This window comes from Fictibacillus sp. 26RED30 (genome assembly GCF_015903845.1).
Classification (GTDB): domain Bacteria; phylum Bacillota; class Bacilli; order Bacillales; family Fictibacillaceae; genus Fictibacillus; species Fictibacillus phosphorivorans.
Map to the genome: position 1 here is coordinate 458,112 of NZ_JACZDV010000002.1, position 57,671 is coordinate 515,782.

Annotated in this window: 58 protein-coding genes (2 of these 58 cut by a window edge); 28 read left to right on the forward strand and 30 right to left on the reverse strand. The window is 40.6% G+C overall.

Annotation, left to right across the window (positions count from 1 at the left end):
• Positions 1-865 carry the end of a transglycosylase domain-containing protein gene (locus IHV11_RS14960; RefSeq protein ID WP_197195338.1) on the forward strand. 1,199 nt of this gene lie to the left of the window's left edge, so the window shows 865 of its 2,064 coding nt (coding positions 1,200-2,064); its start codon lies beyond the left edge, outside the window; its stop codon occupies positions 863-865.
• A 345-nt stretch (positions 866-1,210) separates the two neighbouring features.
• Here the strand turns inward: IHV11_RS14960 and IHV11_RS14965 are convergent, their stop codons facing one another.
• The gene (locus tag IHV11_RS14965; protein WP_197195339.1) at positions 1,211-1,741 is read right to left on the reverse strand and encodes a YwhD family protein; all 531 of its coding nucleotides are present in this window, start codon (positions 1,739-1,741) and stop codon (positions 1,211-1,213) included.
• A 162-nt stretch (positions 1,742-1,903) separates the two neighbouring features.
• Here IHV11_RS14965 and IHV11_RS14970 point away from each other — a divergent pair, with 162 nt between their 5' ends.
• Positions 1,904-3,220: an NCS2 family permease gene (locus tag IHV11_RS14970; protein WP_197195340.1), complete on the forward strand. Its 1,317-nt coding sequence runs from the start codon at positions 1,904-1,906 to the stop codon at positions 3,218-3,220.
• A 237-nt stretch (positions 3,221-3,457) separates the two neighbouring features.
• On the opposite strand, the gene IHV11_RS14975 is transcribed toward IHV11_RS14970, so the two are convergent.
• Positions 3,458-3,898, reverse strand: coding sequence for an immunoglobulin-like domain-containing protein (locus IHV11_RS14975; protein ID WP_197195341.1), 441 nt, complete (start codon positions 3,896-3,898; stop codon positions 3,458-3,460).
• A 113-nt stretch (positions 3,899-4,011) separates the two neighbouring features.
• On the opposite strand from IHV11_RS14975, the gene IHV11_RS14980 reads away from it, so the two are divergent.
• A complete protein-coding gene (locus tag IHV11_RS14980) occupies positions 4,012-4,221 on the forward strand; it encodes a hypothetical protein (RefSeq protein WP_197195342.1) in 210 nt (69 codons plus the stop codon).
• A gap of 54 nt (positions 4,222-4,275) precedes the next feature.
• On the opposite strand, the gene IHV11_RS14985 is transcribed toward IHV11_RS14980, so the two are convergent.
• Both IHV11_RS14985 and IHV11_RS14990 read right to left on the reverse strand, forming a co-directional pair.
• Entirely contained in the window at positions 4,276-4,779 is a 504-nt protein-coding gene (locus IHV11_RS14985) for a YwgA family protein (RefSeq protein ID WP_197195343.1), read from the reverse strand.
• A 291-nt stretch (positions 4,780-5,070) separates the two neighbouring features.
• Positions 5,071-6,354 carry an HD domain-containing protein gene (locus tag IHV11_RS14990; protein WP_197195344.1) on the reverse strand — a complete coding sequence of 428 codons (1,284 nt, stop codon included), beginning with the start codon at positions 6,352-6,354 and terminating at the stop codon, positions 5,071-5,073.
• 301 nt (positions 6,355-6,655) lie between these two features.
• Between IHV11_RS14990 and IHV11_RS14995 the strand changes: the two genes are divergently transcribed.
• Together IHV11_RS14995 and IHV11_RS15000 are read left to right on the forward strand one after the other, a co-directional pair.
• Positions 6,656-7,456 carry a class I SAM-dependent methyltransferase gene (locus IHV11_RS14995; RefSeq protein ID WP_197195345.1) on the forward strand — a complete coding sequence of 267 codons (801 nt, stop codon included), beginning with the start codon at positions 6,656-6,658 and terminating at the stop codon, positions 7,454-7,456.
• Positions 7,456-8,289: a lipoate--protein ligase family protein gene (locus tag IHV11_RS15000; RefSeq protein ID WP_197195346.1), complete on the forward strand. Its 834-nt coding sequence runs from the start codon at positions 7,456-7,458 to the stop codon at positions 8,287-8,289. The genes IHV11_RS14995 and IHV11_RS15000 overlap by 1 nt, the downstream gene beginning before the upstream one ends.
• A gap of 233 nt (positions 8,290-8,522) precedes the next feature.
• Here IHV11_RS15000 and pta read toward each other — a convergent pair whose 3' ends face one another.
• Positions 8,523-9,494 (reverse strand): phosphate acetyltransferase, encoded by a 972-nt coding sequence (pta, locus tag IHV11_RS15005; RefSeq protein WP_066399140.1) that lies wholly within the window; start codon positions 9,492-9,494, stop codon positions 8,523-8,525.
• Between the two features lie 228 nt (positions 9,495-9,722).
• Here pta and IHV11_RS15010 point away from each other — a divergent pair, with 228 nt between their 5' ends.
• The 4 genes from IHV11_RS15010 to gerQ all read left to right on the forward strand — a co-directional run bounded on the left by IHV11_RS15010 (position 9,723) and on the right by gerQ (position 12,605).
• Positions 9,723-10,499 (forward strand): sporulation protein, encoded by a 777-nt coding sequence (locus IHV11_RS15010; RefSeq protein WP_197195347.1) that lies wholly within the window; start codon positions 9,723-9,725, stop codon positions 10,497-10,499.
• A gap of 78 nt (positions 10,500-10,577) precedes the next feature.
• A complete protein-coding gene (gene hemQ / locus IHV11_RS15015) occupies positions 10,578-11,321 on the forward strand; it encodes a hydrogen peroxide-dependent heme synthase (protein ID WP_197133111.1) in 744 nt (247 codons plus the stop codon).
• Positions 11,322-11,681: 360 nt separating this feature from the next.
• Positions 11,682-12,113 (forward strand): cell wall hydrolase, encoded by a 432-nt coding sequence (locus tag IHV11_RS15020; protein WP_197195348.1) that lies wholly within the window; start codon positions 11,682-11,684, stop codon positions 12,111-12,113.
• A 12-nt stretch (positions 12,114-12,125) separates the two neighbouring features.
• A complete protein-coding gene (gene gerQ, locus IHV11_RS15025) occupies positions 12,126-12,605 on the forward strand; it encodes a spore coat protein GerQ (RefSeq protein WP_231618382.1) in 480 nt (159 codons plus the stop codon).
• 72 nt (positions 12,606-12,677) lie between these two features.
• On the opposite strand, the gene IHV11_RS15030 is transcribed toward gerQ, so the two are convergent.
• Positions 12,678-13,049, reverse strand: a complete 372-nt coding sequence (locus IHV11_RS15030) for a DUF423 domain-containing protein (protein WP_197133047.1) — start codon at positions 13,047-13,049, stop codon at positions 12,678-12,680.
• A gap of 115 nt (positions 13,050-13,164) precedes the next feature.
• Positions 13,165-13,398 (reverse strand): YvrJ family protein, encoded by a 234-nt coding sequence (locus IHV11_RS21525; protein ID WP_082861534.1) that lies wholly within the window; start codon positions 13,396-13,398, stop codon positions 13,165-13,167.
• Positions 13,399-13,763: 365 nt separating this feature from the next.
• On the opposite strand from IHV11_RS21525, the gene IHV11_RS15040 reads away from it, so the two are divergent.
• Positions 13,764-13,934 carry a hypothetical protein gene (locus IHV11_RS15040; protein WP_197133045.1) on the forward strand — a complete coding sequence of 57 codons (171 nt, stop codon included), beginning with the start codon at positions 13,764-13,766 and terminating at the stop codon, positions 13,932-13,934.
• Positions 13,935-14,360: 426 nt separating this feature from the next.
• Here the strand turns inward: IHV11_RS15040 and IHV11_RS15045 are convergent, their stop codons facing one another.
• Positions 14,361-14,690: a YwdI family protein gene (locus IHV11_RS15045; protein WP_197195349.1), complete on the reverse strand. Its 330-nt coding sequence runs from the start codon at positions 14,688-14,690 to the stop codon at positions 14,361-14,363.
• Positions 14,691-14,965: 275 nt separating this feature from the next.
• On the reverse strand, positions 14,966-15,196 hold the full coding sequence (locus tag IHV11_RS15050; RefSeq protein ID WP_137791186.1) for a hypothetical protein: 231 nt from the start codon (positions 15,194-15,196) through the stop codon (positions 14,966-14,968).
• A gap of 360 nt (positions 15,197-15,556) precedes the next feature.
• On the opposite strand from IHV11_RS15050, the gene IHV11_RS15055 reads away from it, so the two are divergent.
• Positions 15,557-16,114 (forward strand): beta-class carbonic anhydrase, encoded by a 558-nt coding sequence (locus tag IHV11_RS15055; protein WP_066399162.1) that lies wholly within the window; start codon positions 15,557-15,559, stop codon positions 16,112-16,114.
• Between the two features lie 44 nt (positions 16,115-16,158).
• On the opposite strand, the gene IHV11_RS15060 is transcribed toward IHV11_RS15055, so the two are convergent.
• Positions 16,159-17,748: a bifunctional metallophosphatase/5'-nucleotidase gene (locus IHV11_RS15060; RefSeq protein ID WP_197195350.1), complete on the reverse strand. Its 1,590-nt coding sequence runs from the start codon at positions 17,746-17,748 to the stop codon at positions 16,159-16,161.
• Positions 17,749-18,009: 261 nt separating this feature from the next.
• Here IHV11_RS15060 and IHV11_RS15065 point away from each other — a divergent pair, with 261 nt between their 5' ends.
• From IHV11_RS15065 to IHV11_RS15080, 4 genes are all read left to right on the forward strand, one after another.
• Positions 18,010-18,360 carry a general stress protein gene (locus IHV11_RS15065; RefSeq protein WP_197195351.1) on the forward strand — a complete coding sequence of 117 codons (351 nt, stop codon included), beginning with the start codon at positions 18,010-18,012 and terminating at the stop codon, positions 18,358-18,360.
• A gap of 214 nt (positions 18,361-18,574) precedes the next feature.
• Positions 18,575-19,789, forward strand: a complete 1,215-nt coding sequence (locus tag IHV11_RS15070; protein ID WP_197195352.1) for an NAD(P)/FAD-dependent oxidoreductase — start codon at positions 18,575-18,577, stop codon at positions 19,787-19,789.
• Positions 19,790-20,050: 261 nt separating this feature from the next.
• Positions 20,051-20,839: a helix-turn-helix domain-containing protein gene (locus tag IHV11_RS15075; protein ID WP_197195353.1), complete on the forward strand. Its 789-nt coding sequence runs from the start codon at positions 20,051-20,053 to the stop codon at positions 20,837-20,839.
• A 266-nt stretch (positions 20,840-21,105) separates the two neighbouring features.
• A complete protein-coding gene (locus IHV11_RS15080) occupies positions 21,106-23,235 on the forward strand; it encodes an alpha-amylase family glycosyl hydrolase (protein WP_197195354.1) in 2,130 nt (709 codons plus the stop codon).
• A 388-nt stretch (positions 23,236-23,623) separates the two neighbouring features.
• Here the strand turns inward: IHV11_RS15080 and IHV11_RS15085 are convergent, their stop codons facing one another.
• Entirely contained in the window at positions 23,624-24,421 is a 798-nt protein-coding gene (locus IHV11_RS15085) for an alpha/beta fold hydrolase (protein WP_197195355.1), read from the reverse strand.
• 178 nt (positions 24,422-24,599) lie between these two features.
• On the opposite strand from IHV11_RS15085, the gene IHV11_RS15090 reads away from it, so the two are divergent.
• Positions 24,600-25,097 carry a YajQ family cyclic di-GMP-binding protein gene (locus IHV11_RS15090; RefSeq protein ID WP_066399173.1) on the forward strand — a complete coding sequence of 166 codons (498 nt, stop codon included), beginning with the start codon at positions 24,600-24,602 and terminating at the stop codon, positions 25,095-25,097.
• Between the two features lie 59 nt (positions 25,098-25,156).
• Here IHV11_RS15090 and IHV11_RS15095 read toward each other — a convergent pair whose 3' ends face one another.
• The 5 genes from IHV11_RS15095 to IHV11_RS15115 form a co-directional block, all read right to left on the reverse strand.
• Positions 25,157-25,381 (reverse strand): hypothetical protein, encoded by a 225-nt coding sequence (locus tag IHV11_RS15095; protein ID WP_197195356.1) that lies wholly within the window; start codon positions 25,379-25,381, stop codon positions 25,157-25,159.
• Between the two features lie 120 nt (positions 25,382-25,501).
• Positions 25,502-26,221: a lysophospholipid acyltransferase family protein gene (locus tag IHV11_RS15100; protein WP_197195357.1), complete on the reverse strand. Its 720-nt coding sequence runs from the start codon at positions 26,219-26,221 to the stop codon at positions 25,502-25,504.
• 14 nt (positions 26,222-26,235) lie between these two features.
• A complete protein-coding gene (locus tag IHV11_RS15105; protein WP_197195358.1) occupies positions 26,236-26,610 on the reverse strand; it encodes an SLAP domain-containing protein in 375 nt (124 codons plus the stop codon).
• 107 nt (positions 26,611-26,717) lie between these two features.
• On the reverse strand, positions 26,718-27,263 hold the full coding sequence (locus IHV11_RS15110; RefSeq protein WP_197133021.1) for a hypothetical protein: 546 nt from the start codon (positions 27,261-27,263) through the stop codon (positions 26,718-26,720).
• A 5-nt stretch (positions 27,264-27,268) separates the two neighbouring features.
• On the reverse strand, positions 27,269-28,861 hold the full coding sequence (locus tag IHV11_RS15115) for a bifunctional metallophosphatase/5'-nucleotidase (protein ID WP_197195359.1): 1,593 nt from the start codon (positions 28,859-28,861) through the stop codon (positions 27,269-27,271).
• A gap of 269 nt (positions 28,862-29,130) precedes the next feature.
• Between IHV11_RS15115 and IHV11_RS15120 the strand changes: the two genes are divergently transcribed.
• Positions 29,131-30,714 (forward strand): hypothetical protein, encoded by a 1,584-nt coding sequence (locus IHV11_RS15120; RefSeq protein WP_197195360.1) that lies wholly within the window; start codon positions 29,131-29,133, stop codon positions 30,712-30,714.
• Positions 30,715-30,788: 74 nt separating this feature from the next.
• On the opposite strand, the gene IHV11_RS15125 is transcribed toward IHV11_RS15120, so the two are convergent.
• The 5 genes from IHV11_RS15125 to IHV11_RS15145 all read right to left on the reverse strand — a co-directional run bounded on the left by IHV11_RS15125 (position 30,789) and on the right by IHV11_RS15145 (position 34,934).
• Positions 30,789-31,358, reverse strand: coding sequence for a hypothetical protein (locus IHV11_RS15125; protein ID WP_197195361.1), 570 nt, complete (start codon positions 31,356-31,358; stop codon positions 30,789-30,791).
• A 193-nt stretch (positions 31,359-31,551) separates the two neighbouring features.
• Positions 31,552-32,499, reverse strand: a complete 948-nt coding sequence (locus IHV11_RS15130; protein ID WP_197195362.1) for a TIGR03943 family putative permease subunit — start codon at positions 32,497-32,499, stop codon at positions 31,552-31,554.
• 18 nt (positions 32,500-32,517) lie between these two features.
• Complete coding sequence (locus IHV11_RS15135; protein WP_197195363.1) at positions 32,518-33,528, reverse strand: permease; 1,011 nt, start codon at positions 33,526-33,528, stop codon at positions 32,518-32,520.
• A gap of 159 nt (positions 33,529-33,687) precedes the next feature.
• Positions 33,688-34,557 carry an NAD(P)-dependent oxidoreductase gene (locus IHV11_RS15140; RefSeq protein WP_255547462.1) on the reverse strand — a complete coding sequence of 290 codons (870 nt, stop codon included), beginning with the start codon at positions 34,555-34,557 and terminating at the stop codon, positions 33,688-33,690.
• Between the two features lie 62 nt (positions 34,558-34,619).
• On the reverse strand, positions 34,620-34,934 hold the full coding sequence (locus IHV11_RS15145; RefSeq protein ID WP_197195364.1) for a hypothetical protein: 315 nt from the start codon (positions 34,932-34,934) through the stop codon (positions 34,620-34,622).
• A 435-nt stretch (positions 34,935-35,369) separates the two neighbouring features.
• On the opposite strand from IHV11_RS15145, the gene IHV11_RS15150 reads away from it, so the two are divergent.
• Together IHV11_RS15150 and IHV11_RS15155 are read left to right on the forward strand one after the other, a co-directional pair.
• Entirely contained in the window at positions 35,370-36,104 is a 735-nt protein-coding gene (locus IHV11_RS15150) for a hypothetical protein (protein ID WP_197195365.1), read from the forward strand.
• A 69-nt stretch (positions 36,105-36,173) separates the two neighbouring features.
• Entirely contained in the window at positions 36,174-37,376 is a 1,203-nt protein-coding gene (locus tag IHV11_RS15155; RefSeq protein WP_197195366.1) for a hypothetical protein, read from the forward strand.
• Between the two features lie 19 nt (positions 37,377-37,395).
• Here IHV11_RS15155 and IHV11_RS15160 read toward each other — a convergent pair whose 3' ends face one another.
• Positions 37,396-38,745 (reverse strand): MFS transporter, encoded by a 1,350-nt coding sequence (locus IHV11_RS15160; RefSeq protein ID WP_197195367.1) that lies wholly within the window; start codon positions 38,743-38,745, stop codon positions 37,396-37,398.
• A 573-nt stretch (positions 38,746-39,318) separates the two neighbouring features.
• On the opposite strand from IHV11_RS15160, the gene IHV11_RS15165 reads away from it, so the two are divergent.
• Together IHV11_RS15165 and IHV11_RS15170 are read left to right on the forward strand one after the other, a co-directional pair.
• A complete protein-coding gene (locus tag IHV11_RS15165) occupies positions 39,319-41,721 on the forward strand; it encodes a S8 family serine peptidase (protein ID WP_197195368.1) in 2,403 nt (800 codons plus the stop codon).
• A gap of 90 nt (positions 41,722-41,811) precedes the next feature.
• A complete protein-coding gene (locus IHV11_RS15170; RefSeq protein ID WP_197195369.1) occupies positions 41,812-42,435 on the forward strand; it encodes an NAD(P)-dependent oxidoreductase in 624 nt (207 codons plus the stop codon).
• On the opposite strand, the gene IHV11_RS15175 is transcribed toward IHV11_RS15170, so the two are convergent.
• The 3 genes from IHV11_RS15175 to IHV11_RS15185 all read right to left on the reverse strand — a co-directional run bounded on the left by IHV11_RS15175 (position 42,432) and on the right by IHV11_RS15185 (position 45,447).
• Entirely contained in the window at positions 42,432-42,734 is a 303-nt protein-coding gene (locus tag IHV11_RS15175) for a hypothetical protein (protein WP_197195370.1), read from the reverse strand. The two genes, IHV11_RS15170 and IHV11_RS15175, sit on opposite strands and share 4 nt — an antisense overlap.
• 70 nt (positions 42,735-42,804) lie before the next feature.
• On the reverse strand, positions 42,805-43,338 hold the full coding sequence (locus tag IHV11_RS15180; RefSeq protein WP_066399222.1) for a DUF420 domain-containing protein: 534 nt from the start codon (positions 43,336-43,338) through the stop codon (positions 42,805-42,807).
• Positions 43,339-43,743: 405 nt separating this feature from the next.
• Positions 43,744-45,447, reverse strand: coding sequence for a M3 family oligoendopeptidase (locus IHV11_RS15185; protein WP_197195371.1), 1,704 nt, complete (start codon positions 45,445-45,447; stop codon positions 43,744-43,746).
• Between the two features lie 135 nt (positions 45,448-45,582).
• Here IHV11_RS15185 and IHV11_RS15190 point away from each other — a divergent pair, with 135 nt between their 5' ends.
• The 4 genes from IHV11_RS15190 (at position 45,583) to IHV11_RS15205 (ending at position 50,577) form a co-directional block, all read left to right on the forward strand.
• Positions 45,583-46,830, forward strand: coding sequence for a PucR family transcriptional regulator (locus IHV11_RS15190; RefSeq protein ID WP_197195372.1), 1,248 nt, complete (start codon positions 45,583-45,585; stop codon positions 46,828-46,830).
• A gap of 125 nt (positions 46,831-46,955) precedes the next feature.
• Positions 46,956-48,086, forward strand: coding sequence for an alanine dehydrogenase (ald, locus tag IHV11_RS15195; protein WP_197195373.1), 1,131 nt, complete (start codon positions 46,956-46,958; stop codon positions 48,084-48,086).
• A gap of 372 nt (positions 48,087-48,458) precedes the next feature.
• Positions 48,459-49,823 (forward strand): alkaline phosphatase, encoded by a 1,365-nt coding sequence (locus IHV11_RS15200; protein ID WP_197195374.1) that lies wholly within the window; start codon positions 48,459-48,461, stop codon positions 49,821-49,823.
• 79 nt (positions 49,824-49,902) lie between these two features.
• Positions 49,903-50,577: a DUF4352 domain-containing protein gene (locus IHV11_RS15205; protein WP_197195375.1), complete on the forward strand. Its 675-nt coding sequence runs from the start codon at positions 49,903-49,905 to the stop codon at positions 50,575-50,577.
• Between the two features lie 89 nt (positions 50,578-50,666).
• On the opposite strand, the gene opuFB is transcribed toward IHV11_RS15205, so the two are convergent.
• Together opuFB and IHV11_RS15215 are read right to left on the reverse strand one after the other, a co-directional pair.
• On the reverse strand, positions 50,667-52,181 hold the full coding sequence (opuFB, locus tag IHV11_RS15210) for an osmoprotectant update ABC transporter permease/substrate-binding subunit OpuFB (RefSeq protein ID WP_197195376.1): 1,515 nt from the start codon (positions 52,179-52,181) through the stop codon (positions 50,667-50,669).
• Positions 52,174-53,145, reverse strand: coding sequence for an ABC transporter ATP-binding protein (locus IHV11_RS15215; RefSeq protein ID WP_197195377.1), 972 nt, complete (start codon positions 53,143-53,145; stop codon positions 52,174-52,176). Before IHV11_RS15215 ends, opuFB begins: the two co-directional genes overlap by 8 nt.
• 237 nt (positions 53,146-53,382) lie before the next feature.
• On the opposite strand from IHV11_RS15215, the gene IHV11_RS15220 reads away from it, so the two are divergent.
• Both IHV11_RS15220 and IHV11_RS15225 read left to right on the forward strand, forming a co-directional pair.
• Positions 53,383-54,081 carry a queuosine precursor transporter gene (locus tag IHV11_RS15220; protein ID WP_197195378.1) on the forward strand — a complete coding sequence of 233 codons (699 nt, stop codon included), beginning with the start codon at positions 53,383-53,385 and terminating at the stop codon, positions 54,079-54,081.
• Between the two features lie 238 nt (positions 54,082-54,319).
• Positions 54,320-55,150, forward strand: a complete 831-nt coding sequence (locus IHV11_RS15225; RefSeq protein ID WP_197195379.1) for a glycerophosphodiester phosphodiesterase — start codon at positions 54,320-54,322, stop codon at positions 55,148-55,150.
• A gap of 52 nt (positions 55,151-55,202) precedes the next feature.
• Here IHV11_RS15225 and IHV11_RS15230 read toward each other — a convergent pair whose 3' ends face one another.
• The 3 genes from IHV11_RS15230 to IHV11_RS15240 form a co-directional block, all read right to left on the reverse strand.
• Positions 55,203-55,787: a sugar O-acetyltransferase gene (locus tag IHV11_RS15230; protein WP_197195380.1), complete on the reverse strand. Its 585-nt coding sequence runs from the start codon at positions 55,785-55,787 to the stop codon at positions 55,203-55,205.
• A gap of 84 nt (positions 55,788-55,871) precedes the next feature.
• A complete protein-coding gene (locus IHV11_RS15235) occupies positions 55,872-56,372 on the reverse strand; it encodes a hypothetical protein (protein ID WP_197195381.1) in 501 nt (166 codons plus the stop codon).
• Positions 56,373-56,465: 93 nt separating this feature from the next.
• The gene (locus IHV11_RS15240; protein ID WP_197132960.1) at positions 56,466-56,960 is read right to left on the reverse strand and encodes a Crp/Fnr family transcriptional regulator; all 495 of its coding nucleotides are present in this window, start codon (positions 56,958-56,960) and stop codon (positions 56,466-56,468) included.
• 77 nt (positions 56,961-57,037) lie between these two features.
• Between IHV11_RS15240 and IHV11_RS15245 the strand changes: the two genes are divergently transcribed.
• Positions 57,038-57,671, forward strand: the 5' portion of a protein-coding gene (locus IHV11_RS15245) for an AEC family transporter (RefSeq protein WP_197195382.1). The gene runs 308 nt beyond the window's last position; the window shows 634 of its 942 coding nt (coding positions 1-634); the start codon lies at positions 57,038-57,040; the stop codon falls past the right edge of the window.

Genomic DNA, 57,671 nt, shown 5'->3' on the forward strand with positions numbered 1-57,671 from the left:
AGGCGATTATAAGCCGAAGAATTTTAAGAACCGCTATGCGAATGATTTTATTACGATGGCTCAGGCACTCGCGCTATCAGATAATATTTATGCTGTAAAAACGAATCTCTATCTTGGTCCGAAGAAGCTTGTTAAGACAGCTAAGAAATTCGGGATTAAAAGTGAACTCGCTAGCATCCCTTCACTCGCACTAGGCTCAAAAGCAGTAGGTGTGTTAGAGCTTACGAACGCATACGGCGTTTTTGCGAACGGTGGTAAAAAAGTAGAGCCTGTGTTTATCACGAAGATCACCGATTCTAAAGGAAAAGTGCTATATGAACACAAATATGAAAGCAAACAAGTAATCGACGAGAACAAAGCTTTTGTTATGACAGATCTGTTAGCTGGTACGTTTGATGAAAAATTGAATGACTACACAAGTGTTACGGGTTCAAGTATCAACCACTATTTGACGCGTCCAATGGCTGGGAAATCTGGGTCTACACCAAATGACAGCTGGATGGTCGGATATTCTCCACAACTCGTTACAGGTGTTTGGGTAGGATACGATAACAACGAAGAGCTGCATGATGTGAACGATACAGGTTACTCCAAACGGATCTGGGCGTATTTTATGGAGAGCGCATTGAAAGACAAAGAGATTTTATCATTTGAACAGCCAGAAGGCGTAACAGCGGTAACCATCAACCCGCAAAACGGAAAGCTCGCAACCGATAGCTGTCCGGTAACACGCATATCGTATTATGAAAAAGGAACAGAACCTGTAGAGTATTGTGATGAACATGGTGCTTCGAGTGAAATAAAAGAAAAATTAGATCAGAAAAAAGAGGAAAAAGGTTTTTTCAAGCGGATTTTTTCCTGGTGATCTGTGAGTAGGTGTGGCTGGCTTGCTATGCGAAGCGGTGGATCCTTAAGTTTCGGTCTGAAATCCAAAAGTTTTGAGCTTGAATCCTTAAGTTTCGGGCTTTAACCCACGAGTTTGTGGAAGATATCCACGAGTCGACAATATTCGAACGATTATACCTCAATCTATGCCTACAACATGCTAAAAAAGATAAAATAAAATGCCCGGAGCTCTACTACAGGAGCCCGGGCACTTTATTGTCCTAGAAACATTGTGTGTACAATGCTACCTATATTTTAATGGAAGTGCTTTCTTGTCACAAGTTATTTGCAAAATGTTCAAAAAAGGTTCATAACTTTGCCATTTTTATTCCACTAATGACTTAATTTCGTCACTAGAACGGTTAAACATCGCTTCATCATGTTCTTTAAGGAAGTTTCCGAGCACGCGACGAGCGTTTTCGTCCATATCCTCAATGATGATTTTGCCCTTCATGGATTTATCCATACGGTTCACGTGTTCTGGCAGACTTTTATAGCCTCTTCGCGCTTCAACATCTACTTGCATCTCACATGCCGTCAATCCGAAGTAAAACGGTCCTTCTGCTTTTCGATTGATCGTAACCCAAACGAGCCAATATAGGCGTGGATTTGGTGTATCTTCACGATTCGGAGTAAATTTTATGCGTTTTTCTACATCGCTTCTAGCGTGCATCGCTCCCATGTCGATATATGCGATCGACTCTTCAACATCGACGATTACAGGTGTTACGTGATCAAGTGTCAGACTCCCGACACCGTAACCGCCATGCCCGTCTGTGGAGTCACCACTTATGATGGTAAAGCCCATCCCTTTTTTCTTTTTGTCACCATCATTGGAATTGAAAAAATCTTTCATGCTTCCAGCTCCTCTAAACATTCATTGTTATCACGTATTGTATCACAAATCATAAAAAACTCTCAGTTGGAAACTTTAAAGATAATTGTTGAAATTACACTTAAAAACGAATATTATATATCATGTACTCATAAATCGTTCGTATTTTGGAGGTTCTAACGTATGCTTTCTTCATTTTTTAAACTAAAAGAACTTGGTACGACCATCAAAACAGAAATATTAGCAGGAATCACAACATTCCTGACGATGGTGTACATTGTTATAGTCAACCCGATTATCCTGCATTCCGCTGGTGTTCCTTTTGACACTGTGTTTATTGCAACAATTATTGCCACGGTAGTCGGTACACTGTGGATGGCTTTAATGGCCAACTATCCGATTGCTATTGCTCCAGGTATGGGGCTGAACGCATACTTTGCGTTTTCTGTTGTAGGAAACAACCCTAATATTGATTATCGTATCGCGTTCGGGGCAGTTTTTGTGGCAGGAATAATCTTTGTCATCTTATCCTTAACACCGTTTCGTGAAAAATTGATCGAATCTATTCCAGCAAACCTAAAGCATGGTATTACAGCTGGTATCGGACTGTTTATCGCGTTCATCGGTTTGCGTCTTACTAAAATCATTGTGGCTCACCCTGATAACTTAGTAACTTTAGGTGATATGCATTCACCAACGGTTCTCCTTGCTCTTGGTGGTCTTGCTATCACATTGATCCTGATGGGACTAAACGTGAACGGTGCCCTATTCTTCGGAATGATCATCACGGGCGCAATCGCCTACTTTACAGGGCATTTAGAATTTAAAGAAGGATTTGTATCAACGCCAAACGTACCATCAGAACTTTTCATTTTTGGTGATCCGATCACAGCCTTTTCTGACGTGTTTCAATATGGATTATATGCTGTTGTGTTCTCCTTCTTGCTTGTAACGATCTTTGATACTACCGGTACGATGGTTGGAGTAGCAGAACAAGCTGGACTAATGAAGGGCAATAAGATGCCTCGTGCACGTCAAGCACTGTTAGCTGATTCCGTTGCGACGACAGTAGGTGCTGCGTTTGGTACGAGCCCGACAAGCGCTTATATCGAATCATCTTCAGGCGTAGCTGCAGGCGGTCGTTCTGGTTTGACGTCTGTAGTGGTCGCGATGCTATTTGTAGCCGCTGCGTTCTTTTCACCACTCGTTGGTGCGATCTCAGGATTATCCGCAATTACAGCTCCGACACTAATCATCGTTGGAAGCTTGATGCTTGGTTCTCTTAGCAAAATTAATTGGAACGAACTTGATGAAGCATTCCCAGCGTTCTTAATCATTTTAACGATGCCATTAACGTCTTCAATCGCAACAGGTATCGCTTTAGGGTTCATCTCGTATCCGATCCTAAAAATTGTAAAAGGTAAATATCGTGAAGTTCCGTTCTTGGTTTACTTATTTGCGGTGTTGTTCTTCTATCAACTAGCGTTTTTACCTCATTAAAAATAGTTTAGAAAGCAGTTGATTTCCGCTCCAGGTTGCACGCTTTCCACGGGGCGAACGGTGAGCCTCCTGCCGCTACGCGCCTTTAGGAGTCTCCACCTGACCGCTCGTCCCGTAGGAGTCGGCAACCTTGCGCTACAATCAACTTTGCAATGAAGTATTTATAAAGACAATAAGAATTACTAGTACAGAAAAAGACCGGCCGACCCTAAAACTATAGGGCTGACCGGTCTTTTGTTATTCTGTCTCGAACACTACGGCTACTTTTTCCTTCTTTTCATCTACAAAGAACTCTTTCGATACACGATAGGTTCCTGCATCTTGCTCTTTAAGATCAACCGCTTGATCATAGTTTGATCCAGCTTTCACCATGATCATCTGCTCGGTAAACATCTGATTCTGATTTACTTTCTCCCATTTACCGTCTGTCCACTTTTCTAGTGCATACGCGGTTCCTGTACCAGCTTCTTTATCGGATGCGTTTTTCAACGTTAATTTTGCTTCGTCACTATTTTCTTGGAGTGCGAGTTCAGCTTGTACACCCTCTTTTTCAGACGGTATCTCGTTCTTAACCTGAGGTGCTCCGTTCTTCTTATCCTCTTCTGGCATTGCTTTCGAGCCACAAGCGGCGAGGAGAACGAGCAGACATGCCATTACAATCAGCTTCATGTTTTTCATCACTAAGCCCTCCTTTTACCCTGTTAGTCGTACCTCATATAAAAAAGTTTCAATGAAACTGTCGTTTATAAGGAGAATGTGCTGGATATGCTGATAATAGAGGAGGCGCTAGCATGAAGATTTGGCTTGTTGCTTTAATTTTATCACTCTTGTTTATAGGACTCGGAATCGGCTATTACGCAACGCGCCTTTATGAGAAAAGTGTGACAAAAGGCTTTTTCATGACGCTGCTCGGCATTATCGTTCCATTTACGATCTTTATCACATTTATTTATTTTTACGGCGTTTACAACAACGGCCATCCCTTACAATTTAAATGGTAAATAAAAAAACCTGTTCATAAGCGCCGATTTCACGCTCTTTAAACAGGTTTATCTTTATTGAACTTGTCCTTTTAATGAATCAATATACAGAAAAGCTTCATCCATCTCTTCTTCTGTATACTTCTGTTTGGCTTTTACCGTTTGTACTTTTTCCTTGATCTCGTCTTTTTCCAGTTTTTCGAAATACATCACGGTTGAAACAAGCTCTAAGAACCTGGAAGACTGTTCATTCATTGAACGAACGCAGCTCCCTAGCTTTTCGATCTGTGCACCGTATGTCGAAAGAAGCTTCTGACCTTCTTCGTTCACTGCATAGCGGTACTGCGAATAGCCGCTCACCTTTTCTTTCACTTCATGTATGTAACCCATGTTGCAAAGCTCTTCAATCTTCAATGTTAATTCTTCTGAATATGGGCCGTAAAAATGAAATTGATACTTTTCTTGGTAAGGAAAGTTTAGTTTTTTAGCGATGTATACCATCTTTTGAAGCTTTTTCCGACCGACGACTTCTCCGGCTTCTTGAATCAAGGTGACTACCTTTAAATGATCCTCAAACACAGTACGTTCCCCCTAACATCCTTTTTCGTTTTTATCTATTTTTTCTTTGATTATTCAATGTTGCGTTTGTAAGTAGTTGATTTCCGTTTCAGGTGCTCGCTTTCCGCGGGGCAGGCGGTGAGCCACTTGCCGCTTTACGCCGCTAAGTGGCTCGCCTGCCAGCCTGTCCCGCAGGAGTCTTCCACCTTACACTCCAATCAACTTGTCAGTGATGTCTTCTAGAAACAAACAATAAAAAACCTCTTGAAGTGAATTTAACAGCAAAAAAATTTCAATCCACTTTTAAATGCATTATCTATTCAAAATCTCTTTAATTTTACTTTTAAGCGTTGTATCCTCAATCGCTTCGATCAAATCGAGTGGATAATAGAGTTTGTGATCGGTTCGGCGTTTGCCGGATATTGCTTCTACGACGTCTGATTCTCTAGACAGCTCGCGTATATCGCCGTTTGGTTTTAATAGGTTGATCGGCAGACGCTCTTCTTTTTCGCCTGGGCGGTAAAAGTCGTATGGCAGATCTGATGATGAATCTACTACTAAATAATATTTCGGATTGATGCCCGCTTCTGTAAAGTAACTCGACAGCAGGTGTCCGTCCGTAAATGAGACCATTTCGGTATACTTAAATAATTTCCGATCGATGAAACGATGACATAGATCACTTAAGATTGTGTCCTCTTCTTCCATCCAACCTTGGAAATAATAATGGATCACACCTTCATCGAGCGAAATGTAATCGTGAAGCGAAACATTACCATCAAACAGCGTTTTAAAATGAGACAGCTCTCTTTTGAATGTATACCCTGTTTCATAAAGTTCCTTCGCTCGGTGCAAAATTTTACTCAAGATGACTTCCGCACTTCGCGTTACAGGATGAAAATACACTTGCCAGTACATTTGGTAACGACTCATGATATAGTCTTCTACCGCATGCATGCCGCTTGATTTAATGACGACGCCCTCTTCAGTCGGTCGCATCACACGAAGGATTCGCTCGATATCAAAATTGCCGTAGCTCACTCCTGTAAAATAAGCGTCTCGCAAAAGATAATCCATTCTGTCTGCATCAATCTGACTGGAGATCAGACTGACGATCAATTTATCTCTATGTGTTTTCGCGATCACTTCTGCTACCTGTACAGGAAAATCTTCTCCCATCTGCAAAAGCACGCGATGAACTTCTGTATCGCCTAGTATGATGTCTCTACTGAATTCCTCATGATCCACACCGAACACTTTTTCAAAAGAGTGTGAGAATGGACCGTGTCCTACATCATGTAGAAGAGCCGCGGAAAGAACGAGCAGACGCTTTTCTGGGTCCCATGTTTTCTTTTCTTGAAAAATATCAATGATCCGCCTCGTAATCTCATAAACACCAAGAGAATGGCTAAAACGGCTATGTTCTGCTCCATGAAATGTTAGGTATGTCGTCCCAAGCTGCCGAATTCTTCGCAGTCTTTGAAACTCGCGCGTACCGATCAGACGCCAGATCAGCTCATCACGCACGTGGATGTAGCGATGCACTGGGTCTTTAAATACTTTCTCTTCGTGCAACTTTCCTAAGAGTTTAGCCATTGATTTTTTTCCTGCTCCTTCACCTGCATTTATAGGTAAGAATTCTCGTAAAAAAGAAAAATCCCTTCCTTGGTCTGTCTAGATAAGAAGGTATTTTCTGTATAAGTATCGTGTTGTAACTACTAGAATATACCCTATTGTATCGTGTTCTTAACTTTGAAAACAACCACTATTTTTTTCTATCCGCACTCCCTTTTTATCGGTATTCACACCATTTTCTTACCGTTCACATTTGGGTTATACTAGATAAGGCTTATAACGGAAATGATAGATTTTATATAGATTTCAGGAGGAACCAATCATGGATCAAGATCGAAGAATTAGAAACGGACAAGCTTGGAGCAACAGCTCTTATACAGCCTGGGTCAACCGCTTTGGCGTGCCGGAGAAAGCAGTTTCTCGTATTCTAAAAGATCCGAAACGCAGACTTCAGCCATTAGATCAGTACATTGGTGAAGTCTCAGGCAAAAAGATCGTGAATCTCTTAGGTTCACACGGCAGTAAAGCAGTCGCACTCTCTCTACTTGGAGCAGAGACGACAGTGATCGATATCTCTGATTCAAACGCAGCATATGCGCGTGAACTGGCTGCTGCCGCTAACGTTGATGTCCGCTATGTGGTAGAAGATATCTTAAATCTGCCAGAATCCGAATTGACAGGGAATTATGATATGGCATTCATGGAAAACGGCATTCTGCACTATTTTGCTGATCTGAACGAATACTTCAGCGTTGTTAGAGGACTTTTGAAAAAGGGAGGAACTTTAATCCTGCAAGATTTCCACCCTGTTTCTACAAAGTTGATAGAATCTCAAGGAAAGAGCCAAGCGGTAAGGAAGCATAAAGTTTCGGGAGATTATTTTAGTGAAGAGCTTGTTACAACAGATGTAGCTTATTCAAAATTTTTACCTGAACTTCAGTATGCGACTTCAGAAGAACGCGCACCGTTCCAAGTACAGATCCGCCAATGGACGCTTGGTGAAATTATAACTGCTATCGGATCTGCCGGCCTTTGTATTAAACAGCTCGTTGAAGAACCACACCCAGATGAACTCGACCGCGGCATTCCAAAATCGTTCATCATCGTGGCGGAGAAATTGTAATGACCGACCATCTACTCTCTCAACCTGTCTGGCGGTTGATCGACCAGTCTACACTCGGTCCGTCTTTTGATGCACGGCAGTCGTTTGCGACAGATGATACGCTTTGTACGTCGATCGGCAGCGGTAATTCTCCGGCAACAGCACGCACATGGGTGCATCACGACACAATCGTCCTCGGCATACAAGACACACGTCTTCCTCACCTTAAAGAGGCGATTGAATACTTAGAGTCTCGAGGATACCGGGCAATCGTAAGAAATTCAGGCGGGCTTGCTGTTGTGCTCGATAGCGGTGTGTTGAACATCTCGCTTATTCTTCCTGAAAAAGAAGGGACGATCGACATCAATCAAGGGTACGACACGATGACTGCACTTGTGGAAGAGCTTCTTGCGCCGTATGATGCAAAGTTTGAAGCATACGAGATCGTCGGCTCTTATTGCCCGGGAAGTTATGACTTGAGCATCGGCGGCAGAAAGTTTGCAGGAATCTCACAGCGGCGTATGCGCGGCGGTGTCGCGGTACAGATCTACTTATGTGTGGACGGCAGCGGTTCAGAGCGCGCGTCCCTGATCGGAGAGTTTTATAAGCGCGGTTTGGCTGGTGAGGATACAAAGTTCCAATATCCAGAGATTGAGCCTGATGTGATGGCCAGTTTAGCGGAACTGCTTGGACAACCGTTAACCGTAGCAGATATACACGCTTCTTTATTACGAGTGCTGCACAAAAACAGCGAACTTTTTTTCAGCGGTCAGCTTTCGGTTGAGGAAAGCGAGCTGCTTCCTGGAAATATAAAGCGAATGTGGGATCGAAACGAGAAGGCACTGTCACTTTAGGTGGCAGTGTCTTTTTGAGGTGTACAGGATATGACTTGAAATTTATTTTTATGTGATGAATGGCTATTTTTATGTGATTAGCGGTAATTTTTATGTGATGTGACTCCACTTTTATGTGATGTGACTCCATTTTTATGTGATGATGTATTTTTAGCAGCTGCTCGGCCACCATAACATCCATTCTCACACAAAAAAGCCAGCTGCAAAGAGCTGGCTTCAACTACATTATGAACTTAAAGAGCTTGCATCGCTGTGATCAACGCCAATTTGTATACATCTTCTGCGTTACAACCGCGAGATAGATCGTTTACAGGCATGTTCAAGCCTTGTAGGATCGGCCCGATCGCTTCAAATCCGCCAAGACGTTGAACCATCTTGTATCCGATGTTTCCTGTTTCAAGACTTGGGAAGATAAATACGTTCGCCTCCCCTTTGATTGGTGATTCTGGAGCTTTTTTCGCTGCTACAGATGGAACGAATGCTGCATCGAACTGAAGCTCTCCATCATACGGGAAGTCCGGGTTCATTCCTTTTAAAACTTCCAATGCTTCAACTACTTTTTCTGTCTCAGGCGAAACCGCTGATCCTTTTGTAGAGAAAGAAAGAAGCGCAACTTTCGGGTCAATACCGAAAACACGTGCTGTTTCAGCAGAAACCATAGCAGATTCAGCTAGATCTTGGCTGTTAGGTGAAATGTTGATCGCGCAATCTGCGAACACATACTTTTCATCGCCACGAACCATGATGAACGCGCCAGAAGTCTTCTTAACGCCTTCTTTTGTTTTGATGATCTGTAGAGCTGGACGAACGGTATCAGCAGTAGAATGTGCTGCACCACTTACAAGTCCGTGAGCTTTACCTGTGTAAACAAGCATCGTTCCGAAATAGTTCTCATCTAAAAGAATTTTGCGTGCTTGTTCTTCTGTTGTTTTTCCTTTACGGCGTTCAACTAACGCATCAACCAAAGCGTCGAACTCACCATATTCAGCAGGGTTTAATACTTCTACCCCATCAAGTGAAAATCCGCCCGCTTGTGCTTTTGCTGTTACGTCAGCAGGATTTCCTATTAAAATCGGTTGTAGAACTTTCTCAGATGCTAGACGGCTCGCCGCCTCTAGAATTCTTTCATCCGTACCTTCTGGAAAAACGATTGTTGGGTTAGCGGACTGGACTTTACTCTTTAAATCTATAAAAAGATCACTCATGATTTAGCCTCCTATTTTCTCTATATAAACTGTACTTTTTTGCACTCACTATTAGGGTACTCCTTTTTTCACACCTTTTAAACCTATCCATGCAGTTGTAAGCGCTTGATAAAAGAAGTTCTTATATTTAGAATTTTTTTACGTCTATGATATTTATTTATTGGAAAATGAATCTTTTTCGTTCATCTATCGTAAAATTGTTTGAAAAATGTTGAGGAGGAATTATACATGTCTTTTGTAAACCGTATGTTAGCTTCTGTAGGTATTGGATCAGCAAAGGTAGACACCATTTTAGATAAAGATACGTACTCACCTGGTGAGAGCATTACAGGAAAGATTAGAATCGAGGGTGGTAAAGTCGATCAAAATATCGATCACATTACTCTTTATGTCATGACAGAATACTATCGTGAAGTGGACGATAAAAAAGTGAGAGATACTGCTGCAATTGAAAAGACAAATGTAACGAGCTCACTTGTTGTAAAAGCTGGCAGTCAGCAAGAGATTCCGTTCTCTCTTAAACTTCCATATGATGCGCCATTAACACTTGGCCACACTCCGGTATGGATCAAAACTGGACTTGATATTCAGATGGCTGTAGATCCAACAGATAACGATCAGATTCGCGTACTGCCTGACGCTGAAACTTCTGCGATCTTTGATGCGATCGAGCAGCTTGGATTCCGCCTCAGAAAAGCATATTGCGGTTCTGCACCGCGTTATATGCGCCGCAGACTTCCGTTTTTACAAGAATTTGAGTATGTACCTACGTCAGGAGCATACGCTGGTAAGTTAGATGAGCTTGAAGTGATCTTAGTTCCACAAACAGACAGCATCGAGCTGTTCTTAGAAATCGATAAAAAAGGAAAAGGATTGTTTGGCATGCTATCTGAAGCAATGGATATGGATGAGACGAAGGTTCGCCTCACTCTGTCACGCGCTGAACTTCAAAATCCTGCTGGTGTTAAAAGCAAGATCGAGCAGTTGCTTCGCCAATACAGTTAATCCCTCCTTTTTGGATTCGTCCCTACTTATGGTATATTTGTAGGGACGTGTTTATTTCTAGCAAGGAGTGAATAATTGATGAGTGAAGCAGCGATTACACTAGAAGGCTGGTATTGCCTTCATGATTTCCGTACGATGGACTGGGCCTCTTGGAAAACGCTTTCGGGTGACCAGAGAGAATATGCGATCAATGAATTTTTGACGTTCCTTGAGAAATGGGAGAACGTAGAAGCAAATAAAGTGGGCAGTCACGCTCTTTACAGCATCATGGGTCAAAAAGCTGACTTTATGCTGATGCTTCTTCGTCCGACGATGGAAGAGCTGAACGAGATCGAAAATGCATTTAACAAAACAGCATTCGCACAATATACAGTAAAAGAATACTCTTACGTTTCGGTTGTCGAGCTAAGTACGTACAATCCACAAAACGAGAGCGGCGAGATGGATCCAATGATCAAAGCTCGTTTGTTCCCTGAACTGCCAAAATGGAAGCATGTTTGCTTCTATCCGATGGATAAGCGTCGTGATGGCGAGGATAACTGGTACATGCTTCCGATGGAAGAACGCAAGAAGATGATGTACTCTCACGGCATGATCGGCCGCGGGTATGCAGGAAAAGTGAAGCAGATCATCACAGGTTCAGTTGGTCTAGACGATTGGGAATGGGGCGTAACGCTGTTCTCAAACGACATGCTTCAATTCAAAAAACTCGTATACGAAATGCGCTTTGACGAAGTAAGTGCGCGCTACGGCGAGTTCGGATCGTTCTACGTTGGAAACATCCTTACAAAAGAAGCAGTGCCTGCTTATTTGCAGGTTTAATGATGAAGATGACTCATTTATTAGGATGAGTCATCTTTTTTATTGTCGAAAATGATCGAAAATCGGATAAATTTTTTTATATACGGAATTATGTGGTTTATGTACGGAATTATGAGAGATTACCTCGTATAAAATGAGATTTACCTCGTAATTATTATGAGGTGATCGCCTCAGACGGCCATCTATCAATAATGTTCTCCCTACAAAGACATTTCTCTTCACTCCCCCTGCCTACTTCCATACTTAAAACAACTTTCACAAAACGTTGGTCTAGTTTCCCAAAACAGCTCATACACATATATCGAATGTTCTGTTTCCCTGCTTGTACACCACGATTAACAACATAGAGGGGGAAGGCAATTGGCAGTCATTAAAGCTACAAATAAGGATATTGACTTGCTGGCACGTCTCATACGTGCGGAAGCTGAGGGTGAAGGTGACCAAGGGATGCTCCTTGTTGGTAATACCGGCGTCAATCGAATTCGCTCCAACTGCCTTGATTTTAAAAATATTCGTACGATGCAGCAGATGGTCTTTCAAAGACCTGGTGGATTTGAAGCGACGATCAAAGGATATTTTTATCAAGGTGCTAGAGAGAATGAAAGAAGGTTAGCGAAAAGGGTTATTAACGGGCAGCGCTTCCACCCTGCCAGAAATTCATTATGGTTTTTCGATCCAAAAGGGGCTTGTCCGAAGACTTGGTACAATCAGCCTCATTCGGGAAGCTTCAAGGCTCACTGTTTTTATCAGCCGAAACAAAGCGATTGTCCAAATGTGTTTAACACCTTTTAGGGAGGTTTGTTGATGAACAACTTTAATCCGTACGGCCAAGATTATTATCGGGCTCAGAATGGAATGGGTATGATGGGTGGCGGCATGGGAGGAATGGCAGGCATGGGGGTTCCTCAAGACATGGCACAAAGTCAGCAGGCACCAGGAATGGGCGGAGGCCCTCTGCAAGATATCGGTGCACCTGGGCAGCTTCCGCTCGAGCAGTCCTACATCGAAAATATTTTAAGGATGAACAAAGGGAAAGTCGCAACCGTTTATATGACCTTCGAAAACAATGAAAAATGGAACGCCAAGGTTTTCAAAGGAATCATTGAAGCCGCCGGCCGTGATCACATCATCCTAAGCGATCCGCAAACAGGTAAACGTTACCTGCTATTGATGGTGTATGTAAACTATGTCACGTTTGATGAAGAGATTAATTATAGCTATCCGTATGGCACACAGCAGCAACAGCAACAAGGTGGTCAGATGTCCCAATACAGCCCTCGTTGATAGATATTATTTATGTCTGGTTCAGGCAATTATAGAACAGGCGCCCTCTAATTTTAAGAGAGCGCCTTTTTATTATGCTTTTACTACAGCAACGATCAGCAGTATCCAACCAACGATAAACGCTACGCCTCCAAGCGGTGTGATAGGACCAAAGAATTTCATACCTGTGGTCGAGAGAGCATATAGACTTCCTGAGAAAAGCAATATACCGATAAAGAAAGACCAACCTGCTCCTGTTAATAGCGTTGAAGCTGGAAATTTACCAAGTAAAACGCCGACAACTAACAAAGCTAGTGCATGATACATGTGATATTGAACTCCAGTTTGGTACACATTTAGCATGTTCTTAGCATTTAATTTAGCTTCGAGTGCATGTGCACCGAAAGCTCCGAGCATGACTGCAAGCATTGCGTGAATCGCACCTAATATAAGAAAAAGCTTCATCCTGTTCCACTCCTGTTTTTCTTTTATCTTACCATTGAAAAATGACAATACAAAGGTTGCCACAGGATTGTAAAAATTTTGGCGGACGGGTTGTCCATGATAAAAAAAGCGAACGTTAACGTTTTTTCGGCTGACGTTCGCTGTCAAGCAATCGGACGTACTGATCGATCTTTCGCTCAAGCTCTTCTTTCTCTACTAATTCAGAGTGAAGTTCTCGGATGATTCCTTCTAAGCTCTGAATGCGCCTCTCAAACTGAAAAAGCAAGTAGCCCGCAATGACGATAGGAAATCCCACATTACCGAGGAGATTGACTAAGTTTAACCATTCACTTGCTCCGACCATTTCCATTCACCCCTCATTTTTTATCGAACAAAACAGAACGTATGTTCGTAATTTTAGTATAAGGCGAACGAAGAATTTTTACCATCATTCCTTTCTCATATTTTTATTTTGATTCAAAGGACCTATTTGAAATGGGTCTTGAGAGTTTGTTAATTTCCGCTCCAGGTTGCACGCTTTCCACGGGACGTGCGGTGAGCATCCTGCCGCTTTGCGCCTTTAGGAGTCGTCAACCTTGCGCTCCAATTAACGGGCATATGATGAGTTAAAAACTAAAACTATAGAAAGAAAATTAGAAAGAGGTTTAAATAAATGTGGCAGTGGAATAAAAAAAGTAAGACAGAAAAAAATTACATACGAGGAGGAACAATAAAATGGAACTTCTTATAACAATGATTTATACAATTCTTGGTTTAGCTGCTCTAAGTCTAATCGCAACAGTGACTGCCATTTATTTTTCTAATAAAAAGATCAACGAAAGAATTGAAATTGCCAAACGTAGAGATGCACGAATGGAACACCAGAATACTTATGTTTCGATCTAACAGCGCTGATAGTAGTGCTGTTTTTTTTTTGCACATATTATGCCTTATATTGTTGTACTTGAAAGTAGTTGATTTCCGCTCCAGGTTGCTCGCTTTCCACGGGGCGAACGGTGTTCGAAGAAGTATGTGTGTTCCTGCGTCTACTAGAAAATCCTATCGAAGCGAGCTTCCTCGTCGCATGCCTTACGAGAAGAATTTGCAGAGTGGCTGGCACGCTACGCGCCATTAGGAGTCTCGCACCATGCGCTTCAATCAACTTGCAGAGAAGAGCCTTGGGAAAATATCATCTCCCGGATTATTGTACAAAATTTCGGACTTAATCTTGATTCTCTCGGGATTATCCCGAAGATTTCGGTATTCACTCCATTCAAACCAACAAAAAAAGAAAACCCACTCAAAAAGAGCAGATTTCCCACAAACTAACATTTAAAAATCAAAAATAGAGTCTCCGTTGCCGTCTTTTTCGTCTTGATCGTCATCCTCATAGTCCATATCAAAGTCCATCATAGACTTTTTGTGTTTTTTTGCTGGAGGAGGAGCGGTCACTAGGCTAGCTGGTTTTTGAACCGGATATGAAGGGACCCAGCCTTTTACGTCAACAGCTGAATCATCCTCATCCGCTTCTAGCATTAATTCGCACAATGTTTGAATGGCTGAGACATGTTCGCGCAGTTTTGGAGAATTCTCATCTAATACTTTCATTTCTGCAACATGTTTTTCTATTTTTTTTGCAAACTGACTTACTGATATATTCATCGGTTTCACCACAATTGTTTTTTTCTTATTCTATCAAACCCGTTCACATAAATAAAATAAATGCCAAAAAAGACAGCTCAAACAAGCTGCCTTTAGCTCCAAATTCCGCTCAAGTATATTCATTCACTAGCACACGTACGGTGATCCTGCCGCGAGCATGATAGTGAATGCGAAAAATAGCCCTATTTATTTTTTTCAGCAGACCCCCTTCTTTTTACCAATACATTCATTTCACATATTTTTACTACATCAACACAAACTTCACACTATGTAATCTATGACGTATCCACCCAACTGAAATTCTGATTATTAAAAGGACCGGCAATTGCAGACATAACTTCCGATGCATTCTTGTTACTCACTTCGCCGTACGAAAAGAAATTAACACCAGATTCATTCGCCATGATAACTTGTCCCGTTTTCGGCATAGAAACTGACACCATGTAGTTCTTCATAACCGACCCCATTAACAGCAGAACCCAAAGTACATACGTCATAACTTCCATCTTCCCTACCCCTTTCAAATTTTCATTGATTTGTACCGATCTATTTAAACCCTACTTTACTGGCAAGTTTTTTTCTTTGTTTCACCCTCCCTTCGACTTACCAATGTATGTGGTGTTAATAGCGATTATACGTACCTTTTAATAAAATGTTTGTCACAATGTGCTTTTGTTTTAAAGTTTCTATCAACAAAAGATTCGCTTCAAATACAAAAAAGAGCAGATTCGGCCCACATTTTTGTATAATAGTGAATATAGAAGTGAATATGTTAGCGAGTTTAAGCTGAATATGATAGAAAAAGACGTATACTTCTAAATCTTTTTATACTTTAATTATTTTCTGTAGAAACAAGGAGGAGAATCATGTCCGTACTTAACGAAATCTTAGCGTTCAATCACCAATTTGTTGAAAACAAAGAATATGAACCTTTCCAAACTACTAAATTTCCTGATAAAGGACTTGTTATTGTGTCTTGTATGGACACGCGCCTGACTGAATTATTGCCTAGTGCAATGAATATCAAGAATGGTGATGTAAAAGTTATTAAATCGGCTGGAGCGGTAATCTCGCATCCATTCGGTTCTATTATGAGAAGTATCCTTGTGGCTATCTATGAATTAAAAGCAGAAGAAGTAATGGTCATTGGTCACTATGACTGCGGAATGAGCAATGTAAACGCAGATGGACTACTTGCCAAGATGAAAGACCGTGGCATTGAAGAATCGACGTTTGACACGTTAAAATATTCTGGACTCGATTTGAAGAAATGGGTTCAAGGGTTTGAAAGTGTTGAGGATTCTGTGAGAAACAGTGTAAAGCTTGTTAAAAATCACCCGCTGCTTCCTGAAGATATTAAAGTACATGGTCTCGTTATCGACCCTGCTACAGGAAGACTTGATCTTGTGGAACGTGGAGAATAAATAGAAAAAGGCAAAGCGCATTTTACACGCTTTGCCTTTTTTAATTATGGGTTGATCTTCGTAATTCTTCCTTCAATCTGTCCAGATACGGTATCGCGATTTTTAAAATAGTTCACTAGCGCTTCTAGATCCGTAACGCTTACCGTCGAATTCTTCCCTTCTAGTAAAACGGTATAACCATCACCGCCACCGGCCATAAAATTATTTACGGTAACGGTATATTCTTGTTCTGCTTCAATCGGTGTTCCATCACTCTTAACCATAGAAACTGTTCGGTCACCAACTGGTTTTGAAAGATCAAATGTAGCTTTCAGACCAGAAATCTGAAGCATTTTCTCTTTTTCTGTGGCCCATTGAGATTCAAAAAGTTCTTTGATCTGCGCTCCCGTTAACGTCATCGTAACAAGGTCGTTGCCAAACGGCTGAACGTTAAAAAGTTCTCCCCATGTCACTGCACCCGGATTGATCACATCACGAATACCACCTGGGTTCATAAACGCAAAATCAGTGCCCGTCTGTTCTGTCATGGAATCTGCAATCACATTTCCTAATTCAGACTCACCATTATACGCTTCTGCCCCTGATAGCAGTTGATTCGTGTTCCCTACAACTTCATTGATGATCGGTGCTACTTGGTCTTCGGCTTGCTTAATAATTTTTGTAACTCTCGAATCAGGTTTTACATCTTTTTGCAAAACCGAAACTACTTCTGCTTTACTTTTTACGATATCCTTTGTACGGCGATCAATTTTAAGATCCACATCAGCAAAAGCTGTTCCGTATGAGAATGCTTGTACAAGCAGCTTGTTATCTACTACAGCGTTCACGTTTCTATGATTGTGGGCGCCAAACATTACGTCAACTTCATCATCCACTCTGTTTGCCATATCCACGAGTTCACCAGATATTTCTCCGGTCGCCGATTGCTCAACAGGGTTATGTGCTAGAACAACGATAGACTTTACGCCTTTTTTCTTAAGAGATTTCGTTGCCTTATTGATCGCTTCTGCTTCATCTATAAATTCAACGCCAGCTGTTCCACTCGGAATGACGATATCCGGCGTGTCTGAGAAAACTACTCCGATGAATCCGATGTTTACACCTTTGACCTTTTTAATTACATAAGGAGGAAGAATATTTTTCTTCGTCTTCTTATCTATGACATTAGCAACCACATATGGAAAGTCTGCACCTCTAAAATAGCCTGTTTTTTCATGAGTTCCACCTTTTATTAAACGCATCATCTCATCTACGCCTTCATCAAACTCATGGTTTCCTAATGTTCCTACATCAAAGCCCATCTTATTCATGATTTCTACTGTTGGCTCGTCTTGCAGCAATGCAGATGTCGGAGAGCTTGCTCCTACCATATCGCCTGCATGCACCAAAAGAGTGTTAGGGTTCTCTCGTTCTCTCATCTTTAAATAGCTTGCTAGATAGTCTGCACGTCCAACAGGTTCCCCTGCCACATTACGTGTAATATCGATCTGTCCATGAAAATCATTTACTCCGAGCAGTTGAACATCTAAGTAACGGCCCTTGTGTTTTTGGGTGGCGTAATCCTCTGCATGTACGCCTGCGCCGATTGGTGTTAATCCTAAAGCAAGTGCTAAAGCTGATAATGTCTTTTTCATTAAACAAACTCCCCTATCACTCATTTTGTAAAAAACTCAACAATTAAAAGTATATATTTTGAAATGTAAAATGATAGAGGATTTTCGTAAAAATGATGTAAAAACGTTATATTCCAATAAAAAAGGAGTTTATGCCTACACACCTGAGTTCAAGCGGCCCTTTTAGTACTTTTATCCCGGTACGCATTCAAAAAAGTATGTTTAGTCCTTTAAAAATTCGTGAATACACACTATAACTTCGTTTAAAGGAGAGGATTGTAAATGGTAAAACCTATCGTACATGAATTTAACTCTCAACAAGAATTGATTGCAGCTGCAAGTGATCTGAAAGCTCGAGGAATTCACGAGGACAACTTATATGTATTATCCCACGAAAAGGATGACACGAAAGATCTCGCACATGACGCAGATGTAAATACAATCGGTTTAAAGGAAGAAGGACTCGGCACGGCTCTCAGCAATGTATTTGAGTCCAGAGGCGATGAGCTTCGCAACAAGATGACAGAACTAGGCTTATCTGATGTAGAAGCAGATCAATATGAGAAGAAGCTCGATATGGGCAAAATTTTATTGTTTGTAAAAGAAGAAGATAAAGTTAATACATTGCCATAAGTTGAAGAAGAGAGGTGCTTGTCCAATCGGGCATGCAGCTCTTTTTTTGTGTAATTTTAATTCTCCTCACTCATCATAATTTAAAGTTTCTCCTTAAAAATTGAACCTTGTAGCAGGAGCATTCACACAAAATCCATATTCTTGAAAAAGTTTCTTCTCATGCGTTTCTTTACACAAGATAGGGGGAATGAAGAGAAGACGAGGAGGAGTCACTATGAATTTACACAATGGTCAGCTCTATTGGCCTGAAACCTATACAAACACGGGTCAGTACCCGGTTCTTGAAGAAGATATATCGTGTGATGTACTAATCGTTGGTGGAGGCATGGCAGGTGCCCTATGTGCCCATGTGCTCGGTCAAGAAAAAGAATTAGATGTAGTATTGATCGATAGAAGACACCCCGGTGCAGGAAGCTCCTCAGCAAACACAGGACTTCTGCAATTCTCAAGCGATAAGATGCTGCACGAACTCATTGAACAGCAAGGTGAACAGGATGCTGTCTATTTCTATCAGCTTTGTTTACAGGCGTTAGAAGATTTGAAAAAGATGACGTCTGGCCTATCCGAAGACCCTGAATTTCGTGAACAAAAAAGCTTGTACTATGCCAGCACTCCAGAAGATACGTTAAAACTCGAACGTGAATATGAGGCATTAAAGAAGTACGATTTTCCAGTAGAATATTTAGAACCACAAGAGATTTCTTCACGTTTTCCTTTTTCCAAACCAGCTGCTCTCGTTACGAGTGGTGATGCAGATGTGAACCCGTATAAGTGTGTACAAATCTTGTTAAAGGATGCGGCCGCTTCCGGGGTTAGGATCTTTGAACAAACACCTCTTATTCGTAAAACCAAAACGGTTCACGGCTTTACCTGTGAATCTGAAAAAGGAACCATTTCAGCGAGATATGTTATCTTTGCGACTGGTTATGAGAACGACTTTTTAGCTCAGCAATTAGGAGCTGACCTGAATCGTTCATATGCGATCGTAACAGAACCTCTATCATCACTGAAAACATGGTACGACGAATGGATGATCTGGGAAACGAAGCGTCCATACCTTTATATGAGGACGACTAAAGATGGAAGAATCGTTGCCGGTGGTTTAGATGAAGATAAAGCTGAAGCACCGTTAAATGAAGGGCTTATCGAAGAACGTGGTGAGCGAATTCTTCAAAAGATCAAAGAACATTTTCCAGATCTATCCCCAAAAATCTCTCATTCTTGGTGTGCGACGTTTGGAGAATCGCATGACGGACTGCCATATATCGGTGAACACCCTAACCGTCTTGGCGAGTACTATTGTTTAGGGTTTGGCGGTAATGGTACAGTCTACAGCATGTTAGGTGCCACCATCATCAAAGACTTGATCACAAAAGGTTTTCACCCCGCTTCACGTTTGTTCACGATTGCACGCGCTGTAAGTTTATAAAAACACTATTTTTATAAGCTTCGTTGTTCTTAAAAATGTTTGATTTCCATTTAAGGATGCTTGTTTTAACCAACCTGAATAAGAAGCTACCAACACCCTTTATACGACCAATTTTCTTGGTCGTTTTTCTTATGCCTTCACACCTATTTTAGTGGATATTACATAAGTGCAACCTCAAGTTAACATAGTGCACCTGCTAAAATATAGAAAACCATACATTGTTTTACTACAATTGAAGTAGTAAATGAAAGGAGTTCTTCTATGACATTCAGTGAAAAACTTTTTAAGCTTAGAAAACAAAAAGGTCTCTCACAAGAAGCACTGGCCGAACAATTAAACACAACCAGACAAGCAATCAGTAAATGGGAAAACGGTCAGGGTTTTCCTGAAACAGAAAAGCTATTGATGCTCGGTAACATTTTTGAAGTATCTATTGATTACTTACTGAAAGACACCGTTGAAGAGAGTCGTGAGAATGAAAATGGTTATTATGTTAGCAAAGAGATGGCGGAAGGATACCTCTTATTTCAAAATAAAGTCTCGAAATACCTTGCCATTGGATTTAGTCTGTTAATCTTTTCAACGATTCCTTACTTCTTATTTAAGGAAGGTCCAATCACCTTTACTCTACTAACGATTTTAATAGCCGTTCTTGGAATCGGAACGATTACAGCAGGACTCATAAAAGAGGATCGATACAGCCTACTTAAGAAAGAGATGCTGATTTTTGACCAAAACACTTTAAAAGATTTAAAAATTAGATACGAAGAGATAAAAAGTAAATGTACTGCGGTAATGATGATTGGAATCTGCTCTATTGTTGGAGGAGCTATCTTCTTTTTAATCATAAAAAAAGAATGGGTGGACGTAGACTTATTAACTCCGTACAACCCGATTTTTATTGCTTTGATAGGCATCGGGGTCTACATTTTGGTTCGTACTCTATCCATCATTGATGCTTATCGAATTTTGGTCAAAAATGAGGAGCATGTGAACACTCTAAATAATAGTTTGATGAAAAAAGTGAAGAAGAAAATCAATGATCTCTAAAGAAAACCTAAGTCTAAATACCTTCTTCTCACAAGTAAAAATTACTTTTGAATCATTTTCATTCTGTCTTTCCTTTAAGTATCAATGTTTGTCCTTCACGCCATGAATAACTTAATTGACAGCGTTTACATTAATTTGAATAATGAGAGTAATAGAGCGCGCTATTACATGTAAAAACTTGAGGGCAATGTTTATTTCAAGACAACCCCGTTATTCCTTGCGAATAACGGGGTTTTTTATTTTCTAAAAAAGGAGTGAATAACCGCATGAAAAAAAGCTTATTTGTTTCAGCTGCACTTAGTTTGTCTTTAACGTTCTCAAACCTTCCCTTTCAAGACAGCCCACCAACCGTAGAAGCTGCTAGTTTCAACAAGGTTAACTATGGTCAAGATGTAATCTATCAGATTATGACCGATCGTTTCTCAGACGGAAACGCATCAAATAATCCTACAGGAAACCTGTTCAGCAGTGACTGTTCCAATCTTCGAAAATATTGCGGCGGCGACTGGCAAGGAATCATCAACAAGATCAATGATGGATATTTAACGAATATGGGTGTTACAGCACTTTGGATCTCTCAGCCAGTTGAGAATGTGTACAGCGTATTGAACGACGCAGCTGGCACAACTGCCTATCATGGCTATTGGGGCAGGGATTTTAAGAAAGCCAACCCTTATTTCGGAAGCATGACTGACTTTCAAAACTTAATCAATACCGCTCACGCCAAAGGCATCAAAGTCATAATTGATTTTGCACCGAACCACACATCTCCAGCATCTGAGGACACGCCAAGCTATATGGAGAACGGTAAACTTTATGACAACGGAACACTTGTCGGTGGGTATACAAACGATACGAAAGGTCTGTTTCATCACAACAAAGGAACGAATTTCTCCTCGATAGAAGATGGTATCTATCGTAATCTATATGACCTCGCTGATTTTAACCACCAAAATCCAACCGTAGATACGTACTTCAAGAGTGCGATCAAACAATGGCTGAACATGGGAATCGATGGTATTCGTGTAGATGCAGTCAAACATATGCCGTTCGGCTGGCAAAAAACATTTATGGAAACGATAAATTCTCATCAGCCTGTGTTTACATTTGGAGAATGGTTCTTAGGAGAAAATGAAGTCGACCAAAACTATTATGATTTTGCGAACAAATACGGAATGTCACTGCTGGATTTCCGCTACGGACAAGAACTCCGCCAAGTGCTTCGCAACAATTCAGATAGCTGGTATGGCTTTGATAGCATGATCACAGAAACCCAAACCAAATATGAACAGCCGATCGATCAAGTAACATTCCTTGATAATCATGATATGGATCGTTTTCATACGAACGGAGCGGATACGAAAAAGACAGATCTAGCACTTGCCGTTATGCTCACATCACGCGGTGTTCCTAACATCTATTATGGAACAGAACAATATATGACTGGTAACGGAGACCCAAACAACCGAGGAAAGATGACATCATTCAATCAAACAACAAAAGCTTATCAAATTATTAAAAAGCTTTCTACACTGCGAAAGACGAATCAGGCACTTGGCTTCGGAAAAACAAAACAACGCTGGATCAACAATGATGTTTACGTATACGAAAGACAGTTTGGAAACGATGTTGTCTTAGTCGCAGTAAACAAAAGTACTTCAATGAGTTATAACGTGAGTGGAGCTGCTACAGCGTTACCAGCTGGAACTTATACTGATCAATTAACGGGTCTCTTAACGGGGAGTTCTATTACGGTTTCTGGTGGTACGATTGCAGCATTCGACCTTTCACCAGGTGAAGCAGCCGTTTATGCACATAACGGAAGCAGTTCGACTCCGGTTATCGGTGGAATCGGTCCAGCTATTGCGAAACCAAGCAATACGCTCACGATCAGTGGTGATGCATTCGGAACCTCGACTGGTTCTGTAAAGATAGGCACCGTGAATGCAAGTGTTCAATCATGGAGCAACGACGAGATCAAAGTGACAGTTCCTGCAGTTGCAGCAGGCAGCTACCAAGTCACCGTAACAAATTCTTCAGGAACGGTAAGTACTGGCTACGGACCGATTGATATCTTATCTGGATCACAAAGTTCCGTGCGATTCTTGATCAACAATGCTTACACGAGCAACGGACAGAACGTTTATGTTGTAGGAAACACCGAAGAATTAGGAAATTGGAATGCCGCAAAAGCAGTAGGTCCATTTTACAATCAAATCATAGCAGCGTATCCAACATGGTACTACGACATCAGTGTACCAGCGGGTAAAGCACTAGAATTCAAGTTCATCAAAAAAGATTCCGCAGGAAATGTAATCTGGGAAAGTGGAACAAATCATACGTTCACTACCCCATCTTCAGGACCCGGAACTACGATCAATAATTGGCAAAACTAAATATACAAAAGAAACGACCCTGCTGAAAGGGTCGTTTCTTTTGTTTTATCTTGTTCTTTAATCTCAGTCCCTAAAGGAGATTGTAACTAAACCTTCTTAAAAAGACATCATTGTATAGTTGATTGGAGTGGAAGGTGCGAGACTCTCGGCTAGGACAGGCGGGCAGTCCGAAAAGTGGAAGTGGCTCGTTCAGCCCCGACCAGCAAAAGTAAATGGGCTATGAAGGCGCACTATGCCTTCTGGACCATTTAACTTTTGACCTCGAGGGGCTAGCCACTGCAACTAGCCAGGTGAGACACTTAAGAGTGAAACGAACAAATGTGGCTCACCGCCTGCCCCGCGGAAAGCGAGCATCCTGCAACGGAAATCAACACTTTCAATGTATTTTTTAAGAAGCATTCGGTGCAGCAGCAATCTGCTTGCGAATAAACTCAATCGAACTTTTGTTAAAAAGCTCTGGCTGATCAACATTACATACATGTCCGCAATCTTTAATAGTTAAAAGCTTCGAATGTTTCTTCTTATCGATGAACGCCTGAATCGGCGGTAAGAACATATAATCTTCCTCACCCATGATGTAAAGCGTAGGGATCGGAATCTCTTTTTTACGCAAACTTTGCAGAAATGGATTGATCTTCAGTGTGAGCTTAAACCATCTCTTGAACTCTTTTTGACAAAGCTTTTTCGCTTCTCCAATAAACAAAGAACGCGAAGCTTCATGTCTCTTTTTCGGCATGATCACCCAAGCAAATAAGCTGTAAAGCCACATGTACGGGATAAAAGATTTACAAAGGTTACCCATCGCAATCAAGAACCGCGAGCGGAAATTCATTTTTGTAACCGCGCCACCAAGCGTCATAGAAGCAACTCGTTCAGGATAGAGTTCAGCAATTGTTTGAATTAAAATTGTCCCCAAAGAAATTCCTACGAAATGAGCTTTTTGAATCTTTAGATGATCCATTACCTCAAGCACATCGAGGCTGACCTCTTTAAACGAATATTTTTTTAATAAAAATGTATCGGATTGTGATTTGCCGTGACCTCTTAGATCGACAAGCAAAATATTAAAATGTTGTTTGAATTCTCTTAGCTGTTTATACCATATGGATGAACTGCCCCCAGCTCCATGGACAAAAATCACCCATTGATGATTTTTTTCGTGTGTGTACGTTTTGTAATGAAGCAACAAGTACTCCTCCTAGTGGTTCAAACATTCTGTAAATTTTCCAGCCTTCATTTTAACATAAAAACTTATACTTTGTACCCGTTTCCACGGAAAAGAATGTGTACAAACTGGAAACATCACCACAATGTATTTATACTGTAACTATATAAACGAAGTAATCGTCAGGAGGTTTCACAAAATGGCTAAAGAAAGTTCATTTGATATCGTTTCACAGGTAGATCTATCAGAAGTAGACAATGCGATCAATATCGCGACAAAAGAAATTACAACTCGTTATGATTTTAAGGGTAGTAAAAGTGAGATCACACTCGACAAATCCAGTGAAGAGCTCGTTTTAGTTTCTGACGACGAGTACAAGCTAGAGCAGCTAAAAGATGTTTTGATCACAAAGCTGATCAAACGCGGCGTGCCAACAAAAAACTTAGATTACAGCAAGATTGAGCAAGCTTCAGGTGGAACTGTTCGCCAACGTGCAAAGCTTGTAACTGGAATCGATAAAGACAACGCAAAGAAAATCAATGTGCTGATTAAGAATTCTGGACTTAAAGTGAAGAGCCAAGTTCAAGATGATCAAGTTCGTGTAACGGCAAAGAGCCGAGACGACCTTCAGCAGATTATTGCGCTTGTTAGAGAAGCAAACCTGCCGATCGACGTACAGTTCATCAATTACAGATAAAAAAGGTTCTAACAAAAAAGGATGCCTCAAAAGCAATTAGCTTTTCAGGCATCCTCTTTTTATACAGATTTTTTTTGATCAGGTGAATCGATCAGTTTCATCTGTTCGAGTTCAATCCTCATCTTTTGGGTTTCGATCACATAGTTGTCATGCTTTAAACGTTCCAGTTCTATCTCATCTTGTAGCATCTTATGTTTAAGTTTCGTCTGTTGTTGAAAATGCCCTAGTACGATTGCAATAATGGGAATTGAGAATATCATAATGACTGTAATTGTTCCTGTCATGGTATTCCTCCTAGAAATTATTACCTTCTATCCCAATAATAACAAATATACGTGTTGTTCGTACAGGTGATTCGTTAAGCTGTTTTCGCCAACATTCGCACTTCAGTTGATATATTGCATTTAAGAGACTGCTTTTTTTACCCCGTTTTTAATAATCTCTTCTGACAATCTAGCCAATTCTTTAGCGTCTTGATGTTGTTCTGGATAGATCGGCGGATGAACAGTAAGGTGAACTTTCGCTGGTTTGATCCAAAATCCTTGTTGTTCCATTATTTTATACGAGCCGTTGATCGTAACAGGAATGATCGGAACACCAGATTTAGTCGCTAGTTTGAAGCTTCCCGCTTTAAACTCTGACATATCGTCACCTTTACTTCTCGTTCCTTCAGGAAAAATAACCAGAGAAGTCCCGTTTTTCAACAGTTTGGCTCCCTCGTTGATCGCTTGAACAGACTGCCTTACATTCTTACGATCCATGAATAAACAGTTCAATTGCTCCATCCATGTCCCGATAAAAGGCATCTTCTTTACCTCGATCTTCGAGATGAATGCTTTTGGTTTCTGGATATAGCCTAAAAGAATCGGAATATCGAAGTTACCTTGATGATTGCTCACAAAAAGCACAGCTGTATCGTTCGGGATGTTTTCCTCACCGCTTACTGACACACGCGTTCCACTAAGTTTAACGAGCGAAGTTGACCACTCTTTTACTTTCTGATCAACCAACCGGTCCCGCTCTTCAATCTTTCCAGCTTGATAAAACTTTTTTACACGGTTTAATGAGGGGATCAACTTTAATAAAATTCCCCAAAAATAAATAAACCAAATAATCGTTCTCACACGTTTCCCTCGCTTTACATGATGATTAATTTTCCATACTCTCGAGATGGCTGGCTACTTAGTGATGCTGCTGGAAAAATAAACGTCCATGGCATACTTGTTTCAGGAGGAACTTCCAATGTATAACGGGAATCCATAACACCGATCGTATGCTCCTCTTCTTCATACAGCACTTTTTTGCCGATTAAAGAGAAAGGCTCTGTCGAATAATTATTTACAAGCACAGTCACTAAAAATTCTTTTTTATGGTTATAAGCTGTTTTCAAAATCACAGCCTGCTGTCTCATATGTTCTTCTGAATGCAATTCAGAAAAGACTCGTTCTATCTCTTCTCTGTCTTGGCGGGCTATAGTCTTGTCCCATGCAGATTCAAACTCCAGTTTTTGCAAGAATATCCCCTCCTTTGAACCATATTATCATATTTTACTGTAAACTACTGAATTTCAAACAATAAGCCGCAAGAGAACAATCCCCCACGGCCATAAATTTTATAAAATTATTCAAAAACAGAACTTGCCGCTTCAATCAGCTTCTTTTTCTCCGTTTTTCTGTCTGTATCTTCCTTTATTAAGTACTCCATTTTATAAAATAAACCATCCTTTTTCCAAGCAAGGATAGGAAGATCATTACTTCCTGAAAAATAAGCATCCGTACCATCACTAAGCTCAACTTCATCTTTCGTTTCTAATTTCTCGGTTTTCGGGAGAAAGTTAGATACTCGATAAGCTAAATAAACATTCTGCCCTTGTTGTTCCGGATAAAAAACGGAGTCTACCAAAATATTTCGTTTTTCACCCCAATCGGAAATCTGATAAGTTGAAAGAGCGACTTTAAACGGCAATTGATCAGGCAGCTCCAGTGAGAACGGAACCGCTTTTAGTGTTTCTTTCTTAGAAACTTGATCGTAATAGCGTGGATAAGCACCTTTTGGATGATCTTGCAGTGTTAAGTTTTTATCGTTTAACGTCCTTTTTTCCTCACTCGAACATCCAGCAAGCAAAACTACTATGACTACAAATACAAACCAACCCCACTTTTTCACCCGCTTCACCTGCTTCTCTTATTTTTTAAGGAAGATGAAACCATTACGCGCCAGTTGTGATCACACGTTGCTTGTATCGTACCTCTATTCAAGATATAGTTTGCCATTAGTTCAGACATATCGATCGGGATATCCTTCACGACACGCTTCCCCTTCAGCATGGGATAATCACCGCCTCCACCTGCACGATAATTGTTCATAACTACTTCGTATAAGGAGTTGCTTTCAATTGGTTTTCCCTTATGCATTAAGTTTACTATTCGGTGTCCGAGCGGCTTTGACAGGTCAATCGTGTAATCAATACCTTCCCACATGTCGTAGTTATAGTGCTGAGGCTTTGGAATTGAAAACGCTGGATTGATTATCGGATCACCCTCTTCGTTCACAGAAAAATAAGAAGCTGACCGTTCTAATGCATCCTTCATATCTCGCCCTGTAATCTCGATCACTTTTAAAGTGTTTGGGTACACATAGTTTGAAACGATATCACGCATCGTTATATGTTTTGAGAATCCTTTGGAATGATCATCGAATAGAGCAGTACTTGAAATATCTACACCTGCCGCTTCCATCTGCACTTTATTAATGAATTCAATAAACGGATGATCAGCTAGCCTCGTTAACATCGGATCAGTAATCGTCATGTCTCCGTCTACTTGTCCTAAAGGCTGATCTAGCCATTTCTGAGTTTTCATTTCGTACGGCTGAATCAGATTCAACACCTGCTGATCAGGTTCGTGGTCGTTCACAGAAAGTAGTCTCGCTCGTTTATCCTTCACTTCCCATGAATCACCTTCACCATTGACCTTAACTTCTACATACCCTAGCTCAGTTCCTTGTGTCCCCGGCTGAACGATCGTGACTAAGTTCACTTCACCTGTAAGCAAGCGATGCTGATGACCGGTTACAAGCACATCTATCCCTTCAACCTCCATACAAAGTTGATACGCTTGGTTCTCTTTTGTTAGCGATTCCGTCGGTTCCCCTGTTCTGAGATCTCTCTCAAACCCACCATGATATGAAACAATTATGACATCCGACTTCGATCGTAGATAAGGAATCCATTTCTTTGCCGTCTCCACCGCATCTAGAAAGTCAAGACCCTTAATATGTTCTGGATTCTCCCAGTTCGGTACATATTGTGTTGTTAATCCTAAGAGTGCTACTTTTAACCCACAATCAAAAGTTTTTATTACGAAAGGTTGTCCAAATACAGGCTTCTCTGTTCCTCGGTGAACAATATTAGCCGAAAGCCAAGGGAATTTTGAGTCATCAATTGTTTTATATAGATAAGGAAGACCATAATTAAACTCATGATTTCCTATTATCGCAGCATCGTAATTCAGTTCATTTAGTAGAAGAACCATCGGATTCACATCAGCTTGATCTGTTTTAGCGTGATAGTAAGTAAGTGGCGTTCCCTGAATCAGGTCTCCGTTATCAATAAGGAAAGTGTTGGGGCGGTTAAACATATGTTCCTTTAATAATCCTGTGGTTTTAGCCAATCCTATTTCCGCTTTTTCATTATTTCCGTACGTTAACGGGAGAACATAGCCATGAATATCACTAGTCACATAAATATGAACGAATTGCTCCACGCCTTCTCCCTACTTTCTATAAATAGTATATAAACCAAATTATACCACCAGTTCTGTTCTACCACTTTAAAAATCCGTTGATGATATTCGACAATATTTCCGGGGGAATGATTGTTATTCTACAAAAACTTACAAAGAGACAATATGGGATCAACTCATCCTACACATTCTTTCTATAAAAAAATTGAAAATATTTTACAGGGATATACGTCTAATTTAACGAATAGTATTAATTTGTCGTTTTATACAAAATAGGGGGATCTATCAACATGAATTCGAATGTAAAAACCAAAAAGAACAAGAAAAGAAATCAATCCAATTACAGAGCATTACTGCTTCCTTTCGCAGTCGTTTTGATACTGATCGGAGCAGTGATCTGGAATAATGTCAGTCAAGAAAGAAAGCTTCCCAATCCTGATTGGAGCCGTTCAGTGGAGACATCTGCACAATCCATTAGTGCTGAACCAACTGTTATAAAAAAAGATGACCAATACTATGCTTACACACATCAAAAAGATGGGTTACAAGTGACGACTTTAGATGCAAATCTAAATCTAGTCTCTGAAAAGACAGAGAAACTCCCGCTTGATGAAAGAGCGAACTATTGGACAAACGGAAAACAGATCGCCTTTATTTCTCGTGGTGAGCTTATTCTGTATGAAGATGGAAAACAAACCGTTGTAGATAAAGATGTAGATCTTCTGGCTGATGCTAAAGATCGCTTTGCTTATTCAAAAGGTAATGAAGTTTTTGTATACAATCCTGAAGATGGAAAAAGTCAATCTATCTTTACAGCTAAAGAAAAGCTATCAGAATTATCAGGTCACCCAGCATCTCAATCATTTATCCTGACTGTTGGTGAAAAAGTAGAAATGGAAGCTTTTTATTTAAAAGAAGCTGACGGAAAATATAGCGCTCAATCTATTACGCGATACAACAAAACGCCGACAGATAAAATCTATAACTTCCGCTTTGCTGAAGCAGCTGATCAAGTTCATTTTATGTATACCTTTTATTCTTCTAAACAAGGAACGAAGACGTTTAAAACGTTTTACGGTGCAGCACCAAAGGATCAGCTTACGACAGTCAATTTTAGCAATGTAAAGTTATATAGCTCAGAGCTTGGGTATGAAATCGAGAATCCTTCCTACCAACAATTGAACGTAGAAAATGACAAGCCTATCATTCTCTTTGCAGCGAAAGGACCGATTTCTACTAAAAAGGAAGCGGGCAACATTTACAAAGCAACATTAAATGGCGACAATTGGGAAGCAGCACGAATCAGTACAACGACTGATTTCTCAGTATATCCGTTACAGGTCGATGAAAAGACAATCGCTTGGTTAAAAGCGGAATCTGTCAGTGATTATAGACTTTATTTAGCAAGCCAAGATTCAGAGATAAAGAATGACAGTACAAAAGTAGAAAAGCAAGATGTCTACAACGCTACGTTTGACGCGTTTACGGCTTTTGTAGTTTCGTTCATCGCCATGACTAACGCATTTATTTGGGTAGTACCGTCTGTATTGTTCTTAGGTATTCTATATTTTGTACGAATTGATATCATTGAGGACGAAAAACCTTGGGCAAAGTGGACTGCGATCGCACTTTTTGTGATTACACAGCTTTATGTCATCCAGTCTTTGTTTAACAACACATTCTATACGCTAGCGCCGAAGTACCTCACCTTTACCGGCAGCTCATTCATCATTCCTGTGATCATTTCCGCTATAGCACTGTGGGTGATGCAGGTTGCTAGAGATAAGGATTGGGGATTATTTGCACAAGTCTCTTATTTTATCGGACTTACCGTATTGTTCGAACTCTTTGTTGTTGGAACGTATGTTTACTAGAAGAATAGCTAGGAGTGACCAAAAAGCACTGCTGTCAAAATCGCAGTGCTTTTACATATTTTTGTAAAGCATATTTAAATCATAATGTAAAAAAGAGTGATAAAAATAAAAATTATTGCAGAAACTGCTCCTAGCAAGGCTGCAGTTAAATTTGTTTTTCGAGTATAACCTTTTAGATCCCGTGCAGAGATCGAACTATCAACTTTTTTAACGTGAATAAAAAGACTTAAATTTGATAACAAAAGAATAAAAATTAGCATCAGTAACATATATCGAATATCAATTTGAAAAAAATCCCCCGTTACCCCCCTATTCCAATAAGCTTGCATGAATAAAAAACCACTAGTAATCAGCATCCAGATGTAACTCATCTTTCTCTGTTTCTTCCATTCAGCACCCATTTTTTGTTTTTCATATAAACTTACCTTCTCATAAATAGAAAAAAGTGATTTGGTCGAGTTAATCCTGATAAAGCCTATACTGGATTGAATAAGCAACACCACTCCCAGAGTTATAAAAAATTGTGATGATGTTACACCTATTACTCGAATTAAGGTTAAATAAAGTGTAATGAGAATGATAAGAAGTACATTCATCAAAATAAATTGCTGTCTTCTCATCTTCTTGATTTCATCCAAAGTCATGTATATACCTCCTACTCACAAATGCAATCTTTAACGATCACCCTTTTGTGAAGTAACACAAGATATATATTCGATTAAATAATTATTTATCCTTTATGGACTAAAATGCAAGATAAGAAAGATAAACAAATTTAAAATAAAAATAAGCCAGCTAATTCATAAAGAAATTAGCTGGCTTATGCTTTATTACTCTTTAATAAGCTCCCAAACTCTCAGGACTCGGATACACATATGGATCCTTGAGTGGCTTGATTTTTTCTAAGGATTCAACCTCTACTAAGGGCAGACGGACTTTGTTCAATTCTGTTTCGTCAATGGTTCCTGTTACGGTGTACCATTCATCTTCTTTAAGCTTGGATACTCCATCGCCTTCAATAATGGTTCCATAGACAACGGCATCTGCACTACAGCAGTTCATGGAAAAGCGTGCAATAACGGCTTGATTCTCACTCATTCCGTCTTCACGATACACGAATCCAGTAGTCTCTATTTCTTTTCCTTTAAACTTATCAAGGTAGATATCCAAAACAGTCATCGTGTCCAGATAGTGATCAGATGTTACTTTCACTTTATCCTTCGCCAACTGTTCTTTTCCGAACTTTTTATAGTACGCCGTAACATCATACGTTTCGACCGGATTTTCTTCCTTAACGTTCTTTTCCATCTCTTTAATGTAACCTTCCGGATCATCTAAATAGGCTTCCACATCAATATTCTGTGTAGTGGTTACTTTACCTTCTTCCGTTTTCTGAGCTGGCTTAGCATACAGTCCCGTTCCGTAACGAATGCCACGCTTTTCCGCGACTGAGCTGTCCATCGCTTTTTCTGGAATCATGAAACCTGTAAGAAGAGGGATCACAAATATCATATAGATAAAGAAATGCTTGAGCGGCCTTCCCTTTGGTGTGTGATCCACACCACATCCGCATGCATCATCATGTTGTTCATCAGATCGTCTAAAGAACTGCATCACACCTAAAATTCCTAAGATGCCGATCGCAAAATAGACAAAGATATGCATTTTCGGTGCAACATAATAATTCAGCTTCCCTGTTGTGATTAATCCAATCAGCAGGAGCATGAAACCGATTAAGATGATACCTCTTAAGTACGTGTGAAAATCTCGACTCTCTTTGTTCATCGTATCCTACCTCCCTTTCTATGCCACAAACTGATAAACCATCGTTACAGCAAATACAGTCAGCGTTATTAACCCCATTAACACAAAAACAAAACGCGTCTTAAAATAAGCAAACATCATAAGCATGTTCTTCACATCAAGCATCGGTCCATAAACTAAGAACGCGATGATCGAACCTACTGTAAATGTGCTTCCGAATGATGCGGCGATAAAGGCATCCGCCTCTGAACAAATGGATAGCAAGAAAGCGAGACCCATCATCAGACCTGTTGATGACCACTCATTGCCTCCGAGCGCCAAAAGGTCATTACGATTAATGAATACTTGGAACATACTCGCTAAAAACGCACCAAAAATAAGGAACTTCCCAGTATCAAAGAACTCATCAGATGCGTGATACACCGTCTGTTTCCAGCGACTCATCGTTAATCCATGTGAATGATCATGAGCTCCATGCTCTACGTGTGATCTGAGCTGGTATTTATTGCGAAATACCCAATATACGATCAACCCAATGATGATTGCCACAAGAAGTGCGAGGCCAATTCTTCCATAAACGACTGCCATATTGTTACGAAACGCATAAAAAGTGGATAGGATAACGACTGGGTTCACGATAGGGACGGTTAATAGAAAAACCGTTCCAAGGTGCAGCGGAAGTCCTTTTTTGATTAAGCGTCTTACGACAGGTATGATCGCACACTCGCAGACTGGAAAAATCACTCCCATAAAGAGTACAACACCTATTCCTAAGAATGGATTCTTTGGGATCAACCGTTGGATATGCTGTTCCGTTACAAACGTTTGAATTAGGGCTGAAACGAAAACTCCTAATAAGATAAAAGGAACCGCTTCTATTAAAATACTTAGAAACACCGTGTTCACATGCATGATGGAACTTGGTAAGTTATCAAATACAGAATCATTTTTAATTTCTTCCATAAATAGAAAAGAAATAATAAAGATAGCTAGCAATAAGAGCCCTATCATTTCTTTTCTTATAATATCTCTTGTTGCGAGGTCCTTCATCGTCTAACGCTCCTCTACTCCAACAGTTTAATTTATTTATATACTAGTTTCTTTATGAATGAAATCTAGTATTCTCGCTCAAAATTTATAGTAATGCACCCTATATTTAATCGTAATTATTACGTTTTGTAAAGAGGAAAAAAAGAAACCAAGGTAGACTTACCCTTGGTTCGCTAAACGTTTATAAAGTGCATGTGTCCCGCTATCTTCTTCACCCATCTCAGCAAGCTCGTCATATAGCTTCTTTGCGAGTTGTAATCCTGGTGTCAATAATCCCATCTCTTCAGCTGATTTCAATGCGATGTTCATATCTTTTATAAAATGTTTCACATAAAAGCCAGGAGCAAAATCTCCTTTTAAGATTCTTGGTCCAAGATTGCTAAGGTTCCAGCTTCCTGCAGCACCAGATTCAATACTTTTCAGCACGTTATCTGGGTCTAATCCTGCTTTTTCTGCGTAAAGAATCGCTTCGCAAACACCCATCATACCTGAGGCGATCGCAATCTGATTACACATTTTCGTATGCTGACCAGATCCAGCTTTTCCTTGATAAACAACGTTCGTACCCATTTTAGAAAAGATCGGTTCCATATCATGGAATGCTGATTCTGAACCGCCTACCATGATGGATAGTTTGGCATCTCTCGCACCGATATCACCGCCAGAAACGGGTGCATCAAGCGTTGCAATATTTCGTTCAGCAGCCGTGCGTTCAATTTTTTGTGCCAGCTGTGGACTAGAAGTCGTCATATCGATTAAATAAGATCCTTCTTTGGCGTGAGCGACTAACCCTTCTGCATCTAAGTAAACTTCTTCCACATCTTTCGGATATCCGACCATCGTGATGATCACATCACAGGTTTGGGCAATTTCTTTTGGTGTGTCTGCCCACTTAGCTCCTTTTTCAAGAAGATCTTCTGCTTTTGCTTTCGTTCTCGTATAAACATGGACTGGATAACCTGCATTCATCAAGTGACCGGCCATGCTTTTTCCCATTACACCTGTTCCGATAAATCCAACACTTTGCAAATTTCCTCACTCCTTTCACCCATTATAACGAAGAACAACGAAAATAAAAAAGACACCGCTTATTAAGCGATGACCTCTCCTTGAAGAATGCGTTCGATCTTAAGTTGAGCTAACTCATAATCCATATCTAGGTTTGTTAACATCGATAGCATGTCATCGTTAGAATGTCGTTTCAAAAGTTGATACAAGTTAGGCTTTCGTATTTTGATCATCGTCATAATCTCGATAGTCGGTAACGTTCTGCCTGTTGGTTTAATACGTAAAAAAGAGCGGATGTATTGTGTGAAAGGGGGTATGGCCTCTACTGTATCTGGTACTGTGTCTAATAGCTCCTGAAGCTTCAATAATGAATCAATCAGTTCTTTGTTTCTTTCCACGAATTCGTCCCTCATCTTTCTTCGAATTTGTCTTACATTGTTAAAGTTTCGCTAGTTTAGGCAATTCATAGTAAGTATCGGCTGTTTCATAGAAAGTTTAGAGGGGTCTGACCCCACACAATTTATTTCCCACACTGATTTACTCCACAGCTCTTAAGAGGATACTCCATTTATGATCATTCATTCTTATCTTTTCAAAATCTCGTTATCCACACAAACCTCCTATGCATCCAATCTTACTAGTCTTTCTCAATACCTTTTGACCTGTTTCTCTTCTTTTTATGTGCAGCACGCACAGTCCTTTAGGTGTATCTTTCATTTCCCTCATAAGTCCACCCTACTGTTTATTCGTTTTCGTATTTACGCATCTGTATATAAATGGTAAATTGAACATGTCGACAAAGGGGTCCCGTATTACGGCAGGAGGTTTGGAATATGAAAAAACATCTAGTTACTAGTGTTTTAGCATTCTGTCTCACAGCTTTTTCGGTACCAAGTGCTTTTGCTCAAAATCAGACTTCGTATAAAGATGAAATCCTAAGTATGCAGCCAGATTTAACATCAGCTGAGTTGCTTTCTAGTGTTCAGGCTATCGCAAAAAACACAGGAGATACAGAGGATGCACTTCTTAAAAAAATCTACGAAGAATTGAAACATGATCAAACAATGAGCAAGGAAGAAAAGCAACAAAGCGGTAAGGTTGGCACAATGGGCAGCAGCGGTGGAACCGTTTCTGTTGGACCTAGTTCAAAAGGAAACTTCTATTACACCGCATCTCAAACGGCCTACATGAACCATGGACACGTGGGCATGTATTATTCGAGCGACGTCATTGTTGAATCTGTCCCTGAAACAGGTGTGAGGACGATCTCAACCACTTTACGAAAAGTGGATCAAGGTGATGCACAAGTAAAATCTGTTACAACAAGCTCGACGAACCGTAATAATGCTGCAAACTGGGCATTTAGCCGTGTAGGCATTGACGCATATTCTTATAACTTCGTGACCAACCGTTCGACTTCACATATTGGTGATAAGAACTGTTCCAAACTGGTATGGTCGGCCTTTAAGTTAAATGGAAACTTAGATTTAGACGTAGATGGCGGGTTAGGAGTATATCCTCGGGATGTCCGGGATGCGCCTGGCACACAGCTCGTCCGGAATATATAAAAAATAATAAGGCAATAAGGACGTAGAATTACGAACTTATTGCCTTGTTTTTATAAGAAGGTGATTACAGTGAAAAAAATAATCTTCTTTTCATTATTGATGACTTTAATCGGTGGATTTTTATATAGAACGTACTGGAGTCAGAATCTTAGCGCTTCGCTTTCTATTGAGAATGAAGCGATCAAGCAAGAAAATTTTTTAACGGATAAGAAAGCAGTACTCTATTTTTCAACAACAGCGGATCAAGACATGGATGGAAAAGGAGTAAGCCTTGCCGTCTTTATTAATGACAAAGGTGAAGCGAATGCATTTAAGATGAAAGGCTTAGAACTCGGCAGTGTAGCTGCGAATCAAAATGAAGTTTTGTTAGTCGATAAAAATAAAATCCGTTTAGTCGGAGACACATATAAAGAGTTTGGTATGGATAAATCCCAGTATACGGGTGAAAGAACAGGATACTTGGAGAAAGAAAAATTGTACTTTACTGTTTTCAATACAGGTGTAGGTGCTAACGGCGGGTATGATTCGAATATTCTTTATGGTAACAAGGAAGGCTTTCATAAAGAAAACATCCCCCATTACATCGCTGCTTCAGGATTAGATCAAGGTGAAATTGTTGTGTTAACTCAAGATAATCAAAAGGAAGAGTTTCATATCAGAAAAGTGAAGTTGGCAAAGGACGAGATGAATACTCAAGATATTCTAAAAGTTAACCATTCCAAAGAAACTGATTTTAGCAGCATGTCTCCAATCCTAAGCGATGATTTGTTTTACTATTTTGTGGGACAGAAAACGCTAGGAGAAGTTACAGAAACAATCGATTCAGATGTTGTGCTGTATCGGATCAATAAAAAAACGCAGACACAAGATGAGTTCATCCTTTCTTCTTATAGAAATGAAAAAAATATCACAGCGCACTACCCATTCAATATAAAAAACTCCGCTCACCTATATAACAACGTCTTTTACTACGCAAACGGCCTTGGTGAGGTATTTGCTTTTGACACAAAAACCGAGAAAGTAAGCAAAAAATTCTCTATGAAAAACGTTCGAAAAGATGGAGTGAGGCATAACGAAGAGCTTTTCTATAAAGACGATCACCTTTACGTCGTAAGACATGATGAAAAGCTTAAAGAAAAATACTACATCGAACACTATTCCTTAACCGAGGGAAAGAAGATAGAGAATATGAATATCAACGGTTTAAACGACATCCTCAAATCAATCAAAGGCAAGTCTATCTATTCCTATGACTTTAAGATGCTGAAATAAAAAAATGTGAGTCTAGAACTTATTCAAGTTCCAGGCTCACATTTCTTTTTATTTTCACTCGATAGATCACAATGGCGATTACGACGAGAATGGTATAGACGATAAACACGTTACGATAAATAGCATCTAACTCGATGCCTTGCTGTCCTTCGATTAAGAGCCCTGCAACAGCTACACCCAGCGCTCCTCCGAAAAATTGCACAAGCTGAAGCATGCCCATTCCAGAACCTACTTCATCCTCGCTTAATATTCTAGAGTTTTCATTAGCCAAGCTTGACGTTAAGCTTGAAAATCCGATGCTCGTAAACATGTAAAAGATCGCTGTCAGATAGAATGCTTTTGTTGCAAAAAGTGAAAACAGTACGACGGACACCAACAGTGCCACAAGCCCCGTTCGCATGACAGGCAGGTTTCCAAATCGATCAATCCACCGTCCCACGTAAATAGCGGCTAATGCGGAAAGCATGGCACCTGGAAAAATAACAAACCCAATCGTAGCTGGTTCTTTTCCGAATAGATTCGACAACATGACCGGCATCACGAACAACAGTGCAAAATGGGTCATGAACGCAATAAGTCCGATGATTAAGAGCGACACATAAAGCGTGTTCTTAAACAAACTCACACGAATAAACGGATCTTCCTTTTTCTTTGAATAGAACACGAGAGTGCCAAAGAAAAGTACACTCAAGCCCAACAAGTACCAAGAAAACGAAGAAAGATAGAGTAATAATGAGGTTACGCCACCACCTGTTAACAGTGCGCCAACAAAGTCGAACGAGCCCTCCCTTTTTTGTTCAACAGGCAGATAGACCTTAAATACTGGCAGCAACAGCAATACAAGGCCTGTTACGATAAAAAGAAAGTTCCATCCTAACAACTGTGTGATACCGCCTCCGATAACAGGTCCTAACCCGAAGCCAAGAGATGCGGCAGATGAGATCAACGACATGGCGCGTCCTCGTCTTGAAATCGGAATATACCTCGTGGCAAGCACCATGCCTAGCCCTGGCACCGCACCCGCTCCCATCGCCTGAACCATACGACTGATCAATACAAACTCAAAACTATTTGAAAAGTACCCGATGATAGACGCGAGCCCTAAGATGATGACACCTGTAAATAATAATCTTCCAATCGGTATAAAATCTGACAACCTACTGAATGTGATCGTCGATAAGGCAAACACGATCGAATAGCCTGAAACAATCCATGATCCTGCAGTTGGACTCAGATCAAATTCCGAGATAACACTCGGTAACGCTACATTAAACATCGTCGTGTTCATGACAACAAGCCATACTGTTAGACTCCATAATGGAATGATCCGGTTCTCCTGAATCGTTCCATAGCCTTCCTCTTTAGCCATTCGTTCACCTTCTTTCTCTTCTCTAATTCTCTTTTCTAATAGAAAGGTTGCTATTAAGCTTTTTTATTATTCACTTCATTGAAGGTTGATTGAAGTGGAAGATGCGAGACTCCTACGGGACGAGCGGTCAGTCTGAAAAGTGGAAGTGGCTCGTTCAGCCCCGACCAGCAGAAGATGAATGGGCTATGAAGGCGCAAATTGCCTTATTGACCGTTCAACTTTTGACCTCGAGGGGCTAGCCACTGCAACTAGACAGGTGGAGACTCCTAATGGCGCGTAGCGGCAGGAGGCTTACCGTTCGCCCCGTGGAAAGGGAGCATCTGCAACGGAAATCAACTACTTTCAAGAACCACCACTTACGCTAAAATAGCTTTCTCTAAAAACAATATTCCCATCTTATCATGGGTCTATAGAATTAGCGTTACGTTTTGCTCATGACGTTTTAAGGACAAAAGACCAACGCCTCAACTTCCAATATAAGGACCTATTATCTGTTTTTACCATGTGCTCAAGGGATTTAAACACAGCAGTAGAATATTACCGTGATATTAAAAATAAGGGGTGTACGATTGAATGAAAAGTTTTTTACGCAAGACATCTAGTTTCACATTAGCATGTACGTTTGTTTTTTCTGCTTTTTCTGGTGTATCTGCTGCTCCATCTACAAATGATTCACAGCCAGACCTAGCACCGCTTTACGGGAAGTACAATTTAAACTCTTCTCATGTTACAAAAGTAATGGTTGAATTAAAAGAACCTTCTGTACTAGAGGCAAAAAAGAAAGGCAAAAAACAAACGAAAGCAAATCTAAAATCAAAACGTGAAGCTGTGGTAAAAGAAATCTCCACACGCTCCAAATCATATAAAGTTAAAGAAGAGTACGATCATGTTTTCTCTGGATTTTCACTAGAGATTGCAGCAAATGAAATTCCGAACCTTTTATCAACGCCTGGTGTAAAAGCGGTTTATCCTGATGTTGAATACCACACAACAGGGGATGACATGGGTGACCATTCATTCGATGATGTTACGCCTCAGATGATGAATTCAGCGCCTTTTATTGGCGCTAATCAAGCATGGGAATCCGGATACACAGGAGATGGTGTGACGGTTGCAGTTATTGATACAGGCGTTGATTATACACATCCTGATCTCGATCAAGCATTCGGTAACTACAAAGGATATGACTTTGTTGATAATGACAACGATCCACAAGAGACGCCTAAAGGCGATCCAAGAGGAGCTGAAACTACGCACGGCACGCACGTGGCGGGTACAGTTGCGGCAGATGGCGGCATTAAAGGTGTAGCACCTGATGCAACATTATTAGCGTACCGCGTATTAGGCCCTGGAGGCAGCGGTTCGACTGAAAATGTAATTGCCGGAATTGAAAAAGCAGTAGAAGACGGCGCTGATGTTATGAATCTATCTCTTGGAAACTCCTTAAACAACCCGGACTGGGCAACGAGTATCGCGCTTGATCAAGCCATGTCTGATGGCGTCGTGGCGGTAACGTCTAACGGTAACAGCGGACCAAACAACTGGACGGTCGGCTCTCCCGGTACTTCAAGAGAAGCCATTTCTGTCGGAGCTACACAGCTTCCGTATAACGTGTATGCTGCTACTTTAAAAGCAGGGAATTCCAGTTTTTCATCTGCAAAAGTAATGGGCTTTCCGTCTGAGGAATCTGTTCTAGCACTTAACGGAAAAACGTTGCCAATCGTTGATGTTGGCTTAGCAGGAACAGCTGATTTTGCAGGGAAAGACGTAGCAGGAAAGCTCGTATTAGTAGAACGGGGCACGTATGCGTTTGTAGACAAAGCAACGAATGCAAAGAACGCTGGCGCCATCGGGATGGTCATCTATAACAACGTTGCTGGTGAGATCGTGGATGTGCCTGGAATGGCAGTTCCAACAATCAAGCTTACGAACGCTGAGGGTGTTCAACTTAAAAGCTTGTTAAGCGCTAATCCAAACACAACAGTAACACTTGGCACCAAGTTTGATAAACAAGTCGGTGAATTGATGGCTGACTTCTCTTCTCGTGGTCCTGTTATGGATACGTGGATGATCAAACCAGATGTTTCAGCACCTGGCGTAAACATCGTAAGTACTGTACCGACTCATGACCCTGCCAATCCGCATGGCTACGGTGCAAAGCAAGGGACAAGCATGGCATCTCCACACGTTGCAGGTGCTGCCGCTCTTTTATTAGAAGCACACCCTAAGTGGGATGTTGAAGATATTAAAGCAGCTCTTATGAATACAGCGGAAGATCTTTTCGATGCTACAGGAAAGCTTTACCCGCATAATACGCAAGGAGCAGGAAGCATCCGTGTTGTTGAAGCGATTGAAACAGATACACTCGTATCTCCTGGCAGCCATTCGTTTGGTGTATTCTCCAAAAAGAAAGGCAAGGAAGTACGAGGAGAACGTTTTACAATCAAGAACTTAAGCCGTAAATCAAAAGAATACAAATTTGACGTAGATCTTGAAGGTGTAAAAGTAACAACAAACAAAAAAGTGAAAATTAATGGTAAAAGCTCGAAGGATGTTAAATTTAAAGTACAAGTGGATGCTTCTAAGATGGCACCTGGCTATCACGAAGGAACGATTACCATCAAAGACGGAAGAAACGAAGTTGTAGTGCCGACGATTCTCTTTGTACAAGAGCCTGACTTCCCTTCGATCACTAGCATCAGCGCTACAGAACTAGGAAATAATGCATTCACGTTTTCAGCTTACTTTCCTGCTGAAGCCGACAAAGTTAATCTTTTCTTATACGATAGCAACCTGACGAAAGAAATCGGTCTGATCGGCAGCTACGAAGATGTTCCGAAACAGTATAACGATTTTCAATGGGACGGAAAAATCTCCGGACAAGCTGTAGCACCTGGTAAATATCGTGTTGTCGCATTCGCTGAAAGAGGCGATAAGCTCGACAGTCGATACACGGATGTTATCACCCTTCAATAAAAAAATTCCCTTGCCGAGCTTTCGGTAAGGGATTTTTTTATGGTTAACATTAAATGATATGATAAGAAAAGAACGATCAGGAGGTATGTTATGAGACTATGCGTACTAGGTTCGACAGGAAGAGTCGGACAATATTTTACTAAAATGGCGCTCCAGGATGAAATCAGCGTTTCTGCACTTTTGCGTAACCCTGAGAAGTTTTCGCACTCTATTTTGAATCAGATCTCTTTTACAAAAGGAGATGTTCTTAGTAAAGAATCCGTAGCTGAAGCGATGGTCGACTGTGATGTCGTTTTTAGCGCTCTTTCAACAGACGGAGCTAATGTCCTCTCCGAGGGTATGCCTATTATTATAGAAGCAATGAAAAAGGAAGGCATCTCGCGTATCATTACGATCGGTACAGCAGGCATCTTACAAAGCCGGGCAGAACCTCATCTGCTTCGTTACCAATCATCTGAATCAAAGCGCAAATTAACAAGAGCAGCTGAAGATCATCATAAGGCGTATACTCAACTGCAAGAAAGCGGATTGAACTGGACGATTGTTTGTCCTACTTATTTGCCAGACGGGGAACCTACCGGTACGTACAGAACGGAGAAAGACGTTCTACCTATCGACGGCTCTCGGATCAGTACTGGAGACACCGCTCATTTTGCGTTCTCACTTTTAAAAAAGCATGACTTTTTACAGTCACGTGTGGGGATCGCTTATTAAAACCTTCGAGGCATGTCTTGAAAAAAATAGACACCAAGACTTAAGAAACCCGCTCCGATAATGAAGATGAAGAACTTGATGAACCATTTTGGAAAAAAGCCGACCAGCTTATCAATAACCGTTACAAAGATAAATTCTACAATAGCACCGAAAAACGTTTCCGAGACTTCGCCACCTTTGTAATTCGCGTCATACTGCTTTTTATGCTCAATTTCTTCTTTTTGATAACGGATTCCATAAACAATAACAGCGATTCCGAATCCGCAGAGAACGACAGGTATGATCCAAAACCAGCTCATCTCTCATTTCCTCTCGCTACAGAAAAGACTTTTGCTGTTCCACGTCTTCAGCAAAAGTCCTCTGTTTTTTTTATGAATAATAAGGCGCGATCATCAAATACACAATAACACCTGTCAAACTAACATACAGCCATAGTGGCATCGTCCAACGAGCGATTTTACGGTGTTTCTCTACTTGCATGTTAAAGCCTCTCGTAACAGTGATTAACGCTAGAGGTACGATAACGATCGCAAGCAAGATGTGAGTGATCAAAATAAAGAAATACACATACTTAAGCGGACCTTCTCCGCCATATGACGTAGATTCTGTAAGATAGTGGTACGTTACATACGACAACAAGAAGAATGTTGTACTTGTAAATGCCGCCAAGATAAATCGCTTATGCAGCGTGATGTTTTTTTGTTTAACAAAATAAAGAGCAGCGAGCAAAAATACGAATGTGAAGCTGTTAAAGATCGCGTTCAATCGCGGCAGCAACGTTACATCAAAAGCAATTTCTCCCTCATACTCTGGCAGGAAGAACAACACGGCCACAAGTACGTTAATCGCAATAGATAGCCCGATAATTAGCGGTGTATAGTTACGCTGTTTAGTTTCAGCCATTTTGTATTACTCCTTTTCCACTAAAAGTCTTTAAAATTTCTAAGATTCCTTATTATTTTACCACTCAAGACCCTATTCACAAACATATAGGCAGCTGAAAACAGCATTCCCCATACAAGTGTCAATAATTCTTCAAAAAATGAGAAACTTAGCGAGAATACACCCTGGGGTATTTCCGGATATGGATGAAGTTCAATCCAGAAGTTTGTGGCATCAATCCACAAGTTTTAGTGTTGAATCCACGAGTTTCGTACTTGAATCCAAAAGTTTTGACGATTTATCCACGAGATGTCATTTGTCGACATTTTCTGCTGCAGTTATACCCCCTGCCCATGTCCCATCGGTCCACACAAAAGAAAAAACCGGCACACGGCCGGTTCTCCTCATCCTACCACCTTAATCCAATTAAGCTCTCGCAAACTGCTCTTCATCGACTGTAGCAATAAACTTCTCCACTTCACCGACCACAGACGCTACACATCCTTTTTCAAAAGGAGAGATCAAGCCAGCTTCTTCAACTAACTTTGTAAAAGGCAGACTTCCTCCCTTTTGACAAAGTGCGAAATAGTCTTCCCAAGCACGATCAGAATTCTCGCCAGCACGTTTCCAGAACTGAAGTGCACAGATTTGCGCGAGCGTGTAATCAATATAATAGAAAGGCGAGCGGAAAATGTGGCCTTGTCTATGCCAAAAACCACCGTTTTCTAAGTACTCAAGCCCATCATAATCACGATGTGGTAAATATGTTTTCTCAAGCTCTCTCCACTTCAAACGGCGTTCAGATGCTGATGCATCTGGATTGTCGTATACAAAATGCTGAAACTCATCAACTGCAACTCCGTACGGGATGAACTCTACCGCACCTGTTAAGTGAGAGTATAAATATTTTTCTGTGTCCTTACCAAACAGCTTATCCATCCAAGGGTACGTTAAGAACTCCATACTCATCGAATGAATCTCACAAGCTTCAAGTGTTGGGAACTGATATTCAGGAACTTCAAACACTCTGCTCGTGTACATCTGAAACGCATGACCGATTTCATGCAGCAGCACGCGAACGTCGTTATCTGATCCGTTAAAATTTGTGAAAATGAACGGCGCCGTATAATCCTGCAGATACGTGCAGTACCCACCTGGCGCTTTACCGCTCTTACTTTCAAGATCCATGAGCTCATCTTCTGCCATATAGTTGAAGAACGCTCCTGTTTCTTGCGATAGACCACTAAAAACCTGCTTCGATTGATTTACGATCCACTCCGCGTCTCCTTGAGGCTTAGGATTGCCTGTTGTAAAGCTGAAGGGTTCATCGTAAAACTTAAACTCGTTAAGACCGATGCGCTTTTGCTGACGTTTCTTTAACTTTGTACAAAGCGGAACGATGATATCTTTTACTTGCTCACGAAACACTTTTACATCTGCCGCGTTGTAATCCGTTCTTCCCATACGATCATACGCCAACTCTGTGAAGGTCGAGTACCCTAACTTTTTCGCGATTCCAGTTCGTAGCTTTACGAGCTCATCATAGATCGAATCAAACTTTTCTTGGTTCGAACTCAAGAAAGCGTTCGCGGCCTTACTCGCCGCTTTTCGTGTTTCACGATCTGCCGATTGAACGTATGGAGAAAGCTGCGCCAGGTTCAGCTCTTTTCCGTCAAACTCGATCTTAGCTGAAGCCATCACTTTCACATATTCTGAGCTCAATTTGTTTTCTTGCTTGAGGTCCTCTAGTACCTCTTCAGAGTACGTCTTCACTTTTAATTCAGCCAAGCGAAACAGCTGACTGCCCCATTTACGCTCGAGCTCATCTTTAAAAGGGGATTGAACGAGCGCTTCATGAAACGCCGTAACCATCCCTTGATAGACTGGCAGATTATCATCCATGAACGCTTGCTCTTCTTTATAAAAAACATCTTCCGTATTAATCGTGTGGCGGATCTTGGCCAGTCTAGCTTTTGATTCAAAACGATTACGAAGAGCAACGACTTTCTTCATCGCTTCATTCTGCTCATCCGCTGATTTCGCTTCTTTAAAAACCTTTACCGCTTCTTCAAATTCTGTTTTCAGACTTGTAACATCAGGACGTTCATATGTAAATTCACTAAACTTCATTAGAAAGGCCTCCCATTCATTTACATTCCATTCCTGTATTACCAATTCTACAATCTACCTCTTTTCTCCTGTAATCCAATTCCCTTTTTCGGTAGAATGTAAGCAGAGAGAAACTAACGGCGGGAGACAAATGTTATGAAGAACTATCAATCTGATCCTTTTAAAGGAACTTTCGGCAGTCTTGAAAATTTAGCAGACAAGATCAGCGACGTTTTGTCGTGCCCTGTAACGATAGAAGATCAGAATCACCGACTCCTTGCTTACAGTACACATGAAGACGGAACAGATCCTGCACGTATCGCGACCATCATCGGACGGCGTGTGCCAGAAAAAGTAGTGAACAGTCTATGGAAAGACGGAGTGATTCCTAGACTACAAGAGAGCGATGACCCTGTTCGTGTCGGCACGATACAAAACGTCGGGCTTGGCAACCGTGTGGCAGTATCAATCCGAAAGAACAACGAAGTTCTCGGATATATTTGGGTCCTTGAAGTGGAAAAACAATTAACATCAGATGATATGCAATTATTAAAGCTTGCTGCTGCTTCAGCCAAAAGCCAACTTCTTCAGATGCAGATCGGCACAAAAAAGAAAGAAGAAAACCGGCAAGAGCTTTTCTGGAAGATGCTCACAGGCAATCTTCCGCTAGAAGAGCATATTTTAGAGAAGCTGCACGAACTTAACATTTTGCCGGTACTTCCAGCAGCTGTTTTTATTCTGCAGCTAGAAGAGGAGATCACACCAGCTATCGAAAAAGATATTTTGTATCTCGCTGCTGTGAATCAGAAGATCAACGTTCTTTTATCAGCAGCAGACGCGAATCAGATGCTTCTCCTCGCCTCACCTGTTGGAAAAGAACCGCCCTTAGAACTTGCTAAGTCATTTGTAGAATCATTCTTTACCCATATGAAAGAGCGTTTTTCTGTGTCAGATATTAAAGCGGCATATGGTAGTCTCGTATCCTCTTTTACAAACGTGGAAAAAAGTTATAAAGAAGCTTCAAGTGTATTAGCCGTTCAAGAAAAGCTAGGCGGAGAAACGTTAACGCTAAACGGCTATCATGAACTTGGTATCTACCAATTTTTAGATACCATTTATGAAAAACAACAAAGACAAAGCTATCACAATGAAATGCTCAAAACTCTACAAGAATATGACCGTCAACACAAGACAGAGCTTTATCACACATTAGAAACGTATCTGACGTTAGATGAGAACCTGAACAAAGCATCAGAAGTGCTTCATATCCACATGAACACATTACTTTATCGTCTCAAACGGATCAGCGAGCTTACGAATATTGATATGAAGAGCCCTCATCAGAAGATCATGATCTATCTTGATTTCAAGATGAATCGGCTATTCAAACAAGAGCGTTTGTGAATTATCACAAATGCTTTTTTTCATTTTCTAGATTCCCCACAATGAAAAGCGCAATCCCTCGAACTATACTGAAATCACAATTGAAAACGCACTCAAAGAGTTTACTTATATAGGAGGATTCACAAATGATTATTGGAGTTCCAGCAGAGATTAAAAATAATGAAAACCGCGTAGCGATTACGCCATCAGGTGTTATTACACTAACAGCAGCAGGCCACAAAGTACTTGTAGAAAACAACGCAGGTGTTGGCAGCGGATTTACGAACGAAGATTATTCAGCAGCAGGAGCTGAAATCGTAGCAGAAGCACAAGACGCATGGGCAGCTGAAATGGTTATGAAGGTTAAAGAACCTTTAGCTTCTGAGTACAAATATTTCCGTTCAGACCTTATTCTTTTCACTTACTTACACTTAGCTGCTGAGCCAGCATTGGCAAAAGCATTAACAGATAGCGGCGTTACAGCGATCGCCTACGAAACTGTAGAGTTCAACCGTACACTTCCACTATTAACGCCAATGAGTGAAGTAGCAGGACGTATGTCTGCACAGATCGGTGCTCAGTTCCTTGAGAAGCCAAAAGGCGGAAAAGGTATCCTTCTTGCAGGTGTACCAGGAGTACGTCGCGGTAAAGTAACAATCATCGGTGGCGGTGTTGTAGGTACGAACGCAGCAAAAGTTGCAATTGGACTTGGCGCTGACGTTACGATCATCGACCTTAGCCCAGATCGTCTTCGTCAACTTGATGACATCTTCGGAAACAGCATCCAAACATTAATGTCTAACCCATTAAACATTGCACAAGCTGTAGCTGAATCTGATCTAGTGATCGGAGCTGTACTTATCCCAGGAGCAAAAGCACCTAAATTGGTAACAGAAGAAATGATCAAGTCCATGACTCCAGGATCTGTAGTTGTTGACGTAGCGATCGATCAAGGCGGTATCTTTGAAACGGTTGACCGCATCACGACTCATGACAACCCAACATACGACAAGCACGGAGTTGTTCACTATGCAGTAGCAAACATGCCTGGTGCTGTGCCTCGTACGTCTACGATCGCACTTACAAACGTAACGGTTCCATATGCACTACAGATCGCTAACAAAGGCGCACAAGCTGCAATCGCTCAAAACCCATCTTTAAAAGCAGGTCTTAACACAGCTGGTGGATTCGTAACATACGAAGCAGTTGCAACTGACCTTGGTTATGACTATGTTTCAGCAGAAGTAGCATTAGAAAAAACAGTTCAAACGGTATAATGGATCGAATGAAAAGAAGCTAGGCTCAGAATGTTGAGTCTAGTTTCTTTTTTGTATATTCCTAGTGGACATATTCGGTATCTGCCCGTTTAAGGCAGACACTCCATTTATTTACGAGGTAATCTCATTTTTATACGAAGTAAACAGCAATAAATTCCGTACTAAGTAGAATTATATCCGCACATAAAATTTTTTTATCCGATTTTCGACAAATCTTATCATACCCACTACTTTTTACCCGCACAATCTGCAGACTACATAGCACCTTTTTCCCATACGTTTACACAATCTTAACATTCTCATAATCTCTTCAAAATATTATCGGAGTATAATTCCTCACTGTAAGACAACTCGAAACAACAGGAGGCAATTATGACTATTTCAAAAAAAGTACTATCTGTTGCAGTGGCAGGAACACTTGCCATTAGTGGTTTCGTTATAAATCAAGCATCTGCTGATGAAAAGCATAAGAAGAATGAGATAAGAAACGTGATCTTTTTAATCGGTGATGGTATGGGACCAACTTACACGACCGCATATCGTGCTTTTAAAGATAATCCAAAAACACCGATGATGGAAGAAACAAAATTCGATAACTATTTAGTGGGCATGCAATCCACATATTCACATGACAAGAAAGAAAGCGTAACAGATTCAGCCGCTGCTGCCACTTCAATGTCTGCAGGAATCAAAACCTATAACGGTGCTATTGCCGTTGATATGGAAAAACAAGATGTTAAAACCGTTCTAGAGAAAGCGAAACAAAATGGAAAGTCCACCGGATTAGTCGCAACTTCTCAAATCAACCATGCAACACCAGCAGCTTTCGGTGCACATGATGAGTCACGTGAAAATTACAACCAAATCGCTGATGATTATTATGATGATATGGTGAATGGGAAGCATAAAGTAGACGTTATCCTTGGTGGTGGTACTAGCTATTTTGAGCGTAAAGACCGTAACATCACAGATGAATTTAAGAAAGACGGCTACTCTTATGTAACGAACAAGGATCAGATGCAGAAAGATGAAAACGAACAGGTTCTTGGATTGTTTGCTCCAAAAGAGCTTGATAAAAAAATCGATCGTCCACAAGAACAACCTTCTTTAAAAGAAATGACGAACTCTGCATTAGACCGCTTGAATAAGAATGACAAAGGTTTCTTCTTAATGGTAGAAGGAAGCCAGATCGACTGGGCTGGTCACGACAATGATGTAGTTGCCGGAATGAGCGAAATGGAAGACTTTGAACAAGCTTTCCAATCAGCTATTGAATTTGCTAAAAAGGACAAGCACACTCTTGTCATCACAACAGCTGACCACTCAACAGGTGGAATGACAATGGGCCGTGATGGAGATTACAAATGGGATCCATCTGCTATTAAAGCAGCGAAGAAAACGCCTGACTTCATCGCAAAACAAATCGCAAATGGAGCACCTGTAGAAGAGACTTTAGAGAAGTACATCGACCTTGAATTGACTTCAGAAGAAATTGAGTCCGTTAAAGCCGCTCAACAAAAAAGTGGAGATGTATTAGAAATCGATAACGCCATCGAAAAAATCTTTGATCTACGCACAGGTACTGGTTGGACAACAGACGGACATACCGGTGAAGATGTAAACGTCTATGCATACGGACCAGGAATGGAGAAATTCTCTGGGAAGATTGACAATACTGACACAGCTAAAGAGATTTTTTCGATCTTAGAAAAAAGTAAATCTTCTTTCGGAAAATAAATTTTGTACAATTAGGTCAATCTAACCAAAAAAGCATCCCGTTTTTCTACGGGGTGCTTATCTTTTAGGAGGTGCATCCATGCCTTTAAAAGGTTGGATCATGCTGATTCTGTCGGCTGCGCTCGTAATAGGCTGCGCGTCAGAGGCGGACAAGAAAAAGGAAAGCCACACAAACCATCAACAGAATGAATCAAATAGATCTGAATCAGAAAATCAGACAGAAAAACAAACCTATACCGATAGCTCTCAAGCTTCAGACGATACAAACTTAACGAAAATCAATAAAAAAGTGGAAGACCAAGATGGGTCCATAACGTTAAAGAAATATGCAAAAGTTAATAAACAACTGCAGTCTGATTCTATTGCGCTTACGATCGATGAAGTGAAAGTATTACACTATGCACCATCTGTAGATCTGATAGATTTCTTCCATGGCTACACTAAACAAGATGAATTCCCTTATGTACGAGTAAACGTAAAAATTGTAAATAAAGGGAAGGAAAGTGTTCATTTCAATCCAATCGCTCAAATTGAAACCGATCAAAGGGAAACCGTAACGTGGAAAGAAGACTTTTATCTGGAGGAACTAAACGGAGAGATTAAACCCGGAGACGAAAAGATGGGCAGCTTAGGATTTATACTAAACAAAACCAATATTGAAAACCTAAAAACAATAACCATCACATCTAGTGAAGTGGTAGATGATCAGGAAAAAACTATCTCAAATCCTCTAATTCTCACTGTTGATTTATAAAAGATAAAAACATCCATGCAGTCAAGACTGCATGGATGTTTTATTTTCCGGGAAATTTTTGTCGAATCTTAATGAATGATGGTAGAAGCTTAAAGAAGTCCTTCCTTCTTCAAGAAATCTTCCGCAACTTTCTTAGGTGACTCTCCCCCAACATTCACTCTATAGTTCATCTCACGCATTTCATCATCTGTAATTTTTCCTGCAAGCTTTTCCAAAGCATCCTTTAACTCCGGGTGCTTCTCTACCGTTTCTTTACGAAGCATCGGTGCACCTTGATAAGGAGGAAACAGCTTTTTGTCATCTTCTAACACGGTAAGCTTATATTGACGCAGTTCGCTGTCTGTAGAATAGGCATCAACCACATCGATTTCACCTTTTTTCACCGCGTTATATCTTAGCTTCGGTTCCATCGTTCTCACATTCGCAAACTGAATATCGTATAGCTTTTGGATGCCTTTATAGCCATCTTCGCGATCCGAAAATTCTAACGTAAATCCGGCGTTCAGACTTTGGCTTACACTCTTTAAATCCGAAATCGTCTTTAAGTTGTACTCTTTCGCCAATTGTTCAGGAACAGCAAGCGCATACGTATTGTTATATGCCATCGGGCTTAACAATTGCATATCAAACTTACTTTCCATCCCGCTTCGAGCTTGTTCATATACTTTTTCGCTATCTGTACTTGATGCGTTCTCTTTTAAAAACTCTGCAATCGCTGTGCCTGTAAATTCTGGATAGATATCAATACTCCCAGATTTCAACGCATTAAACACAAAGGACGTTTTACCAAGTCCCGGCTTCAGCTCCACATTTAAATCAGTTTCTTCTTCAATTAAAAGTTTGTACATGTTGATCAAGATTTCAGGTTCAGAACCTAGCTTACCACCGATCACGATATCTTCTTGACCGCCTTTCATCGCAAAAGGAACAAGTATAACTAAAAGAGCGGCTATCAAAAATGCGCTGACCGTTGTTAGCGCTCGTTTAAAAGAAAGAAGCTCCAATCTTCTGAGCAGAAAATCAAATATAATCGCGAGCAATGCAGCTGGTACGGCACCAAGCACGATCAGCATCGTGTTATTGCGATCAATACCTAGCAAGATGATATCACCGAGTCCACCCGCTCCGATTAAAGCTGCCAGTGTTGCCGTTCCTATGATTAAGACCATGGACGTACGGATTCCGGCCATAATAACAGGCATCGCTAAAGGAAGTTCAACCTTCATCAACCGCTTTCTCGTGTTCATCCCCATCGCTCTCGCCGCTTCAATTAATGAGGAATCGACTTCTTTAATTCCTGTATACGTGTTTCTTAAAATCGGGAGCAGTGCGTAAACAACAAGTGCAATAATGGCCGGCACCTTACCGATTCCAAACAGCGGAATCAACAGACCCAGTAAAGCAAGTGACGGAATCGTCTGCAGCACAGCAGTTACACCGATAATCGGTTCAGCCACTCTTGGTTTTTTTGTTAGATAGATACCTAGAGGGATTGAAATAACTACAGCAAAGAGAAGTGCTATAAACGAAATCTGAATATGTTCGATCAATGCACTTGCGAGTTCACCTTTTCGATCTTGAAATACTTGCAAGAAACTATTCATCTCTGCTACCTCTTTCCTGCAAGCGATCTGCAAGATATTGAATAACAGCTTGTCTGTTTAGTGTTCCTATGATTGCACCATGATCTTCAACCGTCACTTCATTCTCACGGGTTAAGATATCGAGCGCCTCTGTAATACTCGTTTTCACAGAAATAGAAGGTAATTGATAATCTAATCCTATTTCATCTGCTTTCAATGGAATGACAAGCTTTCGAAGATCCATACTTTCAACAGAACTCATACTCTCTGTTCCTACGAAATTTCTTACAAAATCATCGGCAGGGTTTTCGAGCAGCTCTTCTGGCGTTCCTACTTGCACGACAGAACCTTCATTCATCACACAAATTCTGTCTCCCAGTTTCAAAGCTTCCTTCATGTCATGAGTCACGAAAACAATAGTCTTCTTAATATTTCTTTGAAGATTAAATAGATCTTCTTGCAGCTTTTCTCTGCTGATCGGATCTAGAGCACTAAAAGGCTCATCCATTAAAATAATGTTAGGATCTGCAGCTAACGCTCGTACGACACCTACCCGCTGTTGTTGTCCACCAGAGAGTTCATTAGGCTTGCGGTCTCGATACGTTTCAGGATCTAAGCCGACCATATCAAGAAGCTCATCCACTCTTTTACGAATTCTTTCTTTGTCCCATCCTTTCAGCTCGGGAACGATGCTAATATTCTCTAGAATTGTCATGTGAGGAAATAAAGCGATCTGCTGCAGTACATACCCGATATTCCAACGTAGTTCATCAATATTGTAATCACTGATTCTCTTGTTATCGATGGAAATCGTGCCTTTAGTCAGGCTGATCAGTCTGTTGATCATCTTAAGCATCGTTGTTTTGCCACATCCGCTCGGACCGATCACAACGAAAAATTCTCCTGGCTGTATCGTTAAATTCAGATCGCGAACCGCGGACGTTTCATCTCCGTATTCTTTAGAAACATTATCAAAAGTTATCATACACCTGCTCCTTAGTGTGCTTTATCTATTACAAGCAGTATTTCCGTTTTTTCTGTAAACAATAATCAATCTACACTATGTATTGCACAAAGAAAGAGATTGTAAACTACTCATGCGCTACATATTTATATGGTTTATTGATTAATTACAAAAACTGACTTATAATGGGGAACTGTTGTGTTAAACGTGTTTCGCGGTTCGAAAACTCCCGCGTTATCAAAACTAGGAGGAATTTTTATGTTTAATTTTTTTTTTGGTGTAGCATTTGCACTGGTTAATTTTATATTGTTTTTAACGTGCTATAAGTGGTTCGGTCGAACAGGACTGTATGCTTGGATCGCTGCCGCTACGATTCTTGCAAACCTTCAGGTTGTAAAAACGATCGAGATGTTCGGTCTTGTTATGACTCTCGGCAATGTAATCTATGGAACCATCTATTTAGCAACGGATCTAATCAACGAGAAATACGGTGAAAAAGAAGCGAAGAAAGCAGTTTGGTTCGGTTTCTTCACGCTCATTATGACAACAATCATCATGCAGATGGTGCTCGTGTTTCAACCGCACGAAAGTGACATCTTCCAGCCGCATCTTGAAGCCATCTTTGGATTTATGCCTCGACTTGTGATCGGTAGTCTGGCTGCTTACTTAATCAGTCAGTATCTAGATGTTAAACTTTTTGCAAAGTTGAAGGAAAGATTTTCACGCCCTGATCAGCTTTGGATTCGTAATAACGGAAGTACGATGGTAAGTCAGCTGATCGACACGCTTATCTTTTGTACGATTGCGTTTGCTGGTGTGTTCTCATGGGATGTTTGGATTCAGATCTTCTTTACGACGTATGTGATCAAGTTTGTTGTGTCAGCGGCTTCTACGCCATTTATCTATATTGCAAGAAGCTTCAACCATCCTGAAGACCTTCAAAAACCAGGCGTCTAAAATGCCTGGTTTTTTTCTTCCCCTTTACAATAACGACATCTCCTTCACCCCACCTTTACAGAACGGCCATTTGTTAAGATATCCCCTCATATAGACCTTATTTTCTTTAAAATACTAAGGAGGTTCTGACCATTCTTTCCCCATTTTCCTTTGTTAGCATAATGAATGTGATCCTGCTTGTTGCATGAGGCGAGCAGGTTTACGGACCATACAATACAATGATAAGGGGATGAATAACATGAGCATGAAGAAGACAGCAGTTGCATCATTACTTTCAATGGGGATTATTGGTTCGATCTACAGTACTTCCACACTCGCTTACGACCCGTCTGATCGCGTTCAAACTGTCGCACACCGCGGAGCATCGGGGTATGCGCCAGAGAATACGATGGCCGCGTTCCAAAAGGGCGTAGATATGAAGTCCGATTATATTGAAATCGATGTACAAGAAACTAAAGACGGTGAGCTCGTTGTTATTCATGACGTTACGTTAGATCGAACAACAAACGGAACGGGCTATGTAAAAGATCATACGCTAGAAGAGATTCGTCAACTTGATGCTGGTAGCTACTTTGGGGAAGAATTTATAGGAGAGAAAGTTCCTACTTTTGAAGAAGTACTCGATGAGTTTCGCGGAAAAACTGGCATTCTGATTGAATTAAAAGCAACCTATTACTATCCCGAGATTGAAGAAAAAGTAGCTGCAGCCATAAAGGAACGAAACATGCATCTACCAGCTCATGATAAGATTATCATTCAATCATTTGAGTTTGGTTCTATGCAACAGATGGACAAGTTGCTTCCTAGAGTGCCTGTGGGCGTGCTTACTTCCAATGCAGCTGACTTAAGTGAAGCGAAGCTCGATGAATTCGCTACATATGCGGAATTTGTAAACCCTAGCAGAACGCTTGTTAATTCTTCGATCGTTGATGAAGTACATGAGCGTCATATGGGAATTATGGCTTGGACGGTTCGAAACAAGCCAGAAGTACAACCATTATTAGATGCAGGTGTTGATGGCATCATTACCGATTATCCAGACTATACGCCTAAGCATAAATCAAAATAAATGATTATAAAAAGTGTTGAGGCAACTAACTTGTTGCCTCAACATTTTTTGTTTAATTAACATTATGTTTAATCACCTTGCAAGGATTACCTACAGCTACACAGTTATCAGGAATAGATTTTGTGACAACACTTCCTGCTCCGATTACAGTATTGTCTCCTATTGAAACACCTGGTAAGATAACAGCATTTCCACCGATCCAAACATTGTTTCCGATTGTCACAGGCTTTGTGTTCGTTCGATATGGCGCTTCGTTTTCTTCTGGATGCTTATTGATTCTTTCCGACACTTGAATAGGGTGCGAAGCCGTGTAAATTTGGACATTAGGTGCGATCAATACGTTTTCCCCAATCGTAATCTTGTTATTATCTAACAACACACAGTTGAAATTAATGAAAGTATTGCTTCCTATCGATATATTTTTTCCGAATTCACATTGAATGGGCTTCTCAATCCAAACCCCTTCTCCTACGCTGCCTAATAATTGCTTTAAGATCTGTACTTTCCTTTCGATCTCATCAACGCTTGTCGTATTAAAGGTTTCCACAAGCTTTTTGGCATCGAACGACATTTGTAAAAGTTCAGGATCTCGGGTGTTATAAAACTCTCCAGATAACATTCTGTCAAACTCTTTCATCTAATTCCCCCATGTCTATCCTTTCTTACTACCATCTAACAACAAAACAGCATAGAAGTCCAAAACTTCCATGCTGTTTGTGTTTTATTTATGCTTAGCCAAAACCTCATCCAACTTCGCGGATTTTTCACTTAGCTTATTATTAATTTTTTCATTAAGACTCAACCACTGATTCATCTTCTCTAACGCAAGCTTCTCGTTATTTGCTCGTAAAGCATCGTGCATCGCTTTTTTCGTTTCATGTGCTTGACTGTGCAGAGTCCTTAACTCCTGATGAATTTGTTTCATCTCCTGCCAGCTGGCTTTGTTCGCGCTTCGTTTTTCTTTTACTTTCTGCTCCCCTGCTTTTACATGCAGGTCGAAAAGCTGGTCTTTCTTTTTTACGATATCTTTTTGAATCTCTAACCGTTCAATCTTAAGCGCGTTTGCCTTATGGACCTGCTTCTCAAAATTTTTCATCTGCTTAAAGTGCTGACCTCTTTTATGAGCCTCCACTTGAACCTTTTCTTGATTTGCAGCCGACACGGTAACTGCACCACTCGTTAGTACGGAAAACGCAAGTGCAAGAGGGATAAACTTTTTCATCACACAATCACTCCTTTAACTTTTATACAGGTATCATTTGTTAAAGAAGCGAAAATCTTACGTTCATATGTATGTAAAATCTTTGACATTTCATTAAATTTTCTTGAGTGCCCGGTTGACCGTCTCTCGTCTTAAGCCAACAAACTGTCCGATTTCTTCTTGAGTCAGCACTTTTTCAATCTGAATATCAGGAAAATAATTCGCAAACCAGTTTTGAAGCTTTCTAATCTTTCCTTCTGGTGTCAAAGTAGACATCTGATTGATGCGCTGCTGCATCATCCTTAGTTTCGTTTCTAGCATTAGTGCCACTTCTTTGTACTTGTAAGGATCCTCTTCAAGTGATCGATACCATTGCTGGGGTTCGATCCGCGTGATCTCACTAGGTAACAGGGCGATCGCTGTTCCGTTATACTCATTGGGACTCGTTAATGAATGATGTGGAATCACTTCGCCTGAAACAATCAAATTAAGTAAGACTTGGCTTCCATCCTCATGAACACGAACAATTTTTAATAAACCGTTATCTAACCGAAACAATGGCCCTTCTTCTCCTTGCCTGAAAAGAATCTCGCCTTTTGCCATCAGCATGAATCATCCTCCTAACTGCGTTTGTATCACTTAATCTACACATCCTCCATATGCTTGTAGTAAGGAGGCTGAAAGAAATGAAACTTGCTCCTTTTATGCAAGAATTAACCCTATTGTACAGCATTGCTCTACTCGGTTATATCCTTCGAAAGAAAGAGATCTTGCCATCTGGCAGTGAACGCACAATTTCAGCACTTTTATTAAATGTAACGTTACCTGCATTGATCATCTTCGGAATGGATGTTTCCTTTTCCATTGAAAATCTTAAACAGTTTGGCTGGCTTTCTATGATGTCTGCATTCGTATTAATGATTTCCTCACTCTTTTCTTGGTGGACAGTAAAGCGGCTAACGATAAAAAACACACAGAAAAATGCCTTAGAAGGGATCATGATTTTTGGAAATCAAGGTTTTCTAGGCATTGCCGTCTGTTTTATATTATTCGGAAAAACAGGAGTGCTGTTTGCCACATTCTTTAACTTTGTCTATCTCTTGTGGATTTGGACATACGGCATCTATTTATTTGCTCGTCATTCCGAGACTCTGCCTTGGCGAAGCGTCTTTTTAAATCCCGGTGTGATTTCAACACTCGTTGGCTTAATCTTCATGCTCCTGCCAGGAACCCTTCCTAGTGCTTTATCCAACACTTTAGAAATGCTAGGAAAACCTACTGTTCCACTTTCGATGTTGTTGATCGGCGTTCTTTTGGGAA

Bases quoted from the DNA above. Each gene is read 5' to 3' on its own strand.
- IHV11_RS14965 (WP_197195339.1), bottom strand. From the start codon at position 1,741: ATGAAAGATTTTTTCAATTCCAATGATGGTGACAAAAAGAAAAAAGGG.
- IHV11_RS14970 (WP_197195340.1), top strand. From the start codon at position 1,904: ATGCTTTCTTCATTTTTTAAACTAAAAGAACTTGGTACGACCATCAAA.
- IHV11_RS14975 (WP_197195341.1), bottom strand. From the start codon at position 3,898: ATGAAAAACATGAAGCTGATTGTAATGGCATGTCTGCTCGTTCTCCTC.
- IHV11_RS14980 (WP_197195342.1), top strand. From the start codon at position 4,012: ATGAAGATTTGGCTTGTTGCTTTAATTTTATCACTCTTGTTTATAGGA.
- IHV11_RS14990 (WP_197195344.1), bottom strand. From the start codon at position 6,354: ATGGCTAAACTCTTAGGAAAGTTGCACGAAGAGAAAGTATTTAAAGAC.
- IHV11_RS14995 (WP_197195345.1), top strand. From the start codon at position 6,656: ATGGATCAAGATCGAAGAATTAGAAACGGACAAGCTTGGAGCAACAGC.
- IHV11_RS15000 (WP_197195346.1), top strand. From the start codon at position 7,456: ATGACCGACCATCTACTCTCTCAACCTGTCTGGCGGTTGATCGACCAG.
- pta (WP_066399140.1), bottom strand. From the start codon at position 9,494: ATGAGTGATCTTTTTATAGATTTAAAGAGTAAAGTCCAGTCCGCTAAC.
- IHV11_RS15010 (WP_197195347.1), top strand. From the start codon at position 9,723: ATGTCTTTTGTAAACCGTATGTTAGCTTCTGTAGGTATTGGATCAGCA.
- hemQ (WP_197133111.1), top strand. From the start codon at position 10,578: ATGAGTGAAGCAGCGATTACACTAGAAGGCTGGTATTGCCTTCATGAT.
- gerQ (WP_231618382.1), top strand. From the start codon at position 12,126: ATGAACAACTTTAATCCGTACGGCCAAGATTATTATCGGGCTCAGAAT.
- IHV11_RS15030 (WP_197133047.1), bottom strand. From the start codon at position 13,049: ATGAAGCTTTTTCTTATATTAGGTGCGATTCACGCAATGCTTGCAGTC.
- IHV11_RS21525 (WP_082861534.1), bottom strand. From the start codon at position 13,398: ATGGAAATGGTCGGAGCAAGTGAATGGTTAAACTTAGTCAATCTCCTC.
- IHV11_RS15040 (WP_197133045.1), top strand. From the start codon at position 13,764: ATGGAACTTCTTATAACAATGATTTATACAATTCTTGGTTTAGCTGCT.
- IHV11_RS15045 (WP_197195349.1), bottom strand. From the start codon at position 14,690: ATGAATATATCAGTAAGTCAGTTTGCAAAAAAAATAGAAAAACATGTT.
- IHV11_RS15050 (WP_137791186.1), bottom strand. From the start codon at position 15,196: ATGGAAGTTATGACGTATGTACTTTGGGTTCTGCTGTTAATGGGGTCG.
- IHV11_RS15055 (WP_066399162.1), top strand. From the start codon at position 15,557: ATGTCCGTACTTAACGAAATCTTAGCGTTCAATCACCAATTTGTTGAA.
- IHV11_RS15060 (WP_197195350.1), bottom strand. From the start codon at position 17,748: ATGAAAAAGACATTATCAGCTTTAGCACTTGCTTTAGGATTAACACCA.
- IHV11_RS15065 (WP_197195351.1), top strand. From the start codon at position 18,010: ATGGTAAAACCTATCGTACATGAATTTAACTCTCAACAAGAATTGATT.
- IHV11_RS15070 (WP_197195352.1), top strand. From the start codon at position 18,575: ATGAATTTACACAATGGTCAGCTCTATTGGCCTGAAACCTATACAAAC.
- IHV11_RS15075 (WP_197195353.1), top strand. From the start codon at position 20,051: ATGACATTCAGTGAAAAACTTTTTAAGCTTAGAAAACAAAAAGGTCTC.
- IHV11_RS15080 (WP_197195354.1), top strand. From the start codon at position 21,106: ATGAAAAAAAGCTTATTTGTTTCAGCTGCACTTAGTTTGTCTTTAACG.
- IHV11_RS15090 (WP_066399173.1), top strand. From the start codon at position 24,600: ATGGCTAAAGAAAGTTCATTTGATATCGTTTCACAGGTAGATCTATCA.
- IHV11_RS15095 (WP_197195356.1), bottom strand. From the start codon at position 25,381: ATGACAGGAACAATTACAGTCATTATGATATTCTCAATTCCCATTATT.
- IHV11_RS15120 (WP_197195360.1), top strand. From the start codon at position 29,131: ATGAATTCGAATGTAAAAACCAAAAAGAACAAGAAAAGAAATCAATCC.
- IHV11_RS15125 (WP_197195361.1), bottom strand. From the start codon at position 31,358: ATGACTTTGGATGAAATCAAGAAGATGAGAAGACAGCAATTTATTTTG.
- IHV11_RS15130 (WP_197195362.1), bottom strand. From the start codon at position 32,499: ATGAACAAAGAGAGTCGAGATTTTCACACGTACTTAAGAGGTATCATC.
- IHV11_RS15135 (WP_197195363.1), bottom strand. From the start codon at position 33,528: ATGAAGGACCTCGCAACAAGAGATATTATAAGAAAAGAAATGATAGGG.
- IHV11_RS15150 (WP_197195365.1), top strand. From the start codon at position 35,370: ATGAAAAAACATCTAGTTACTAGTGTTTTAGCATTCTGTCTCACAGCT.
- IHV11_RS15160 (WP_197195367.1), bottom strand. From the start codon at position 38,745: ATGGCTAAAGAGGAAGGCTATGGAACGATTCAGGAGAACCGGATCATT.
- IHV11_RS15165 (WP_197195368.1), top strand. From the start codon at position 39,319: ATGAAAAGTTTTTTACGCAAGACATCTAGTTTCACATTAGCATGTACG.
- IHV11_RS15170 (WP_197195369.1), top strand. From the start codon at position 41,812: ATGAGACTATGCGTACTAGGTTCGACAGGAAGAGTCGGACAATATTTT.
- IHV11_RS15175 (WP_197195370.1), bottom strand. From the start codon at position 42,734: ATGAGCTGGTTTTGGATCATACCTGTCGTTCTCTGCGGATTCGGAATC.
- IHV11_RS15180 (WP_066399222.1), bottom strand. From the start codon at position 43,338: ATGGCTGAAACTAAACAGCGTAACTATACACCGCTAATTATCGGGCTA.
- IHV11_RS15185 (WP_197195371.1), bottom strand. From the start codon at position 45,447: ATGAAGTTTAGTGAATTTACATATGAACGTCCTGATGTTACAAGTCTG.
- IHV11_RS15190 (WP_197195372.1), top strand. From the start codon at position 45,583: ATGAAGAACTATCAATCTGATCCTTTTAAAGGAACTTTCGGCAGTCTT.
- ald (WP_197195373.1), top strand. From the start codon at position 46,956: ATGATTATTGGAGTTCCAGCAGAGATTAAAAATAATGAAAACCGCGTA.
- IHV11_RS15200 (WP_197195374.1), top strand. From the start codon at position 48,459: ATGACTATTTCAAAAAAAGTACTATCTGTTGCAGTGGCAGGAACACTT.
- IHV11_RS15205 (WP_197195375.1), top strand. From the start codon at position 49,903: ATGCCTTTAAAAGGTTGGATCATGCTGATTCTGTCGGCTGCGCTCGTA.
- opuFB (WP_197195376.1), bottom strand. From the start codon at position 52,181: ATGAATAGTTTCTTGCAAGTATTTCAAGATCGAAAAGGTGAACTCGCA.
- IHV11_RS15215 (WP_197195377.1), bottom strand. From the start codon at position 53,145: ATGATAACTTTTGATAATGTTTCTAAAGAATACGGAGATGAAACGTCC.
- IHV11_RS15220 (WP_197195378.1), top strand. From the start codon at position 53,383: ATGTTTAATTTTTTTTTTGGTGTAGCATTTGCACTGGTTAATTTTATA.
- IHV11_RS15225 (WP_197195379.1), top strand. From the start codon at position 54,320: ATGAGCATGAAGAAGACAGCAGTTGCATCATTACTTTCAATGGGGATT.
- IHV11_RS15230 (WP_197195380.1), bottom strand. From the start codon at position 55,787: ATGAAAGAGTTTGACAGAATGTTATCTGGAGAGTTTTATAACACCCGA.
- IHV11_RS15235 (WP_197195381.1), bottom strand. From the start codon at position 56,372: ATGAAAAAGTTTATCCCTCTTGCACTTGCGTTTTCCGTACTAACGAGT.
- IHV11_RS15240 (WP_197132960.1), bottom strand. From the start codon at position 56,960: ATGCTGATGGCAAAAGGCGAGATTCTTTTCAGGCAAGGAGAAGAAGGG.